A 57671-nucleotide genomic window follows, 5' to 3' on the forward strand; every position below is an offset into this window, starting at 1 on the left:
AGCCGGTGATCAACTGGATGAGCTTTACATTAACCGCCGATGCGTACCCCTATTTCAGTCAATACTGGATGCCTCAAATGCCATGGGAAATTGCAGATGAGCTTTGGCAACGCAGCCCGTTATCATTGGTAGGCAATGTCACCACACCTACCATGCTACTCACTGGTGAGGCTGATTTTAGAACACCAATGAGTGAAACCGAGCAATATTATCAAGCACTAAAGCTACAAGGTGTTGATGCAGCCATGGTGCGTATACCTGGTGCATCTCATGGTATTGCCTCCCGCCCGTCTCGCTTGATTCAAAAAGTAGGTAACATTGTGGCATGGTTTGAACGCTATAAAACACAGGAAGACGCGGATAAATAGTCTCGGCTTAACGCAGTTTTTTCGGTGGCTTTTCGTAGCCACCCGCGCTATTTAGACTACTAGGCATTAATTTACTTGCATCACCCGAAAAACCCCTTCAGGATGAATTAAAACAATAACTTGCGAACCTACTATGAAGAAGCTAATCGCCGTACTTTTAACGATGAATTTGATTTCATTGCCTGTTGCTGCTGAAGACTACGCAGAAGGCGAAGTCACCAGTGAACAAATCATGCTGTTTACAAAATTCGAGAAACACAAAGATGACGTTAACTACAGCAGCGAACAAACGGCATTTTTGCAATCAATTTCTCAGCCTACGTTAGTTAAGATATTTTTTGGTCAATGGTGCCACGATAGCCAACGAGAAGTACCACGCCTGATCCAACTGTTTGAAAAAGCTAACAATGACAATATTGAAGTCGTTTATTACGGGTTAGACACTAATAAAAGTGATGAGGCAGGGTTAGCTGAGGCTAACGAGATTAAAAAGACGCCAACAATCATTATAGAGCAGAACGGACAAGAAATTGGCCGTATACTTGAGTTCCCTGCGGCTGACTGGCCGACGGATATAGAGGCGTTGTTCTCACAGTAATGTAATGCAAAGAACCAATGATTTGTTTATAGATACTCTAATCATTGGTTCTCAATACGCCAGCACAATAACTGAAAACTTTCAGAAAATCTCAGGAAAATTACAAAAAACCTATTCGTAATTACGCTCCATCCACATGAGCTTCATTTTCAAATCTTGAATTTCTTTTTTTGCGTTCGCCAACTCTTCCACCATAGAATAGCTATCTAATAAGGTTTCGTCAGATGTGTTGTTTGTTGGATTGCTATCATGTTGTGCCATATTTGTTCACCACGCTGCTTGTTAGTTCATGAATGCCGCTATGTAACCACGCCTGTAATATTACAAAACTAATTACAAAAACTACAAGAGATCTGGAGAATAACAAGTATAGTTTTGCGGAATGTAGAGTTGACAAACACAGCTTCTCGAGCCGAAAAATCAGCTAACCTTATATAAATTCAACACTTTTTATAAGTGACAGGGAGCGGTTAACTCCAAAATAACCAAGCAATTGTGCTAGCAGCTAGGCAGTAGTAAAGCATGGGCAATAAGGTATAACGGATCACGTCACCTTCTTTTCCATGTAATCCTACAACACTGCACGCAGCAACTACGTTCACCACGGCAATCATGTTGCCACCATTGGCACCTAACATCTGAAGAGCCAATATTAGCTGTTGATTCAAACTAGTATCTATAGCGATGGCTTGTTGAAAGCTTGCAAACATTAAATTTGAGAATGTTGCGGACCCTGCGATAAATGAACCTAATGCGCCGACAAGTGGCGCCATAAAAATCCATGCATCGCCCAAATGAGACGCAACTAACTCGGCAAGCGCCATGGGCATAGCTGGCAGTGCATTGTCATTCACTCCAGAGTGAAGAAAAATACGCACCATAGGCACTGCAGCACAGAGCGAAATAAGGGATGGATACAGCATGTTTGCACTGTCTTTTACTGCGGAAAAAAGTTGCGATGATTGACTCCTTTGTAACCAAACGGCGATTACAGCAACTAGCATAAAAACCGTTCCAGGCAGGTAAAGAGGCATAACATTAACCGACAAATCAGTACCCAAAATACCCACCCACTCTACATTTGCACTTTGAAGCCACGTACTCAAAGGTAATTGTGGTAATCGCGTTACCACAAGTGCAATAGCAACCAATACATAAGGGAGCCATGCTCTGGTTAAGCTGAGAGGAGAGCTTTGTGCTAGGTTGGTAGCGCTATGATCACTTGTATTTTTAGGCAGTAGGAAGCCAATCCGCGCCAGCGGGCAAACAATGGCTAAACCTAGCATTCCACCGAGCACTGAAGGAAATTCAGGGCCAAATAGCCAAGCTACAGTGTAAGCTGGTAGGGTAAACGCAAACGCACTCATTACGGCAAATGGTGCCATTTCAAAACCTTTACGCCAGCTTGAACTGTCGGCGAAAAAGCGACAGTACATTAACACCATAAATAAGGGCAGCAATGCTGCCACCAAGATGTCGATACCCACCGCGGTAACTGCAATTTGACTGACATCAGTGCTAGACAGCCCTTTAGCCCCTTGGCCTATACCAACAATTGCGGGTGTACCTACGGCACCGAATGACACCGCACTTGAATCCGCCATTAGCGCAAGCACCACGGCACTGATTGGCGTAAAACCCAAAGCAACCAACAATGGAGCGGCAATTGCGGCAGGTGTTCCAAAGCCTGCTGCGCCCTCCAGAAAACTGCCAAAAAGCCAAGCTACAATAATCAACTGCACCCGCTTATCAGGGCTGATACTGGAAAAACCTAGCTTAATGGTATGTGTTGCACCAGTTCGCTCTAAGGCTTTGAGTAATAGAATTGCGCCGAATACAATCCACAGTATGGTTAGCGCAATAATAACACCTTCTAGACTCGCGGCTAACATTTGGGTAAACGGGACTCCCCAAATGAAAAACGTCGCAAAGGCAGTGATCAACAAGCTCAAAGGCATAGCTAGCTTGGCCGGTAGCCGCAATGCCACCAGCAGTATCAAAACACTTAAAATGGGCGTTAAAGCGGTGAAGAGTTGAGATGTAGTCATGATTACGTCCGTGTGAGCAAGGCTGGCACTATGACTACATTAAAGGATATCGCTATACAAATCAGCCTAATATCCTAATGAACCAAGCTTCCCATTAGGTATATAGAACAACCGATTGATGGACATCAATCGGTTGTGTCGTTTCATTCATTCACGTCTGCTAACTCAGCACTAGCGTGATCATCCCAATTTAAACGCATATCCCAACGGTAACGATGTTCACGTTCAAGTGGCGGTTGTGCTGTGTCTATTTCACTGAGCACATTAACGGCTTTTGAGATAGTGGCGTCACGCCCGAATAAATAGCTCTGCTCTTTAACGATGGTGAGATAGGCTTTGTTGAGTGCCAACGCTCGCTCAGGGCTTGGTGTGATTAAGTCATATAGCGAATTCACTCTGGATACTTCATCTTCTTTCACCATACCATTTTCGTCAAACCAACGAGCTAACATCTCAGCGTTTTGACGAAACTCGTCACCGCCGCCTACACGTTGCATGTAAGTGAGGAACTCACCTTGCGTCTCACCAATATTCGGAACGTCATCCATTGCGTGCAAATCTATATAACCCCAACCGTTGCTACCCGGCACTTTTCGCGCAAATGAAAACGTTTGGTCAAAGGTCGAACCCACAGTTTTGTGACAGCCGTTGCAAAACGCCAGTTCTTGTTCGTGTTGAGCTCGGAGATTACCTTCACCGTCTTCAATAAAACCATTGATAGTCCAGCCAAAACCATTGTCGATGCCAGTATCACCGAGGTAACGCGTTTGGGGAAGCTTTTCAAAGTGCTTGTCTTTTGCTTCCGCATAATAGGCTGATGCTAGGCTTTCGCGGCTTCTAAAGAGGTGCTTTTTCATATAGCGCACTTCTTTCATACGCTCTGCGTTGTAGATGTCACCGTTTTCATCAACGCCAATGTAACGAACCGTATGTAGAAACTCGGTACCCTCTGGGTAGAGCATGTACGCAAGCGCTTGATCACTCGCATCGCCGAGATAGTGTGATCGACGAACGATAGATTCTGCTGCATTAGTCAATTCACCGTCACCATCTACATCAATGCCAATGCTTTGTTCGTTTACAGGAGTTATAGGTAGTCGATCTACGTCTTTAAGCGTCATTTCTACGAGGGTAAGGTTGGCAAAGTAAATTGCCTCGTTGTATTCACCATCTAGTTGCTGAAACGTCGCTGGCAATCTAATCATTGCATCGCCTGTTGAGCCATTAGTTGGCCAGAACGTACTTGGAAAGGGTTTGTAATTGTATGACACCCAACCACTTCCATCTAATGCAACGCCGTTTTCATCAAATGCCCCTTGCGCGTTCGACAAGTTTTGAATTTGCATGTAATCAGGTAGTGCTTCTTCGCCAGTAAAGGCAGTGCTGTAGTTATCCTCATTGATGTAACTGAGGATCGTATCGTCACTTATAGTTTCAATTAGCGCACTGCGGTCTATAAATAGGTTTTTCCAGCTATTTGTTAGCCCAACATCTGAAAATTCATAGTTGCCTTGGAGGGTGCCGTCGCCCATTTGATTCGGACGCAACTCTGACAATTCATAGCTTTGGTGGCAGGCGTAACAAGGATTGTGAACCCCATCTGTTTTGGTATAGCACTGTGGAGGGATCACTGCTTCGGGATTATAGACCTCATTGTGCTCCATGTAAGCCAATGCCGGAATGTCATCCCCTTCGCTGTAGGGGTACTGAATGTCTGCTGTTTCTTGAGCTATACCCACGTCTTGAGACTCTGACGTACAAGCCACAACTACAGGAATGAAGAGAAGCGCGCCAATAAGGCGGTAAGCGTTTAACATTTTCATCTTTCTTTTAATCGCAAAAATCCGGGCACAAACGTACCCGGATAAAGTCACTAATGCTGATAATTACTTATCAGCTGGCTCGTACATCCACAAAGTGTTGTTCTCTTGGAAACCATCTTCACCAATAAGAATACGACCATCATTCATAACAACCACGTTGTCTGGTTGAGATAACTGCTCTACATCACAGCGCTCTGCACCGGTGAGTGACGAACGGTATGTACCGCCCATAACGACTGGCTCGATGCGAGTAATGTTGTAGCCATCTTCCAAACGAGCGCGATAAACACCACCACAATCCTTAACACGAGCAGAAAGATTGATGTCGCCTTCGCCGTCGGTCATGGTGTTGTCGATATCAGCGATGCCGATGTACATGTAGGCATTTTCAACCACTTCACCTTCAATCATATCAACGCCTTCAACAGCTTCTTGAGCACGCTTAGTATTGATTGAAATACCTTCGAGTTTACGCCATTCAGCAGTAGCACCTTTGAGGCGCGCCGCAGCTCGTGACTCAAGGAAAGCAACGCGATCATCCATTGGTTGGCCAGCAGTTACTGCACTACCACCTTCTGCAACCGTTGGATACGTGGCATCGCCATCAACCCATGCTTGTACATCTGCAACAGTCAGGTAAGAACTTTGACCATCAACGTAATCGTCAGTACCAATACCGTTGTACTCATCGATCCACGCGCGAATAGTTGCGTTGTCGCCGTTTGCAAGCTCTACCCACTCAACGTCAAAGCCCGTAGTCGCTGGATCGTTTTGTCCTTCGTCTTGGGTTAATTTAGCGCCGTAAAGCGTACCTGCTGACAAGTCTTCAGCCGTATCTGCTACAAACTTAAATAAAACGCCACCAGTGTCGTCTTGAGACAAGTAAGCGGTTTTTCCGTCAGGCATTACTGTCGAGTTTTCATGCTCATAACGACCCATAGCAAAGTGCTTAACAATAACTGGAGCATCAGCTAAAGGCTCTGTTACTTCAGCAATGTAGCCATAGTTATAGGGGTTTGCCGTGTCTGGCGCAGTCATTGCCCACATTCTGCCCAAGCGAGAATTAGTCGCAACTTCGTCTGGATCGTTCCAATCTTCATCTGTTGTAGAATCAACTGATGAATCAACAACCCACTCTTCAGAAGTGAGTGGCGTACCCCATGGAGACATTGAACCAAAGCAGTTCGCCGCTGTTCCCCATACCGATGAGAAATCAAGCATCATCACATCAGTCACAGACCACATGCCAAGTGCATCGCGCTCAACTTTCATTCGGCTCATACCACCAGGAAGCTCTTCCCAGTTAGAGAACAAGTAACCTTCGCCGTCACCAGTAGACAAGAATCCGTTGAAGTCAGGCATATCGTTTTCAAGAATGAGATCGTTGCCATCTAGGGTATAAATGTGGCCAAGCCCTTCAGGAAGCTCGCCACTGAAAGTATCACCTGTTTGACCAAGTACTTGATATTGACCAATCGCTGTCATAACGAGTTGTTTTTCCTCGTCAGATGCTGGAACTGGTGAATTAGGTAGAGTCACCGGTAACTCGTTGAAATTAACACCTGCCAACACGCCAACGGTACCTGTATTAATTGGCATGCTGTTTACACTGTTAGTTGCTGTGTTTGAACCTGACGGGTGCTGTACGTTAAAGAATAAATCACCTTCGTCTGTTAAAAAGATGCCCGTAACCTCTGCGCCCAGTGGCACAGTAGCAATACGCGTAAGACGACCAACGCTGTCCGCTCCGTCTTGCCCATTAGTACCGTCAATACCGTCAGTACCATCTACACCGTCGGCGCCATTAATACCATCTTGCCCGTCATCACCCTCGAGTGAACATGCTGACATACCTAAAATAACTGCGAGTGCCAACGCTGAATATTTAATACCGCGTAACGCTTCAAGTTTCATTTTTTATCCTTGTATTTTGATTGGATTGGATATGTGGAATGTGTACATCCAAGTCGGTCTTGGAGTGACGATACTGGCCGAGATTTGTGAAACTTGAGTTACGGAGCCATGACACTAAATTGAATCTTTTTTGAACGTTCAATCAAAAACTTGCGTAGCTGGGGAGATCTGCACTCTCAACAAAAAACGGGTAGCTGAGCTACCCGTTGTCTATCTAAATACCATTTAAAATGGAGCGAAACCGTCCTTATTTACTTCAGGAATACGCCAGCGCTCCTCTGGAGTTAATTGCTCAACATGAGTGACATGGGTGGGGATCTGCATTCGATCTCCGTACAACCATAACACCATATTGCTTCTGCTCCCTTCGGTTATCGGATGTGCAGTATGTGGCACATTTCCTCGGTGAATCAGTGCGACACCCGGATCAAATTTAACCTGTGTAACTTTACCTGATGCACGGTCAAAGAAGTCCACTTCAGATCCAGAGAACTCCTCATCAACAGTATTCATGTTGATATTCATAGTAACCGCACTCGCATCAGTATGAGGTTGCAAAGAGGTATCGCCACCTGCCTCATAATGAATCGAAAACCCAAAAGTTTGCGTATCGTAACCCACAATTTCGGGGAACAATAACCGTGCAATCGGACGCATGTAGCGATTCAAAATATCCGTGTAAAACGCTTGAAACTTCGGCGCACCTAATGCTCCCTCCGAACGCTCATCTAGCATGGCTCCATAGCGATTTAGGGCAATTCCATAAGGAGGTCGTGTAGGAATTCCAGAATCAAAGGCTGCACGAAGGTAGTCTCTCAACACCGATAACTTGTGGGGGTCGAAAAACTGTGCTTTGTATACCCCATCACTGACTTTCTCCCATAAATCGCTCACATCACTCTCGGTATTCGGGTCAATCCAAGCTTGCGCAACAGCATTTCTCAAGTCAGCACTCAAAATAGAAGCGTCAAGTGTGAAGGGCAACGACGCATTGGTTTCGTCCCACGCCTTCCAAGCACCTTTGAACAATTGATTATTATCACTCCAAAAACGTTGCACTGACGGCGCACGTTGAAGTATGTCAACTGGAGATGGCATGGATAAAGATGTTGCTTGTAACAAAGGACTATTCATTTTTACTACCTCATGTCTACTTCAAACTGGGTAGCGAGAGTGTAGTGAAGCATCAACTATTAATAAATAGAATAAAAATATAATGAGTTTTTAGATTATAAAGATAATAAGAAATAGCAAGATGATCGTTAAAGGTAGCAAGTAACACATTGTTTTTGAGGGCTACATGGGAAATAATCACAATTGTGATTGATATCGACATTAATATCACTTGGACCTGCATCGCTGTACACAAAAAAGGATTTTACTTGTGTGGAAACTCATACCCGTTTTTTTATCTAGCCTCACCTTAATTGCATGTGGAGGAGGTTCTGATTCATCTGAAGGAAATACTAACTCAGGCGGTATTGGAACGGGTGGAAGCGACTCTCCCAACAATGTATTGACACTAACCGCGATGCAAAATAGTGATTGTTCAGATAACGCTCCATCGACAAATGCAAAGTTAATCATTCACAATGATGACTTCTCTGAACGAACGGTTCTTTCCCCAAATGCTATGGGGGTATTCAACTACGAAACCCAAAGCAATCACATCTCTGTATCTCTAATTACCTACATAGAAGTCAAAGCATTCGGTATTCAAACCAATATAAAAACCTTCATCGATGTGCCTGTCACCAATTTGGGAACGTTCACAACGACACACGTTGCTGATTGTCAATGCAGCTTTGAAACTGTAACGATTGCAAATGTTCAAGGTGCAGGAGAAATAGAAAGTGCTTGGGTTTCAATAGGAGCCTCAACCGCCTCAGCTGATAAATATACGGCTTCAGCAGATGAAATTATTTTAGTGGTAAATATGTGTCGCTCGACAAATGAAGAGCAAATCATTACAGGAACGCTTCACTTAACAGACGAAGAATGGACTATTCCCCCACAGCCTTATTCCCAAGGGGTGACTGTAAATGCGAGTGTTTTGTCTGACTCAGTTTCCGTAAATATCGACTCCGGTGCGAACGCATCTGTTTATTCCTATATTGACGGTAACGCAGCGTATCGCTCCAGAATGTCACTCTCGGGGGAAAATATAGGCGTAGCAAGCGAGCCCTCCGTGGATTATCACAGTGTGAATTCCACACTAGTGAAAGAGTTTGAGTCTAGCGACTTTTCACAAGCTCACGCAATAAATATGAAAACAAACTACTCGCGAATTGTTGCAGCGACCAATGATTTGTCGTTCAGCGATGTCAATTTTTCCGAAATATATTCTGCTGTTGTCGGAGAGAGCAATGAATACAATTTCAGTCATCTGTCTTTCGCTGATTCATTTCAAGTAACAACTGCATTATATGCAAGCTCCAACCAATTCGATGTATTGAGTTGGACAATCAACATGCCTGTATCTGGGAGCTTCCCTAATGTCGAACTCTGGGATTACTCTAGCTACGTCGATACCTCTGGCGCGCTTCTGGGAACTCCTGAGGTTTTATCTATCCAAGCAAATTTGTATGGCTACAAAGATATTTTAAGTTACGACGAATTATTTTTAACACCGAACGATACAACTAGTTTTAATGAGAAATTTAGTGAATACGAACTAGCCTCTTTGTACTTATTTAACTTTGGTGATCCGGTTGTTAGTTCTCCCGTCGTCGCAACTCAATTTCGAGACCTTTTGAAGAGTTATTCAATTACGTCACCTCAAGTATCGGAGATATCTCAAAAAGCGAGAGATGAATTAATGCGGTCAATAAATAATAGCGGCAAACACAGAGATCAGCATTCTACAAGCCGTTTACGTTAATACCATTACCTTAGGATTAAGCCGCTCTCCATTGAGCGTTAATAAAGGAATAAATACATGAAAAAACTTATCCCTGTTTTATTTTCAAGTCTTACACTAGCTGCCTGTGGAGGAGGCTCATCAGGAGGAAGTGTTAACTCCGGTGGTAGTGGGAGTGGAAGCGGAGGGAGTTCGTCCCCAAACGTACTAACTTTAACAGCTGTTGAGAGTAGCGCCTGCTCTGAGACAGCTCCATCTACCAATGCGAGACTTGTTATCCATAACGATGACTTTTCTGAACGAACAGTACTATCTCCAAACGCAACAGGTGAATTTAGCTACGAGACCAATAGCAGCAATATTACTGTGTCGCTCATTACCTACAAAGAAGTGGAGATGGGTATATTTCAAACAGACGTGAACACCATGATAGACGTCCCTGTCACGGATATAGGAAGCTTTGAAACGTATCACGAAAGTGGCTGTAGCTGTGTAGCAGATACGGTAACAATCACAGCGAATAACAGTGTGAATGACTTTGACAGTGCCTTTATCTCTATGGGAGGTATGAGCTATTCACGATCTGCTAATTCCTTCTCAAGAGACCAAATATCTATCCCTGTAGAGGTGTGCTCAGACAATCTTACCATTACTGGTACTGCACATTTGGCAGGCCAAGATTTGGGGATTTCACCACAACCATTCGTATCTGGAATGACTGTTGATGCTACCGTTTCATCAAGCACTGTATCCGTTTCTGTAGAGCCAAATGCGAATGCCTACATAAATTCATTCATTGACGGCTATCGTGCGTACCAGTCAGATATTTCTAACTCAGGTGGACCTGTAGTTTTCATCGATGAACCCTCAGTTGACTACCACACTCTCAATTCAGTGCTGTACAACTATCAATCTTATGCTGGCTTTTCTGATGCATTCTCGTTGAATGCGAGAGTAAAATATGAAGAAAATGTACCTGCAACAAACGACCTATCGATGACGGATGTCGATTTTGATGCAATGTATAACGCCGCCGTTGGAGATAGTGATAATTATAATTTTAGTAATGTTTCTTTTGCTGACTCATTTAGAATAACGACCTCAGTAGGTATTCGCTATTATAAGGACACGTTAGTTTGGACTCTCAAGATGCCAGTATCAGGTAGATTTCCAAATGTAGACAATTGGGACTTTTCAGAATATGTGGATACGTCTGGAGCGCTTTTAGGTACACCAAACGTCATAGGATTTGATGTTGCTTTATCTGGCTATAAAAATATTACGAGTTACGAAGAGCTGTATACCGAGCAGTTTGACAGAAGGTTTTACAGTAATACATTCAATGAATACGAACTAGCTACTCTGATAATGGAGAGCAACGATGTATCAATTTTCGAGTCGCCAATATTAGCCACGAGTATAAACGACCAACTGGTACGCAAATCAGAAAGTTTGCCTGAAAGTTCCACGCCAACTCAAAAGAGTGAAAACGAGCTAATCGAAGCAGTTGCGAAAGCAAGTAAATGGCGATAACAAGACTGTTAATTCGCTAAACTTGATTGCAGGGAGACGGGTGACACAAAATATTGATCGCCTGTCTCGACGCAATGTTCTGTTATAGAGTTCCTTTTTGCACTTTTTTCGGCAACTCAATCGTAATTGTCGTTCCGCGACCAATTTCAGTGTCGGCAGAAATATTGCCAAAGAGTTTCGCAGTGACAAGGTTGTGTACTATGTTCATCCCTAATCCGGTTCCACCATCGCCACGTTTGGTTGTAAAGAACGGATCGTAGATACGCTCTAACACGTCCTCCTTCATGCCCATGCCGTTGTCGCTAAAAATAATGACTATAGAGCCCTTACCTTCTTCGATCTTTACACTCACTTTGCGATAGTCAATATCTTCAAATGCATGATTAACCGCATTAGTTGTCAAATTTGACAACACCTGGCTGAGTATACCTGGATCTAAGTTGAGCTCAGGGTTGTCACCCTCGACACGCCATTCCACATTATTTTTACTGAGTAGCACTGACAAAGTGTTCATGACGTTTTCACAATATTCTTTCACGAAAACTTTACGGCTCTCAGAGAAAACTTGGTCTGCTGACACCTTCTTAAAGTCTTGTACCAGAGTATGACAACGCTCTAGGTTTCCTTGTACTAGCGTATCTAACTCTTGCATTCGGTCAGTAAAACGGGTCACATCGCTCTTTTTCAGTGTGCCCTCCAACATCTTATCTTTAAACGTTTGAACATCAGACCCAATAGTACTCACCGCCGTTAATGCGATCCCCAACGGCGTGTTCACCTCATGAGCAACCCCAGTAACCAACTGGCCTAAAGAAGCCAGCTTTTCTGATTCTATTAATTGCGCTTGAGTCTCAGTCAAGTCACTCAAGGTATTCTTTAATGCAAGGTTGATTCTTCTGTTCTTTAAAAACAGATTGACAATGATGACCGCAGAAACGACTACGATAGTAAAAATCAGCAGTATGACGTTGATTAAACTACGTTGTTGGTCGATAACTTTTGACTGAGTTTCAACTTCTGATTCTGCGCGAGTGAGTTGATCTTGACGTCGTTGAAGTTCTTCTTGCTGTTCACTCAACTCCCGTCGAGTGTTTCGGACTTCTTGCTGTAAATCGAAAAGAAGCGTCTTTTGGCTCTCTATATCAGCGCTATATTGGTTTAGTGAACGCTCAGCAACCGATAACTCTTGAGCTTTTCTCTCCAGTTCACGAAGCGCTTGAGCATTACCTTCATCAGCAGCTGCCAATCTCTCGAGGAGCGAATTCAATCTGCTCTCATTGTCGGATAATGCCTGCTGTTTTACTGTTAACTCGCTAGTCAGTGCATCAGCCCGCTGTGCAAGAATGGTGAACTCTGACTCTTTGTCGGCAAGCCGTTGCTGTTGTGTTCTTAATTGCTCAAATGCTTGTGCATTTTGTTCTCTCAATGCTTGTTTAGCCAGCTCTGTCTGATAGTACAACTCAGCAATATCTACTTCAGATCCCCCGAAGAGAAGTAACTCTGGCGCTATCTCTATACCTTCAAATACAATATTCGGACGATTTACATCAAACCTAGGGGAGCTGAGCTGACTTTCCCCCTCTTCAACAACAAGATTTATCATTGTGTTGTAAAGAGAGTCACTGTTTTCGGTAACAATGAGTACTCCTTTACCTCTTAGTGTAACTGCCACCTCTGTTTGTGCGCCCAATTGAGAGCTAGGTATATATACAAGGTTTGCGGTATTTAAATCATCAAACTTCGTAACCAACTGAACAATAATTTGCTGTTCATGAACGGAAACTCCATCTAAGGCACGCAAAGACTGGAAAGCACGCCGATCATTCCATACGGCAATTGAAAAGTTGTCACTTTGACTATGTTCTGGCCAATTCAAATGACGAGCTACCTGAACAAGCAATGCGGCTTTTACTTCTTCAGCACTGTATACATCGGATGACTGAGCAACGAGTTGGAAGGAGCTGAATAGTAGAAACGATAGTAAAACGAGTTTTCGGAACATGTAGGAGCTAACCACTAATCATCGAGAGCATGTATATATGAAGGAACGTGGTTTCAAAGGTTGGCGCACTATTTATAGCTCCCAAAATGCCTTCACACGGCTGATATTTGCTTTACCTTAACACAACTTTTAGTGAATGTTGTTACTTGACATAGATATTACCCGTGCGGCTTTCTAGTTCGCTATCTGTCATTTCAAAAACCGCTCAACATTCTTTAAAACAGGACTAGAAATTGTAAGAAAACGAGCCAAATATTTGTCGACTTTCCATGGGTAAATCGTTTGGAAAGCCCAGGCCTAGCGCAAATACCGGTGTATTCTCACTAGGCTCTAGTACAGTATCATTAAAGACATTTCTAATACTGAACCGCGCCGACCAGCGAGAATCTGGTTGCCATAACACGGTAATATCTGTTTTTAGATAATCGTCTATCTCATCTCTGGTGTCACCACCATCTCTTTTACGATCAGCAACCCAATAGCTTTGCGTAGTCAACAACCAATCTTGGGCAATTTGGTACCTAAGGTCGACAAAGCTCATTAAACCGGGCACACGTCCTTTGTCTTCATCAACTAAGGGGAGCTCAGCTTCTAACCAGGATGCATTTGCATCCACACGAAGCTTCTCTGAAATTTGCCAAATAATCTCTACTTCACCGCCGTAACCCTCTTGTGCACCAATGTTTTCGGCAACAAGAGTCGTAGTGTTCAGGATTAGTTGGTTTGCATCGTAAGTGAACAAATTTAACTTACCGGTAAACTCGCTGTTTGGGCGGTAATCGAAAGCCACTTCGAAAGTTTCGATTTCTTCGGGCTCTAAATCCGGGTTACCTAACGTAGCAGGGTTATTAACAAACACGAGTTCTGCGACTTTGGGGGCTCTAAATGCGGTACCGTATAAAAACTTACTGGTCAGCGTATCAGTAGTATTCCAAACCAATGCCAGTCTCGGGTTCACTGTGGAGCCAAAGTCTGAATAGTGGTCATAGCGAATGCCACTGGTGAGGGCAAGGTTATCAGAAATTTGCCACTCGTCCTGCAAGGATAAAAACCACAGTTGTCTTGTGTAATCAGGAGAATAGGCGAAAGGCGTATCAGTGACTGATGTCACCTCAGGGGCAATTAAGTCGTCAGTGCGGTTGTTAACATCCAAAACACCTGGCCCGAAGTTTTTTCGCTCTTCCACATCTCTATAGCCAGACTCATCGCCTCCGAGACCCAGTCGAATTCTATGGTTAGTTAAGCCTGAATAAACGAGAGCAGAGTTCACTTTAAACCGTTTGGTAACACCTACAGGGGCACCAATGACGCCATCGGGAAACTCTACAGGCACAAAAGGCGGTGCGAACAAGTTACCATCGTCGCCAACAGGCCAAGTTCCCGCGGGGAATAATTCAAAATATGACACTGCATCAGACTGACTATAGGATAGGTCGTATTCGGCAACCACATTGTCGCTTATCTCACCGTTCCAATTCAGCTGAGTTTTAACGTTCTCGGTATTATCTTGGTCAATGTTGTTGCCAACAAGCCCCGCGCCGTTCCCCATATTCTGACGAGTTTTGTAATACCAATTACGCCACGTGTAGTTCCCGTAGTTTAGGTCCAAATGAATATTGGCCATCTCGCGTCGCCGGTCCAAAATACCGTATTGGGTTCTCCGCTCATTGTCATTATTCATTTTTTCATAGGTCACTGACAAACGCGCATTAACATCACCAAAGCTGCGATTTGAATTTAACCACAACTCTCTATAATCAAATGAGCCATAATTAACACCCACTTCTGTGCCATCAACGCCATCCGCCTTTTTCGTGATAACATTTATCACACCACTGAAAGCATCTGCACCATACACCGCTGAGCCAGGACCGCGAATGATCTCGATCCGCTCAATGTTATTCACTGGGTACCTAAACGCCACTGGTGAAGCAAACTGACTCATTTCAGAGATTTCTACACCATCGAACAGTATGAGTATCTGTGGAGTGCTGATACTTTGTACACCGCGTACTGTGAACTGATTTTGCATTCGAGTGTACGCTGGGCTTACATGAAGTCCCGGCACTCGCTCAATAGCCTCAGAAAATGTACGAACTCCCATCGCCTTTATATCTTCAGCTGTGATCACCGATACTACCGCTGGAGCATCTGAAACTTGATTTGTTGTACCCGTGGCCACTTGAACTTCTAGGATTTCTCCCAAGTCCATGGCGAGTAGTTCTTCTAGGCTAGACATTTCTTCGCGAGCAATTACGTTGGTAGAAACCAAAGCTAGCAAAGCCAGTGTTGTTGATGGAATTGATTTGTACACGTATCTCGCTTAAACGGAATATAGCGTTCTTTCGATAATTATAAGGTAGGTGGTTTAGTACGACTTGTCTATTAGACAAAGGTAAGATCTTAGATTATCGATAACACTTTGGTCTTGTAAAGAACACTAGCTAAGCACAACTTCAACATGTCTAACTGCATAACAGGTGTGTATTTTGTTGAATAGCAAATCACTTGAGTCTACGCTTGTTAAACAAGCACTAAATAGGTTCCTCCTCTGTGTACAGGTTGTTTGATACTTACATTCGTTCTGTTCGTATCCTGCTTTTTGTCATTTTCACTTGCAGTATCTCCTCGCCCCTAGCGTGGGGGCAGAGTAATGACGCAACGGTGCTGTTGCTCAATTCTTACCATCCCCAATATCCTTGGACCAAAGCGCTTACCGATGCGGTCAGTGAAACGCTTGACGGACGAGTAAAGTCTGAAAACCTTCATATCGACTACTTGGATGGTCGCTTTATGATTGACAACGCCACCTATCGTCAAACTTTAAAACAGAGGATAGAAGTCAAATACGCAAAAATTAACCCAGACGTCATTATTGCCAGTGATGACTACGCGGTAAATTTTCTTCTCGAAGAGGGAGATAGGATTTTTCCTGGGGTTCCTGTGGTTTATGTTGGCGTAAACTTTCTGTCTCCTGAATTAGCAAATAGAGACAACTACATCGGTATCATCGAAGGTGTGGATATAGAAGGGAACATTAACTTGATGTTAAACATGCTCCCCGACACCGAGTCATTAATTCTTCTTTGTGACAGCACAAACTTTGGACAACACATTACAAAGTTAGCTGAAGAAATCATCAACACCAATCGGACAACGCACGGCTGGGAACATGTAGATTTTGACGTATGGAATAACTTCACTTTACCTGTACTTTACGAGAGGCTAAGTGTACTTCCTGACAACACTGCAGTGTTGCTTTTGGCAATCCATAGCGACAAAGACGGGCGCTACTTCTCTTATACCGATGATCTCCCTGACCTGACCACCGCTTCAAACTCCCCAGTATATGGCATGTTTGGTGCTGTTATGTTGGGGCAAGGCATTGTGGGTGGCAACATAAATTCGCCAATGAATCAAGGTAAACACGTCGCGACGCTTGCTCTTAATTTGCTCTCTGGTGCAAGTATTTCTGACTTGCCTAAATCTACGATGGGCAGCTTTTCACCAAAGTTCGACTATAGAGCACTTAAACGCTTCAATATTAGCGCAAATCAACTCCCACAAGGCTCAACTATCGTTTTTGAACCTCATAGCAATGTGTTTAAGACCGAACAGCTCACTTACGCACTTGTAGCGATAGTGGTCATAACATCCCTCGGGTTGGTCTTTTACAACAATGTGAGAAGGCGTGTAGCCGAGGAAAAAGCCAACACAGATGCGTTAACTAAACTTCCAAACCGACGCGCCGCTGACGAGTGGTTATCAAAGCAATGGACGTTATCGACGGGGCACCAAAAAGGTTTTGCTATTGGAATACTTGATATTGATCATTTTAAACGAGTCAATGACGAGTACGGCCACGACATTGGTGATACGGTTTTAATACACATTTCAAAGCGTATTCAAAAAGTGCTAAGAAACAGTGATAGGCTTTACCGTTGGGGCGGAGAAGAGTTTGTCATCTATTTTGATTTTGTTGATCCAGATACATTAGACAAAGTAGGAAATCGACTTTTACATGCTATACGTCACACACCTATCGAACCAGCGGGAACAATAACAGCCAGCCTAGGCATCGCCATTTCTTCTGACTTTGAATCATTGGAGTCGCTCCTGATTAGAGCAGACACAGCATTGTATTACGTCAAACAAAACGGAAGGGACAACCTCTCGAGAGTATCAGCTTCTTGAACCGTACACATGACAACTAGTTGTCTAGATGTTGGCGCTTGTGCCACTCTCGTTCTATGCGCTCAAACTCTCCTCGTTCGGACAAGACTTTCATGGAGTCATGCAAAGAAGTGAGCGTTGCAGCGTCTGTTTTAAGGTTACATGCCAAATACATGTCAGGGTGTAACTCGTCCACATCTAATACTAACTTTAAATCACTCAAAGATTGAGACTGAGAAATACGATAAGGGAGGTGACCGGCGTTAATAATAACAAGGTCGATATGTCGCGTTGGTAACTCAAGTAATTCAGTAAGCGTGCGATAGGTTTCACTTACGTACAGGTTTTCATTCTCAACGAACCCCAAACTGAGTAAATGCTGATGGAAAAAGTCTTCCTTCATTACAGCAACAGTATATTGCTTAGCGTCTTCCAGACTAGACAGTTGGATGTCGCTGTCTGTCTTTGCATAAAGTGCTGTTGAAAGGTCAGTTATTTTCCCTACCCATGAAAAAAGTGGCTCGCGCTCAGGGGTTTTTATTGTCGAATATAAACAGGTATTTGGCGTTTTTAACGTGTACTGGTAAGCATCGCTCCATTGGTGATGTGAAAGATCATAATCCACCTTTGCGTGCTCAAACACTTTGTTGACTATTTGAGTCGCGAAACCACCAATGTCTTCCGACTGAACCAATTGGAAGGGAGGTAAATGCTCGGTCAAGACAGTGATACGCTGTGCACAAGCCTTTGCGCTGTATAATAGAGCTACCGCAATGCCCAAAAGCCCAATAATCCGAATCACTCTACAAACCTTCAAAAAGCCGACGAATTTTTATACTAATGAAAGTTGGCTCTCTAGTATAGTTAGCAATTCGTCTGAACTTTAATGTGAGCCTTACGCTAAACTGGCCAACTGAGCTCTACTTTCGCTCCTGAGCCAGTTTGGTTGGAAAGCTTAACTTTTCCGCCGTGCTTACTGATTACCGTCTCCACAAACGCTAGCCCGATACCTGCACCATTTGCCTTGGTGGTGAACAATGGTGTAATCGCATTTTGAATGTTAGAAAATCCAGAACCATTGTCGGAAACTGTGAGAAACTGATGATTGTCACTTTGGTAGTAGTTTATAGCAATATCTACTCCCCCGCCCTCGACTGACTCTATGGCGTTTTTTACAAGATTAATAAGCACTTGAGCCATCAATTCAGGGTCCCCATAACAATCATGATGACCTACGAAAGTGAGAGTGTCTTTTGGAGTTAACAATCCTTGTGCATGCTCTATAACTTCATTTAAATCAAAGCGAACTTTGTCGGGCTCGGGAACTTTCGCCACCTGAGAGAATCGCTCGACAAAATTGAGTAACCCTTCTGAGCGGGTTTTAATACGCGTTAATACCACTCGAAGTTGCTCTTCATTCCACTGTTCCATACTGAGCAGGGTTTCCGTCATTGAAGACATAGGCGTTAGGGTATTTCGCAACTCGTGACTCAGCACTCTCACTAGGTTTTTTTGTACGGCTTGCTCGCTTTGCTTCAATTCATTCGAAATATCGATAGCGGTAAACAAATGAACAGACTGATTGTGATAAGTCAGCGAGCTCGATTGGCATCGCCAGTTTGGGGTAAGCGAAGGATGTTGTAGCTGGTTGTCTTTCACTACAAACCCTAAATCTTTGGCTTGTATACCCTGTAAAAAGCTTACCTCAGCGATATCGTAAGCTGCACCATTTGCGTAGGTGAGCATAAAATTCTCATCAAAGACCGCAATCGCAAGTGGGAGGTCTTCAAATAGCTGCTCGAGCATTATCGACAGTAACTGATTAGTGGCAGTATTGCTTTGACTGTTATTTTGTAATTGCTCTATTTCTCGACTCAAATCGTCGAGTAATTGGGATTTGCCACGCTGTGCTAAACCAACGCCATATTCCCCCATATTCAAACTTTGGGTATAAACGGTTAATCGCATGATCGACGTCGACCAAAACAACCATACTCGCCAAGCCGCCCAAAACAGAGGATAACTGGCGACAAATAGCAAAGTACAGATGGCTAATGTTGACCAGTCCCACGCATGCGCGAGCATGGCAAGTAGTGTTAGAAACACCAAAACCACACCACTAAGTGCGGCCTTTATTTTGAGCTCCACCGAATAACTTACGTTATTCAATATCGAAATCCTCTTTCTCTAGACCATGCTTCTCCATGCGTCGATAGAGCGCATTTCGAGAAATCCCGAGAGCCGAAGCAGCTTTACTAATGTGGCCTTGATACTTTTTGAGTGCCTTAGTGATCATATCTAGCTCAACGTCGTCCAGAGGACGTAATGCATCACTGATTCCACCATCCTCTGGAACTAGAGCACTGGCTTTTTCAGGCAACATAATATGGGCAGGCAATATCTCTGTTTCGCGACACAAAATAACCGCGCGCTCTATCACATGACTGAGTTCTCGAACATTACCTGGCCATGCATATCCTTGGAACAAGGCTACCACTTCATCACTGATGGTAATTTTTGGCTTGGCGTACTTAGTCGCAAACTTATCGACGAAATTTTTGCTAAGCGGAATGATGTCGTCTAAACGCTCTCGTAGCGGCGGCAATACCAAGACAAAGGTGTTTAATCTGAAGAGTAAATCCTGCCTAAACTCTCCCGTAGCCACCATGTTCTCAATATCCGCATTGGTCGCGCTTATCACTCTCACGTCAGCATTATACGTTGTGCTAGCGCCAACGGGTTCAAACTCTCCAATCTCGAGTACGCGTAATAATTTTGGTTGAACCCGAGCAGGTAACGTACCAATCTCATCAAAAAACAAAGTGCCATACTGCGCAAGCTCGAATCGCCCTTTGCGGTTATCTCTCGCGTCCGTAAATGCCCCTTTTACGTGACCAAAAAGCTCGCTTTCAAATAGATTATCGGGAACAGCTCCCATATTTACTGAAACAAACGGCGACTCTCTGCGTTCAGAGAACTTGTGAATACGCTGAGCGAGTAATGACTTACCCGTACCGTTTTCCCCCAGTATCAAGACACTGGCTTGTGTATCGGCCACCTGCTCGACCATTGATTCCAAAGCTTGCATTGACGCAGATTCGGCAACCCAATCGCTACCTGGAGATTGACGCAACTCAGATGGTTCTGGTTTTCTCTGTGATTTGGAGACAGATACAGGGCGATGAATATAGTTGTCGACCAATTGAAGCAATTTTTGGTTGTTCCAAGGTTTTTCAATAAAATCAGCGGCACCTGCCTGGATACCCTTTACTGCCAACTCAATATTGCCCCACGCGGTCATCAACACAGTAGGCAAACCTTGTTGATTAAGCTGATGTAGAATGTCTAATCCTTCGAGACCACTTGTCGTGTCCCGACTAAAGTTCATGTCGAGTAACACTAAACCCGGTCTGTGCTGGGCAGTAATTCGAGCCAACTCAACTTGACCGTCAGCTTCGAGTACTTGGTAACCTTGATTGGAAAGCAGCATGGATAGGGCTAAACGAATGTCCTCATCGTCATCCACCACGACTACTAATCCCTTTGATTGTTGCATATCCTTCCTTTAAAAACGGCCTCACTTATAGGTAAGTGAGGCCTGACATAGTGTGAAAAAATCTGCGCTATGTCTAGAGTTCTCTGAGTACGCGCATAGGGTCTTTTCTGATAACCACCCAACCCGGCAACGCTATCGATACCAACATGACTATTGCTAGTACAAGGTTTATAACAAACGTAACGAGCCAATCAAATGCAGGCGCACTTTCAAAAAAGCCCACAAAATATTCGTATGCACCAACGGCTGCAATAACGCCAAAACCCAGCCCTACCAACAACATCCACATCGAATCGTTTACTAATAACCTTAAAAGACGACTTCGTTTCGCTCCGGTAGCCATTCTCACCGCCAGTTCATAGCGCTTTTGGCTCGCTGTCATCTGACTAAGCCCAGACACGCCAATGGCAGCGAGTACAAGTGTGAGTATGGCAAGACCTGTCACTACGTACATATTCAACCGTGTTGCTTCTGTTACCGTATCCCAACGTTCAATCATTGATTCCACCTGCAGTTCAGTAAGACGGGAGTCCATTCCATTGAGAAGCCCTTCAACCGTGTCTAACTCCAGCGTTTCACCTTCAGGCATAATAACTACTGCAGATAGTTCATCAAAATTAATCCGTGTTGGTGATGGGAAGTAAATTTCTGGCGCATCTACATTTAATGCGCCGGTAGGCATGGGGTAAGTGTCCTCGACAATACCTACTACCTTGAATATATCATCCGGCTCATCTCCCATTTTGAGCTCTTGGCCCACCATTGACTCCCATCCACCTTCACCCGCACGATCAACAGCAAAGGACTTGGCAATCAATATGGCAGGTGTATCGACGTCTTGTGCTGTAAGGTCGCGACCAGCTAATAAGGTAATATCAAACCTAGAGAACATGTTCTCTGCCCACATCATGGGACGAATCATAACTGTATTACCGGTATCCGGATCAGGATAGGCACTCATAGAAACATTGCTGGTGAGTGGCAACGTATTGATATCATAAATTTCGGCATTCAAGCTCGATAATCGTTGAACGAAATCACTTCTTAGTTGTTGCCATTCACTACCTCGGTATTGCTCATAACCCTCTAAAGACGCCTGCCATACTTCATCACTCACCTCCATGCTCACTTCATAGGCATTTGGCATGTTGTAACCCAAATCAGTGTAGGTATTGTTGTAGCTGTCTTTTACAGAAACAGAAGCGCCGGTAAGTAGAACGCACGCGAGTGTCAGTTGAACAATCATCAAGACTTTGCTGATCGTTGGTTTTTGCTGCGCAGGTGTGCCCTTACCACTTGAATTTAGGCTATCGGTCAGCGACGATTTATCAACATAGACCAATGCAATTGCAGCAAAAACTACATTGATGAGCGTAATGGCCACGAGGGCAATTAACACACTGGTAGCATCCACTGAAATTTGATCGAGTAGAGGCAAATTATCACCTGCAATGGTTGGCAATACTTTAATAAGCCAGCCTGCCGTCAGCAAACCTAGTACTGTCGCCATCAAAAACATCGGCAAGTTTTCAGTAAAAACAAGACTGCGAAGTTTAGCGATTGAAGATCCCATGCAAATTTGAATCGCAAACTCTTTACCGCGGCTTTGATAGTGAGCAATAAACATGTTAAGCAAGTTAAGGCAGGCCATAATCAAAAGACTCAACATGGCGAACAACAAAACAAAAACTAACTGCTGACTGTCACCAATAAACGCATCGCGATAACCTATCACTTGACCAGACACAGGCTTACTGAGTAAAAACTCTCTTGCGCGGTCAATAGTAATATCAGTGTTAACATAATCGACGAACCACTGTTCGAGATCCGAAGCCGTAGGTAGTCTATTAGTAGGCCCGCGAACGAAGGTAATGGGGCCCAGATTCAAGACAATAGCATCAGGCTCTGCAAGTGTTTGTTCCAAAGGTTCAAACTGCCAAACTTGTTCAAGCAACTGACCGCTCAAACTCACCTGGTTCATACTCGTAAGATCGTCAAATACACCAAAAATTGGATAATCAGCGCCCTCCAGCCGAATGGTCTGTTGGGACATATCAGTGATTTCACCGTATGCAGATTGCCACAGACTTTTGGATATCCAAACACCTTCCTCAGCATTATCAATATTGCTTCCCTGCCCCGTAATCAGTGTCAAACCCAGTACTTCTGGCGAACCTGATGCAGCGCTAAAGTATGTCACGGTCACATCGGTGTTGTTAATGGTTGCAATACCACCGCCAGGTGAAATATATCCCCATGATAATGCATCACCGAAGCGTGCTTTGGCAGACGCAACTCTTCGCGGATCACTGAAGAATGGGACAGTAAGACCTTCATTGAAAGCCATCTGCAAATCTACTTGGTACAGATTTTCTTCATTGATATCCGGTAATGGTTTAAACAACAAGGTGTTTGCTATAGCGACAACAGTGAGTACGGCTGCCAAGGTTAAACCAAGAGTAACAATGAGTGGGAGGCTAAGTCGCGGCAGGGTAAATATGCGAGATATCCCTTGTTTAAAGGCGCTAATATGTAATCTCATGCTACATCCTTAGCATCGTTAGTACGCAGTTGTTTTTCACCAACGATTTTGCCGTCTAGTAACTGAATTTGACGATCTGCTAATCCACTATAGCGACTGTCATGGGTGACCATCACTATAGTTGCACCTTGTTTGTTAAGCTCAATCAGTAGCTTCATCACTGCATCGCCATTTTTGGTATCTAGGTTACCCGTTGGCTCGTCTACTAAAATAAGATCAGGATTGCCGACAAGTGCGCGAGCAATGGCAACGCGCTGCTGCTGACCACCAGAAATCTGATTTGGCTTATAATTGATGCGATGTTGCATACCTACTTTCTCAAGGGCATCTACAACGGCAGTTTTAATAACCTCTGCATTTTCCCCTCGGTGCTCGAGAGGCAAGGCGACATTTTCGTAAACCGTCATGCTATCGATAAGGTTAAATGACTGGAACACGTAGCCAATATGTTGGTTTCTAACCTGCGTGCGCTGATCGACTTTTAGTCCAGCGGTGTCAATGTCACTAATTTTGTAGGTTCCCTCGCTCGCTTGGTCGAGTAAACCCATTATGGTAAGAAGTGTCGATTTGCCGCAACCTGATGGACCAGTGATGGCGACAAACTCTCCTTTGAAAATATCAAGTGAAACTCCCTGTAACGCGTGAGTTTCAATCTCAGATCCAACATACGTTTTTTGGATATTCTGCATACTGACTACCATGTTATTACTCATCACTTACCCCTGTTGTTCTATGTTAATTGTGTTGTGTGCAGTCCACTCGTCGTGCATCTGCGATATAAATTGGTCACCTTTTTGAAGCCCTGACTGAATGAGAAGCTTACCTTTAGTCAGATCACCGAGTTGAATCTGTTGTTTGGCTGCTTGATTACTACCGTCAGTAACGACGAAACGCTCTAGTTGTGAGAGAGGGCGTAAGCCTGCGGATTGGTTGACATAAAGTGCGTCATTTTGGGTGCGAATAAATATTTGCCCAGTAACCGGAGCCAGTGGTCTCGCATCTGAGGGGAGCTCGCTAGTAAGTCTAATTTCTGCAAGCACTACCCCATTGTTTACCACCGATTCAATCCGATTGACTTCACCGGCAATTTGACCTTTGCGGGTCGTTAACTCAACAGAGGCGCCTATAGCAATTTGGTCAGCTTGGTGTTGAGGGATCCGCAGTCTTGCAAGGAGGGTATCAACCGAACCAACACGCCCCAGTGCGGCGCCTTGGGGCAAGGTTTCGCCAATTTCTACGTCTAGGCTTTGCAGCGTACCGAAAATACCAGCTTTTACTTCCATGTCTTCTAGTTGCTGATTAAGTAGTGCAACTTGTTGATCTTGCTGTTCAAGCTCAATTTGTCGTTGTTTAAATTGAAAGGCTTGAACCTTGAGAAAGTGCTGATATTTTTGTTGTTCGAATTCGAGCTTTTTAGCTTCCTGCTTCACTGACAATTCTGCTCGCATGATATCCAGTCTTGCAGAAACGCCGCGTTCAGCGAGTTGTTTATTGACACTCAAGTCGAGTTGCGCGCGCTCGAGCGCTGCTTCTATCTCAGCAATACGACTCTGATAATCAAGACGCTCGTTCTCTTGCTCTAGTTCAAACGACTCCAACTGGGCTTTTTGCGCGTTGTAATTACCCAATGCAGAAAGATACAACTGATTAAGCTCTGGATTAGCCAAAGACAATATCACCGTATCTGGTTCAACTTGGGCACCAGGTCGCAAATAGATCGCTGATACTTTCCCCGACGCTTGTGAGGTTAGTAGACGCTCTTGTGCCGAGAATAGCTCACCAAAAGCCTGACTATATAAGTCAACACTGCCTTGCTCTACCTTTAATAAGGTAACATCATCGGCATTGACCGAAACGTCATTGCTCGCTGTGAGAGAGAGTGAGATAACCATAGCCACAACAACAAAGCCAGCGAGGGCGTACCATGGTTTATTCGATGTTTTCTGGGTTAATTTAATTTCCACAACAATGCATCCTTTTTCAGTTGAAAGGGACTATGAAAAAGGCATGCCAAAAAATTAATCTATAAAAATCAAAAACATATTACAGAAGGTTTAGTGGTGTTCGTTTTCGACTGTTCGATATCGAACACTATCGTTCGCTAGTGAGCTATAGCAAGCAACGAAGAAATGGGTAGGGCAAGAAGTGCAGGCTGGGTGCTTATTGCCAGCCTGCTTGAAAAAAGAACTTTGCGACTACTCGCTGAAATACTCCCAATATTCTGAGAATACCTCTTGAGACACTTCCGACGCCTTAAGTTCGGTGAAAAACTGCGGAATCGTATCCATTAGGAATTGCTCTTCTGTTGGCGACGTTTCGTAGTCTTTGTATGCCGCTGTCCAAAAGTTATCCACGTCAGTTGAGTCCATGACATATTCAAAGGTCTCAATGGATTTACCTTGAACAAAGACATCGTAACGTACTTTAAACTCAGTATTGGAAACCACAGGAATAATGCCTAACGTACTGGCAGATAACATCAATGATGAAAACTGAGTTCCATCTTGCTTAGTTCTATGTCCTTTTAAAACTCGCACTCCAATGGGAAGACCCACTGCATCCTCATCTAGCGCCATAAACGCTTGATACTTCTCCATCATTGACTTTATTTCTTCGTCTTCAATGTTAGTAACAAAGAACACGGGAGGATATGCTTGACCTTCATGCTCATAGCTTACAATTGGGCTTACATTATCTTGAGCAAAGGCACTGAATACAAATCCGCTAAACAACAGTGACGATAAGGCGCCGTTCATATATTTTTTCATTTATCTCACCCTGTTATAAATAGCAAAGGACTTGGTTAGTATATTCAACAGCGGATTTGGACGCAGATTCAAAGTCAGGTGCGTCCTCTTGAGCACTGTAGCTAAAACCACCGTTATCTAAGAACTTAGTAAGCAACACATTATCAATAGCAAAGTTCACATTCTGTGACGTAGTGCCAGACTCTGACAACATCATCGCTTGATTTAAGGTTCCAGATACCACGCCCAATAGCTGACCTTTAAAGCCAACCACTGCACCACCACTGTTACCTGGTTGAATAGGTGCTGAAAACTGGAAGCTTCCCTTCGCCCCTTTCAATCCACCTTGAGAAGTCACGTTGCCCAGGGTCATAGATGGGTAGTCAGACAGAAGGTTAGATAGAGGGAAACCAGTTGCAAATAACTGTTTACCCAAACTTGCTTCCACTGATTTATTGATGGAAACACTCTGAGGATTAGCGTAGTCAGTCGTAAGTACCGCTAGGTCGAGAAGGTCACTGGACTTCGCGATATCAGCAGTAAATGTTTGCCCTTTATGCTTCACTTCGATAAAAATACATTCACTAACAACATGAGCCGCGGTAACTATGGTGCCTTCGCCATCGATATAAAATCCAGTGCCTGATGCCTCTGGGCTAATGTCCTCAAAAAAGTCCTTTACCGAAAAGGCTATTGCTTGGTCTGATTCAGGTACGACTAAGTTACTGCTACTGCGATTCAAGAAGTGGATTAAGTTCTCTTTGATGCTTTTTGCAAAAGCGTTATAAACCGCATTGATATCGTAAAATCCGCCGGTTCCACTCGCTTTACTCTCTACTTCTCTACTAAAGATGGTTTCGCCTTTGCGGTTTTTGATGGTGATTTTGAGGTCAGACTCGTAGCCTCCCCACATGAAATCCCAGTCGCTTACTGCACCTAGTTGAATCAAATAATCAAAATCACTCTTGGAATTTAATGGCTCACTGGTAGCAAAGAGATCCTTAGTCACAAGATCAGTAGCTTCTTCCAATGTTCCATAAAAGTTTATCTTGCTATCCGGCTTACTCTTATCAACGTAGTAGGCAACGGACACATCGATAGGTAACTGAATACCCGCATTTAATTTCGTATTTGTTTTTATGTCACCAGCGTTTTGCACTGGCGTGGCTTCACACCCGAGTAAAACTAGTGCTGCTAACACAATGGCAATCTGTTTCATGTAGTTCACTATCCGTTCGACAATTCATTATTGGTGTAGGGAAATAGTATGATGGGAAAAGTAGGTTTTGAGTCCTGATTCCTTTCAGCCTATTAACTCGTCGATTATGCGCTAGTTGTAAAGGCAAAGTAAAGGGAGCGAAATCAGTAGAAAACGAGATAGGTCAATGATAAACATCAACCTATCGAGGGATGTACTAGCTCAGCTCTCGTCGAACAATGTCTGCGCCAGCACTGAGCGCCTTGAGTTTACCGTTGGCTACCCATTGAGGTAATGGCGTCATACCACAGTTAGTACATGGGTAGAGTTTATCAGCATCAACAAATTGCAGCGCCTTTCGCAGTGTACTCGCGACATCTTGAGGCGTTTCAATGGTTTTCGTTGCAACGTCAATGGCTCCTACCATCACCTTCTTACCCCTGATAAGCTCAATCAGATCCATCGGCACATGAGAGCTTTGACATTCTAAAGAGACAATATCAATGTTTGACTGCCGGATTGTTGGAAAAATTTCTTCGTATTGCCGCCACTCTGAACCAAGTGTTTTCTTCCAGTCAGTATTGGCTTTTATGCCGTACCCGTAGCAGATATGCACCGCAGTTTCACAACTCAGGCCCTCTATTGCACGTTCTAATGCTGCGACACCCCATTCATTGACTTCATCGAAAAATACGTTAAATGCTGGCTCATCAAACTGGATAATATCAACGCCAGCGGCTTCCAGCTCCCTCGCTTCCTGATTCAGAATCTTAGCAAATTCCCATGCGAGCTTTTCTCGGCTTTTATAGCGAGCATCATAAAGCGTATCGATCATCGTCATTGGTCCGGGCAGTGCCCACTTGATCGGCTGCTTGGTTTGACTTCGCAGAAATGCGGCATCATCGACAAATACTGACTGCTTGCGCACAACGTCTCCAACAACTACCGGTACGCTCGCGTCGTAACGGTTCCGAATTTTTACGGTTTTTCTATTCTTAAAATCCACCCCTTCCAAGTGTTCTATAAATGTGGTCACAAAATGTTGTCGTGTTTGCTCCCCGTCACTCACTATATCTATGCCGGCTGTTAGTTGGTCATGAAGAGACAGTTTGAGTGCATCTTTTTTACCTGCAATTAATTCGTCGCCTTCGAGCTTCCAGGGAGACCACAAGGTTTCTGGCTGCGCTAGCCATGACGGTTTAGGCAAACTGCCAGCAGTAGAGGTAGGTAATAGTTTTGTCATTGTAAGTACTAATGCTTTTTAGATAGAGAAACAGGACGGGTCACTCCAATTAGGAGCACACCCCATTATCTTTGATTTATAACGAGACTTGATTGGACCATTCCGCAAGTAATGCCTTGTGAGGTGTTATAAAGTGCTGGTCCACATAACGCCCCTGCTCTATCGCCAGACTACTTCGTTCATCTCTGTCATATCTCACTTGAGTGATTGAATGATCTTTGTGCTCGAGTCGGGGGCGATAACAACGACCAGCAGCAGTATTAGCGTTATAGATCTCTGGTCGATATATCTTTTGAAACGTCTCCATAGTTGCAATTGTGCTCACGAGTTCCAAATTGGTGTAGTCATTCAGCAAATCACCAAAAAATAAAATGCAAAAGGAGCAACACTATGGGAAGGCATAAAGTATCTCACCTGAAGTCCCATTTTTTTGAAGTAACGTTCAGTCAGTGACGATTCATTGGGCACATATTCCACACCGAGTACGGGGTGTTGGTTCTCTGTTCTGCGATAGGTTTTGTTGTCAGATACACTCAAACAGATAACAGGCAGTTTGGTGAAATTGCTTTTGTAGCTATCAGAATTTACGAAATGCTTGAATATGTTTCCGTGCAGATCCCCAAAATTTGGCGGCACACTGAAAGAAGTCTGTCCAGCATTGTGCTCTTGTAAAACCACACTGAAATCATAATCTCTTACGTATGACGAAAAGTTGTTTCCGACAATCCCATCACTGCGTTTACCTGTGGAACGATCAACAATAACTGTCTTCAATATTTCGATGGCAGGGAATGTCTCTCCGTTTCCTTTCACATCAATATCAACCGAAACTATCTCTAGTTCCACACCATATCGATCCCCCTCTGGGTTATCCCAATACGCGAGTGCATTGAAGCGGTTGTCAATCATACGTAATGCGGCACGTAAATTGTTTCGGCGATGTTCACCACGGGCTAAATTTGCAAAATTCGTCGTAATACGTGTATTAACCGCAGGGCAATAATTTTCATCGAATCGAGTTACTTTGAGTTTATAGGTAAATTCTTTATTCATAGCGGTAGTGAAGTTTGATGACCTACACGCATCATAGCCAGCTTAATTGAACAAAAATAATGATATTTCTTCAGTAATTCATGAGTTATATTCATAGGTAGTAATTCATGAGTTTAAGGTCTCAAAACGTGTTAGAGAGATTTCACCTAGAAGTTTTAGTCGCGATTAAAAAACATGGCACCTTGACTCGTGCAGCAGAGGCCCTTCATTTGTCGCAATCCGCACTCACCCACAGTATTAAAAAGTTAGAGGGGCAACTTGGCGTCAGTGTATGGCAAAAAGAAGGAAGAAACCTTCGGCTCACCGCCGCAGGCGAGCATATGCTTAGCTTTGCCTCGCGAATTCTGCCTCAGTTTTCACACATCGAAAGTACACTGAGTCATCTCGCTTCAGGTCAGATGGGCGCGCTGAGAATAGGTATGGAATGTCACCCGTGCTATCAATGGCTTTTGAGGGTTATCGAGCCATTCCTTAAAAAATGGCCCGACGTAGAGATAGACGTTAAACAAGCTTTCAAATTCGGTGGTCTTGCCGCATTACACAATTACGAAATTGACTTATTAGTTACACCTGATCCGCTATTCAAACCCAGAGTGACTTTTATTCCTGTGTTTGACTACGAACACAAGCTCGTAATTCCCGCGGACCATGCATTGGCAAATCAAGAAAGTGTAGAGCCAAACCAACTAGCGAGTGAAACACTGTTTACCTATCCTGTTGAACCACAACGTCTTGATGTATTCAGCCAATTTCTAAACCCCAAAAAATGTAGTGTTAGGCATCACAAAACCATAGAAACCACTGAAATAATGATGCAATTAGTTGCCGCAGGTCGTGGCGTAAGTGCTTTACCAGGCTGGCTTATTGAGGAATATTCAGAATCACTGGCGCTAAAAGGGCTTAAATTTGGCAAGAAGGGAATTCACAAGCAGATTAATTTGGGCGTTCGCAACGATGATATTGCGGTCAAATACATCGAAGACTTTATTGACATTGCCAAGAGCACAGGTTGAGGCAAATTTTCATATTGCAATAACCAACGCTGTTGGCAGAATAGAAACACCGCAGAACAACCCAGCAGCCAGGAGGGCGATCAGTGGCGCTAAAGTATAAACACTCTCCCATAAAATGGCGTGCAGTTTTTGCCGAATCTGCATTTATTGGCGCGAGTATTTTGCTCGCTTTTGGTCTCCAAGACTGGGATGAAGCTAAAGATATTGAAGAACGCACCCTAATCGCTTTGTGTAACGTGAAGTCGGAGTTGGCGTTTAACCGTGTATTACTAAAATCCGACTTTATGCCCCGCCAAGAAGGTATGCTGAGACTCAGCTATGCTGCAGTATCTCAACTTCAAGCACAGCCCGATACTAACCTTGAAGAAGCTCATTTTGAAAAAATGTTACTGAGAGAATCCTTACGTTATTCCGCTTGGACACTCGCCGGTGAATCAGGTTATTTGGTATATGCTAATTTTCAATTAGCTACGGAAATTGGTGCATTAATCGATTACCAACAAGACCGCTACCAAGTCATGGTTGATAGAATTAACACTGCAATAATGGACTTAAAACTCTCTACGGTAGAATCGTCACTGGATTACTATCTCTCGCTGTCTGCAATGATTGAAGAGTGGATAGCACAAACACAATATCTTGAGGGCAAGTACGACGCTCTTTTTGAGCGAGAAGATTTTATTGACCTTACTTGTGAAGACTAAAGCGTATTGACTGTTGCCGCACTTCAAAAAATTGCTAAACCTTTTAAACATAGTGCCGATATCAAAGCTACGGTGAGGTTTATGCTAAATTCTTGGTGCAATAATGATCATTCAAGAAGCTCAACTTACGTTTGATTACAACAGAGTTTATTCGGAGCAATTCTCTGCTTCTGAAGCACTTATTGTGCAATCTTCCCAACCTGCACCCACTGAAACCGAACAATCTACTCTTTCTACTTCTTTCCTTAGTATTGACACTGTCGAACTATCTGAACGGGGAGGCGAGGTTGTCGAAGAGTTTATGTCTAACCAACAACCTGACCGCCCAACTGATCAGTTCAATTTACAAGATGAGCAAAAGTCCCCCTCCCTTGACGCCGAGCTTTCGAAATTAGTTGCACTTGTAGAGAGTTTTACCGGCAAGCCCATGGCACTGTCTATCTATAACCAAAACCTTTCTCAACCTTTTGAGGAGGTGAACGTCGACAATTCAGCGCCGGAGATTCCCTCACAAATGGCGTCACTCATTTATCAGTACAAGGAAACCTATACAGAGCAGGAAAAATCCGTGTTCAATGTTTCGGGGAGTCTTACGTTTTCGGATGGGGAATCACTCAGCATAAATTTAGCTCAGTACACTGACAGAACTTATTTCAATGAACAATCGCTGTCACTGCAAATGGGCGAAGTTGAGTTGGTAGATCCCTTGGTAATTAACTTAGACGGCCAGACTACTCAGCTTACAGAGCGTAGTTATGAATTCGATTTAACGGCGCAAGGAGAAGACACATCGATTCACTTTGCCACAGGCCAATCAGGTTTTCTTGCCATAGATAACAATAGCAATGGCAACATTGACGACGGCAGCGAATTATTTGGCGCATTATCTGGAAATGGATACAGAGAATTGGCCGAGTATGATGATGATAACAACGGATTTATAGATGCCGGAGATGCAATATTCAACGATCTGCTATTCTTTCAGAAAGATGAGCGAGGCCAGGACAGGCTCTCTTTTTTATCCAGCATAGGGATTGGTGCAATTTATATAGGTTATCAATCTACCCCTTTGAATATTAAGGACGAAAACAACCAGCTTCAGGGAAAAGTAAGAAGTAGCTCCTTTTTCATTTACGGTGATAAAACTCTTGGAACGACTCAGCAAGTAGACTTAGTAGTTTAATCATGTATATCCAAAGAACTCTAGTAGTAGCAATAAGTATCACAGCAGTAATGTTTGGCATGAGCAAAGCATTAGCCGAATCGTGCGGAGTAAGGAGTTGTCTTGTTGCACAGCCAAAACAAAACGGCGGGTTTACGTTACATCTAGTGTCAAGAACGCGACAACCCATGATCTGCTATATTCGCTGGGAAAACACTATTCATATTGACCGTTTGTTTACACGAACTAAAGACGTAACGCTTGAGCCTGGATACCCGGTTTCCGGGGTTAGATGGCGTTGTGATTTAACCACCGAATGTAGTAATTGGATGAAAAACGCCGGAATTTGCAACGAGAATGCCAATAGCGGTGTGAACTAAGACAAGGTATATTCTAGCTAAAGACGAATATGTGATAAATATCTGGTTGAACTGATGTATTCGGTTAAAATATGGGTTACGCCAAGTCTTTGCATAGGTTATAATTTGGCCATATATGGCGAGGTACTGTGAATATGAAATCTGAATTTGAGAATAACCAACAGTCGGATAGCGTTACGCCATCGCGCAGAAAATTTTTGAAGCGCACGTCGGCGGGGGTCTTTTTAGCCAGTATTCCGGGTAAATCAGTGTGGGCAAGTAGCAACGGACTTATGGTGTCTGTGGTAGCCTCAGCCAACGGTTCAGGTTCGTCAATTATTCAAGACCCTATTCAGCTCGGTTCAGCAGGTTACTGGAAGAATCATTATTCGAGTTACAAGTCGTACAAGTTTAGTCAGATTTTTGGTGGTAAACCCATAAAGCGGAGTTACAAAACGTACGGCACTGACTACACATTGCAAGAAATACTCGATAATCCGGGTAGCGGAAGAAAAGGATACGGCGGTAAATCAAACGTAAACTATCACATGGTTGCAATGTATTTAAACGCAGCCCACTCGGGTGAGGTTTCAGGTATTTATTACCCCATCATAGAGCAAGGTGATTTTTATTCTTTGAACGAGTTCGCTGATTATCTCTATAACACCGGATACTCATCGCCAGACTCTTTCGGTCAAGAGCTCAGCGCTCTCATTGATGAATACAACCGGGGATAAGTAGCGTATTACGGTGCTAAAGAAGGAGATAACTGTACATTCGTTCCAAGATAACTCTGGTACCGTTTGTTTTAATGCTGTTACTGGACAATCCCTCGTTTTTGCCGTGGATAGCGCTGAATTTTCTGTGGCACTAAAACAAGACCAAGACACGAACTCACCCATGAGTGGCAGCAAACAACAGATACTTTCCACTTTACTCAAATATCAATTCATCGACGGTGCATTATAGGGATATGACACCCGATCGTTTTTTTCTCAATCTATCACCGTTCTCCTTCAAGATAACGAGCAACAATAGCTCAACCATAGAAAACTTGCATAGGCTTTACGGTAGTCGCCTTCAAAAAGACAATGGACAGATAGAGGATTATTCAGTGTCTTTGCGCAGGGCGTCAGGCCTAAGGCGCTACCTAAAACCGCAGGTTAAATTTTGCAGCGATACTCTCGAACCATTCAAACCCGTGCCAGCTAATCAAGGCTTTGCCGCATTGGAATGGGGGATGAATTGGGTTGTTGCTATGAACGAAATGCAACACGCTGTCATGCATTCTGCGGTCTTAGCCAAAGGTGAAGAGGCCGTGATTTTTCCAGCACCGCCGGGATCAGGAAAAAGCACCTTGACGACTTATTTGGCATTCTCTGGATGGCGCTTACTGTCAGATGAGATGGCGCTGTTTACACCAAATACTACTGTGGTGTCTCCATTCGTTAGACCTATATGCCTTAAAAATGCGTCGATTGACCTCGCCAAGTCTTGGTTTCCTAGTGGTGCTTTCTCAAGTATTGCGAAAGAGACTATTAAAGGTGACGTATGCCATCTCTCCCCTCCTCTTGAATCATGGGAGCAAGCGGGTAAAAAAGCAAAGGTTAAAGCAATTGTTTTTCCTCGCTACAAGAAGCACGCTGAGCTAGAAATTTACCAGTTAAATCAGCAGCAAGGTTTCTCGTCACTTGCTGAAAATGCATTTAACTTCGGTTTAACGGGCACACAAGGGTTTAATGCCTGTGTCCACCTTGTGGAACAATGTGAGTTATATGCGGTGACTTACGACAATGTAGAAGATCTCAGACTATTTCTTGAACAAGAGGTCATTGGCTAATGCTCACAGGTGCTACACTCGGTCAATTAATCATCAATATCTATCGCGACCCTATCGAGGCAATCTCACTTCAAGATAGCGACTGGGTACATGTTATTCGAGTATTGAGACACCACCAGCTTCTGGCACGATACTGTTATCTTTTTAAACAGCTAGATGTTTTTGACGGCTTAACTGACTACGCGAAACATCATCTGATAAACGCTGAAATATTAGCTCAAAAACAGAATAATCAAGTTATTCAAGAGGCAAAAGAACTAGCACAGATTGCTTCAGGTCATACTAAGAAATTAGTGTTCTTAAAAGGCACGGGGTACAGTCTCTCAAAGGATGAGGCAAGTAAGGGAAGAACTTACAACGATATCGACCTACTTGTTGAAAAAGACGCTATACAAATCATCGAGCGACGGCTAAATCTAAACTGTTGGATGTCTGAAACCATAAAAGACTATGACAAAAAGTACTATCGACAATGGGCTCATGAAATACCACCTCTACGTAATAATGCCAGAGGCACAGTCTTAGATTTACACCACAATCTGGTGCCCATAGTCTCCGATAGGTCTCCTGACATAAATGTATTTTTTGATGAGTTGGCAATAACTGACACCGGGCAACAAGTGTTGAGTCCTCCCGCTCGTACTCTGCACAGTATTATCCATTTGTTTTTTAATGAAGATGTACACAATGGGTTTCGAGATCTCACCGATCTTGACCTTTTAATAAAACAACATGGCAGTGCGGATTATTGGAAAAAGCTCAACAAACTCGCCAAGCAGTCTGGGTTCGACAAAGAGTTATGGCTCTGTGTTAACTGCTTATATTCATTACTTGGTACACCGCTGCCAACAAGTGAACTCGACAAGATAACCCAATCTGTTCCGCTAAAATGGCGCATCTTAAAGAGGGTCTACAGTAAAGCACTCATGCCCAACCACCCCACAACAAGAGTATTCAAACAAACTATTGCCTTGAACCTAGTTTTCCTCAGAGGTCATATGGGTAAAATGCCACTGCGTGTATTGTTTTATCATGCTGGACATAAGGTGTTTGGTGGGATAGCAAAGCTGCTTCTGGGAGAGAGTGTATTCGAGAAAACTCCAGACAAACCTCACCAATAACAACGCCGAAATAGTCGTACTTCTAAATCAGTTTGTCATACTGAATTCGCAACTTTCAACGCTACAATGTCAACAAAAAATTAACATCAAAGTGTTGGAAGAATATGAAGAAAAGTATCTATAAAACTGGGATATATAGAAGGTTTCGCTCACACGCTATGGCCTTCTCCACCTGTTTGTTGGTAACCGCTTGTGGTAGTAGTGGTGGTAGCTCAACATCGACACCGCCATTGTCAAACACGCCACCAACATCACAGCAGGAACAACGAATTGAATTACCCGACACAGAACAAAATAGTCTGGGTGATGCACTGTCTGCCAGCGATGCAGTGCAACAAATGGGTATTGGAATCAACTTGGGAAATACCCTCGACGCGCCCTTTGAAGGTGATTGGGCACTGGCGGGGGAAGAGTACTATATTGAAGCTTTTAAAAATGCCGGGTTCAAACACGTTCGTATCCCAATTACCTGGGGAAACCATGTTGACGAAGCAAGCCCCTATCAAATAGACGCGGAGTTTTTAAATAGAGTAGAAACCATTGTAAACTGGGTGTTGTCACGGGATTTAATTGCGATAATCAACGTACATCATGACGAATGGCTAAAGAGTGACTACGATAACGTCTCGAACTTAAATAGGTTCGATTCAATCTGGATGCAGGTGTCTGCTCGATTTAAAAACGCTCCTTCAAATCTAATCTTTGAAATCATCAATGAACCTAGAGGGCTCACAGAACCCCAGTTAAATGAGCTAAATAAACGAGCGCTGAGCATCATTCGCAACGAGACCAGTAATCGTTTAGTGATCTTTGCGGGTAATGAATGGTCGGCGATTGACCGCTTACTCGCTATTGATAATCCAGATCCCACAGACCCATTCTTAATCGGTAACTTTCATAGTTACGACCCTTGGGAGTTCGCAGGTATATGTACACAATCATGGGGAAGTAACTTAGATAAGCAAGATCTAAGAGACATCTATGTCCAAGCATATGAATGGTCAGTGGCTAACAATGTACCTGTGATTGTCAATGAGTTTGGCTCTGCTAAGTATGATTTCCAAAACCCAGAAAATGTATGTGACCAAAGTCAGCGTGAGGAATATTTGCGTACTCACGTTCAATACGCCTTTGAATTTGGTATTGCAGGCACCTTTTGGGACGACGGAGGCTCTTTTTCAACTTATGATAGAGCGACCGACTCTTGGGGCCCTGAAATGCTAATTCTTACGGGCAACCAGCGCTAATTTTTAGGAGAGTACACATAAAGTGTGTGCTCTCTGCGTTTGCCAAGCTGGCTCATTTTGCCGTTAAAAGAAAAATTCCTACGGCAAAGAAAACTTGTATACAAGCGAGTACTATCAGCTCGATACCTTTTTTATCTTGAGGTTCATTTGTCATGAGATACACATGAACAAAGTAGCTTACTGTGTAGGCTGGAATAGCCAGATAGCTTGCCGACTGAACCAAAATACAAAAAAGAACACAGGGGATTAAATAAAAGAAAAATGCCGTTAGTGGCTCGCACAATAATGCTTTTACAGATGTTATCACTGTATCTGTAAAAGACTCGTTGTTGGTTTGATAGGTAGTTTTAGTGGAGGGCTCAACCACATCGGGGGTGACGGAAGCAAGTTCAGTGACCAGTAGCAAACGAAAAGAGGACATTACATTGTCTGCATACGTATTGTCGTAACATACCTGAGAAAATTCATATTTAGCATTTCTTACAGCACTCAATAGGCTATTGAGATACTCCGCTTTATCCTCAGTCACCAGTACTCTAGGGATATATTTTTTGAGTACGAGATACAATGCATTATCAATGGCCATAGCATCGTCAGCTCTTTTACCCCGAGCTAATTCAGCTTGTTGAAGTTTAGCGGTTGCAAGCTGTGCTAAAAGTGATGACTTCAAAAAAGAGTCCGGAAGCGGATACTCCTTGTCAAGCTCAATAAGTGTTATCGAATCGGTCAATGGCAATTACCCACCTAAGTCATGTAGCCTCGAGCACCCTGTCTATTTCAGATTGGTACTGTTCAGCATCAAACACCAATGCAGGAAAATGCTTATATTCCCAATATAGGTCTTCGTCAATTTTAGATTTATCACTGCGATAAGGGTTTTCCCACTTCCCCCAACTCACATACTCGCTAAACATAGTGACTTCGCCTACCAAAAACCAACACTCTATGGTTCCGCAATCACACGCTAAAGGAAGAAACCGCCCTCCTAATTTACAAAGACCATGTTCAATATCTTCGCGTGTAAGTGCATTGGTATATGCACCGTTAATCGTATCAGTAAATTGAGATTCAAATGAGGCGACTAAGGCTAATAAAGGCTCGTCATCTACCATCACTGTGTAGTTATTGGGGTAGACAGATGATCGTGAGTTTTTCTTTAACGTGAGTCGATTAATCATTCCTACTGTCCCTATCTTCTGAACGCTAATGTTCGAACTGAAAGCACAAATGAGGCAGTGCAAGATCTAGAGGTGCCTCAGTGAATGCATTGATACCTTTAACACATCGTTCGGTATGACTAATACGGCCATCTCGTTTCTCTACCTCGTAGCGATTACAGCCCTCATGATCGCCGGGTACTAGGGCAAACACGATATCGCCGTTGTCATCTATGCGCTCAATATGATTGTAGCTGGGTTCATTGATTTCAGTTAGCTTAGTAAGTGCGGGCATTTCTTGGAGCTGCCTGTCGAATGAGTACACCGACAGCACTGTTGATTCATCATTGACACGCTTAACAACTAAGAGTTTCTCTTGTGGAGACAAAGCAATTTCAAGTTTGTCTTCACCCACAGAAAAGTCTAGCAACGGAGATTCATCTAAGACCAGTTGGAAAATTGATGCTTCTTTTGTTTCTCGTGACATAGTTAAGCAGAGCGTATTAACTGATTTATCCAGGCGAATACATTGATTAGCCTCGGATAGAACGAAGACGTCTTTTTCTCGTGGTGTTTGCGCCAATGCAGGTATGCTTGCCACAATCAATACGAGTGCTTTAGATAGTAGTGCTACTGCCTTCATTGATTACTCTTCTCTTTACCAAAGGTCCATTTGAATGATGGTCACTGACTTCTGCCAGTAGCCAGACATTTATAGTTTCACTAGTGAATTTTTAAGGCAAGTACAAAAGTTATAACTGATAGGTGGGGACAAGCTCTGGCTTGCACCAGAGCTTATTAATGTGAGAGGACAATATTAGAATGTTTTGTAGGGAAGGAATTTTCCTGAAAGAACCACATTCACTCTGTCACCCTTTGGATCTTCTTCTCGCTGAATATCCATTGAAAAATCGATAGCACTCATAATGCCATCACCAAACTCCTCATGGATTAATTCTTTAATAGTGGTGCCGTATACATTGACCACTTCATACCAACGGTAAATCAATGGGTCGGTCGGGATAGCGGTTGGTAGCGAGCCTTTATAAGGTACGATTTGAAGCCAGGCTACTGCTTCATCTGACAATCCAAAAATCTCGCCTACAATAGTGGCTTGTTCTTTATCAAGCGTCATTTGTCCCAAACATGCGGCTGTAGTCCACTCTTTTGATAACCCAATGGCACTTGCAACATCGGCCCATTTGATGCCTTTGATCACTTTCTGTGACAATATCTGCGCGGTAACTTCTTCTCGATTACTGATCATGGTATTTCCCTCTTCTGGATTGATGTATTTAATGTGCTAACAAGATAAGTAGCCCTACAACAGTTATTGAAAGAACCAATGAGAGGCTCTTCCAAAATAACAAAGGGTTTCGTTCTATTAACGGTGGTTTTGAAACACTCAAAAACTTACCGTTGGGGTAACGCAAGTCATGTATAAACTCAGACAACGCTTCGTATCGCTTAAATGGGTTGGGATGCAAAGCTTTCTTTAGCGTGAAGTCTATCCATGCCGGAATTTCTTTTTCTTCATCTAATACAGATTGATATTTCAACCGCCGCTGGCCGCCAATGGTTCGCGTTTTAGCGACGTTAGTTCCATAAGGAAATCGCCCAGACAGCATCTGATAGGTAATGACCGCAAGTGAAAACATATCAGAGCGTTGAGAAACCGGTTGACCAACAAAGTATTCTGGTGCGGTATACAGCGCAGTGCCCTGAATATCCTCTTGAGTCAAAGCAGTTTGCGCCTCAACTAATCCGGCTACGTGAACACCACCAAAATCTATGATTTTTACCGTGCCATGTGTATCTATCATGATGTTGTCTGGCTTTAAGTCTTGATGAAGAACTTCTTTGCGATGCAGCGCCTGTAAGCCCCGGGCTATCTGCTCCACGATTCCTCTAACTGTCTCGACACTGGCTTTGGGATTATCGAGTATCCACTGTTTCAACGTTATTCCTTCAATGTACTCGGTGACGCTATATAGATACTTTCTCTCCCGCTGTTGTATACCCGCTTTCATCACATGGGCGCTATTGATTCTTCGCGCGACCCACTCTTCTATCAAAAAACGTTCTAGGTAAGCAGGATCGCCCCTTAGTTCTACTGAGGGGATTTTGATAATTACGTTCTGACTATTTTCGATGTCCTTGGCCAAATAAACATGACTGCGACTGTTTGAGTGCAGCTCTCTTAATATTTCATGACCGTCGAAAAGCTGCCTGGGTTGTAATAGAGGAGGAAGTGCTAAACCATCAACCTGTGATTGAAGTGTACTTTCGTCAACGTCTGGAAGCTCCTCAACATGTGCGATCTGAATGGTGAGATTATCGTCGCTGCCATTTTTAAACGCCTCAGAAACAATAAGCTTAGCAGCGTGCTCTAGGTTACTGGGGTTAGCCTTTATTGCGGTAAGTAATGGCTCTGCGCCACAAAATTCATAGACACCATCTGTACACAGTAAAAAGTAGTCACCTTCCTGAACATCAATGGCGTGATAGTCAACCGCCACATGATCATTTACACCCAGAGCTCTGCTCAGGTAACTTTGAGACGAAGACGTCCAAGATCGGTGGTCCTTGGTGAGTTGTTCCAAGCGATCATGTCTGACACGATAGATTCGACTGTCTCCAACATGGAAAATGTGCGCCAGCTTAGATTTAAAAACGAGTGCGCTAAAGGTGCACACATAGCCTTTTTCTTTATTGTATTTAAAATCACTTTGTTGAGTTTGTGCATAGAGCCACCCATTAATAGATTGCACTACTTTGGTGCCCGATGTTTTTGCTGACCAAGCATCGGAGGTACAAAAATAATCGCTCAAAAAGCTTTTAACTGCAGTTTCGCTGGCGACTTGGCTAACACTGCTCGTGCTAATGCCATCGGCTAACGCCAGTGCAATACCTTTAATTTGTTTTTGTGTCGCAGGAGGTACAAGAGTGCCATGAAAGTCTTGATTAAGGTGCTTTTTACCTTTGTCGCTATACTGACCAGTTGTTATTTTTAGTTGTTTGGTCATACTTGTTGCCCTGAGGGTTACAGTTATGCGAAAACGGAATGGAACAGGGTGAGTTCAAGACTAAACCCCAATCAGCAAGTACGCCGACTGGGGTTTATATGAAAGTTTGGATTAAAGTGCTGCAATCGTTTCAGATTGTTCAGACGCTTTTTCTTTTCTTTCTTTCTTGGTTTTAACGTGCGTGTAGTAAAGCGGTAAGCCAACTAATAGGAAGCCACCAGCCAAGTTACCAAGCGCAGTTGGAATTTCGTTCCATAGGAAGTAGTCAACAATTGTGAAGTCACCACCCATGATCATTGAGAACGGGAACAAGAACATGTTTACGATTGAATGCTCAAAAGCCATGTAGAAGAACAACATGATTGGCATCCACATCGCCGCCATTTTGCTGCCCGCAGACGTAGAAATCATCGCGCCAACAACACCCATTGATACCATCCAGTTACATAGCATGCCGCGGATGAAAATAGTGAACCAGCCAAGGATACCTTGCTCTTTATATCCAAGCGTTCTTGATTCACCAATGGTACTTACTTTATCAGCAACAGCACCGCCATCAATTTGGTAACCGTACGTTAGAATGTAAGATGCAAAGAATGCGACAGTAAGTGCACCAGCAAAGTTACCGACAAATACCAATCCCCAGTTTCTGAACAACTCGCTCATTGTACAACCGGCACGCTTGTCGATAACAGCCAAAGGTACAAGAGTAAATACACCTGTTAACAAATCAAACTTCATTAGATAAAGCATGATAAAGCCCACGGGGAACAGGATTGCACCCACTAATGGATTACCCGTTTTAGTAATGACCGTAATAGCAAAGAATGCTGCCAAAGCCAAAATAGCACCCGCCATAAACGCACGGATTAATGTGTCTCTTGTAGACATAAAGATTTTTTGTTCACCTGCATCCACCATCTTCGTGGCGAATTCACTCGGTTCTAAGTAAGCCATGTACTCTCTCCTTATATGAGAATTAGCTAGTTGTGCGTTTTCAAAGCCAAAAAAAAACGCCCACACTTACCCGTCCTTTCGCCGGATAGTGAGAGCGCCTTTGCTCAACATTAATTACTTGTTGTGTGTGTTGCGTTAAGTTTTCAGATCACGGTTGACCCAAGAAACATTTAGCAACAATTAAACCAAAAATCAAAAACCTTTTAATATCATAAACTTAAGCGCAAACCACCAATTCTAAAGTACAGGTTTTGTCCGTTTATGGTGCATAGGAACGTATACAAGCGGTGCAAAAACGGAGAATTTTTAATCGATTCCACTTTTTGTTTCAATTGGTTAACATAACGCCAAGCAACCACAAGTTGTAAACGAAGGAAAAGCAGGATGTTCAGTGTTTCGGGTATCAAAAAGGCATGCTTTGCTGGACTAATGCTTTTAGCCACTCATAACCTTTGCGCTAGCGAGCCGCTTTACTATAACCTTGGGACCACTGGAAGTTCCGTACCCTATGAAAACGCGGTAGATGATGCAAGACCAGGAATATTCGTAGAAATCCTTCCGTTAATTATGGACCGAGCGGGTATAGAAACCAGCAAAGTGATGCTTTCAACCCAACGAGCCATGCGCGCTTTTCAAAACGGTGGACTGGATTTTGATTTCTTTAGTCCTAGTTGGCTATCTGAAGACGAAAAAAACCACGACTTTGTATTCACAGACCCGATATTAACGATAACAGAGTACTTCATCACACGCCCTGCGATGGCGCCTCAATACGCAAGTATCGACCACATTCACGGTAACATTGTTGGGACAATATCAGGATACGTCTACTTCGATGACGACAAGTTTGACCGACTGGATTTTTTGTCAGAAAAAACGTTAATACTTGGGTTAGGTAAAGGTCGGGTCGACATAGCTATCATGGAAGAAGCTGCAGCGAGATACTGGTCTGCCAAACACGGTATACCTATTACTTTTGGTCCGGTGCACACTACCGGTGAGATGGCACTTCGGTTACACAAAAAGCACGCGGATAAAGTCCCTCAAATAAATGCGATTATTGCGGAGCTTCACCAAAGTGGAGAATTTGACCGTATTATTCAAAAGTACGCCGACTTAAGTGGCGTACGTTAAATTCACCGTATTACTTTTCTGAATGCGTTTGATTTGATGGCTTGTTTGCCTTGTTGAATCGGCGTTTACTTGCCGGCTTGCGTCTCTGCTGAGTCGAATCACTCGTCGGTTTATTTCTGGGTTTCGATACGTTTCGTTTTGCGCTACGTTCAGACCCGTTTTCTGTTTTTACCTTGGGCTTTTTGGGCTTCTTAGGCTTTTTGGGTGCTGAAAGCTTAGTTACTGGTACGTGAACTGAGGGCTCAAAGCCTTCGACTTGCGTTCTGGGTAGAAGCTTTTGAATCAGAGTTTCTACATCTTTCAGTGATTGTAATTCTTCGGCACAGACAAACGAGAGTGCTTGACCCTGGGCACCGGCGCGCCCAGTTCGCCCAATTCTATGAACATAGTCTGCAGCGGTGTTGGGTAAATCAAAGTTTATAACTACGGGAAGTTCACTAATATCAATACCACGGGCAGCGATATCCGTAGCAACTAACACATCTATTTCACCCGATTTGAACCCTGCCAGCGCTTTGGTTCTTGCACCTTGGCTCTTATTACCATGTATTGCTGCACTGGGTATCTTTGCGCGAGACAACTTTTCGGCAATACGGTTTGCGCCATGTTTAGTGCGACTGAAGACCAAAACTTGCTTCCAACCATTTTCCTTAACAAGATGAATCAAGGCTTTTTGTTTTTGCGACTTATCAAGCTCGATAATTTGTTGAGCAATGGCCTCAACGGTCGTATTGGCCGGCGCGGTTGACACTTGCACGGGATTCTTAGTGATAGATTTGGCAAGGGTCGTGATATCGTCTGAGAAGGTTGCTGAGAACAATAGTGTTTGTCTTCGAGCAGGTAGAAGTTTAAGAATACGCTTAATATCGTGAATAAATCCCATATCGAGCATTCTGTCGGCTTCGTCCAAAACCAGAGACTCTAGTTGATCAAACTTAACGGCGTTTTGCTGATATAGATCGAGTAATCGACCTGGTGTTGCGATCAATACATCCACACCACCACGCAATGCCTTCATTTGTGGGTTAATGCCCACACCACCGAAGACCACAGCAATACGCAAAGGCGCAAATTCACTGAAGCTTCTAACATTCTCTTCCACTTGGGCTGCAAGCTCTCGAGTTGGCGTAAGAACTAACACTTTTACTCGATTCGAACGCGCCTTTTGGCCATCAAGCAAGCGGTGGATTAAAGGAAGCGAGAAAGCAGCGGTTTTCCCTGTACCAGTTTGCGCAGCAGCAAGAATATCTTTACCTTCCATGATAACGGGAATGGCTTTCTCCTGAATAGGTGAAGGCGCACTATAACCCTGCTTTTCAACTGCTTTTAAAATTGATGGGGCAAGGCCTAATGAATGGAAAGACATTAATACTCCGGAGAAATTGTTAGCTCAAATGAGGTAGGTAAAATGCGGCTTGGCAGACAGCTATGTTATCAATTAGCCAACTGCCTACAAACAGACGTTTAAATCGGCGCGCATGTTAACACCGATCTTGCATACAGGAAACCGCCTTCTACTTTACCGGCAACGCAGTTGTGTATTTAATTTGTTCCATCGCGAAACTCGACGTTACCTCAACAAGGCTAACTTGAGACACGAGCTTTTTGTAGAAATCGTCAAACGCTTTCATATCGCTCACAATCACCTTTAGCATATAATCGTAAACACCACTCATACGGTAAATTTCAACCACCTCTTCAAACTCTGCAGTTTGATTGGCGAATCCATTAAGCCATTCAAAGTCATGACTGCCGGTTTTCACCAGTACAAAGACTGTCATAGTTAAGCCTAGTGCCTCTGGATTCACCAAGGTAACTCGCTTTTCAATGATCCCCTTTTGTTCCATTCTCTGAATACGCTTCCAGCAGGGTGTCGTGGTTAATGATACTCGTTCCGCAATTTCACTTACCGACAAGGTGCAATCACTTTGCAATAGTCTAAGAATAGCTTTGTCTGTCGAATCCAAGATTAATTTTCCACAAAATTAAAATTCTATAGAAAAATATACCTCACCGAGTTGAATTTGTATAAAAATTGGTAACTTTTTTTCAAAGCTTCCCTGCCAAAATAGAGGTCAAGATTCACTATTGGCATTGACTCACATGACAGCATTAAAACAACTCGATACACAAGGCTTTATCTACGATGACATTACCCAAACCATTGGTAACACTCCCTTGGTAAGGCTTTCTAGAATAAAGCGTGACTTCTCACTCAACGCTAATATTCTTGCAAAAGTCGAGTACTTTAACCCCGCAGGCTCTATTAAAGACCGTCCAGCAATGGCAATGATTGATGCATTGATAGCATCGGACGTTTTTACTGATAGCACCGAGATAATCGAAGCAACATCTGGCAACAATGGTGTTGCATGTGCTTGGTACTGTGCGATGAAAGGCATACCGCTAACCATCGTAATTCCAGAACATATGTCAATCGAGCGTCGAAAACTCATCAAACTCTATGGTGCAAAGGTTGTCACCACACCAAAAGCCCTAGGAACGAAAGGGGCAATTGACCACGCGAAAACGCTGATTGCGCAGAATAAACACGCGGTCATGCTTGACCAGTTTGCTAATCAGGCAAATCCTCTCATGCACGCCAATGGCACAGCGAAAGAGATTTGGCGAGATACACAAGGCAATGTCGACATTATCGTTGCAGGTATTGGTACAGGCGGAACGATTACTGGCATAGCCAGTACATTGAGAGAATACAACCCCAAGATTCAAGTGATTGGGGTGGAGCCTGCATCATGCCCAGTGCTGACTAAAGGGTACGCTGGTGTACACAAAATTCAGGGGCTGAGCTCTGGCCATGTGCCAGATGTATTAAAAACATCCCTACTAGATGAAGTCATTGCTATTGAAGATGATCAGGCCATTGAATTTGCACGCTTGTTGGCGCGTAAAGAAAGTCTCCCTGTGGGTATATCTTCAGGTGCTGCGTTAAAAGCTGCGGTACAAATTAGTCAAAGAGCTGAAAATACTGGGAAAAACATAGTGACAATACTAGCAGACACCGCCGAGCGCTATTTTAGTACAGAACTCTTCGATGATGAGATTTAGTTGTTTCCAGTCACTCTTTTGAGCGAAACAGAGGGCGATTCACCAAACTGTTGAGAATATTGCGCAGAAAATCGTCCGGGATGAGTAATGTTAAAATGCTCGAACACCCCCGTGAGTGAATCAAAACTCCCGGACAGTATAGTTTGCCGTACCTCATTCACTTTTCGGTGAGTGAGGTATGATTTTGGCAGTACACCCAGCATTGACTTGAATGCATATTCCAATGTTCTTATTGAACAACAACTCGCCTTGGCGAGTTCAGTAATAGGAAGCGCCCGCTGGTCAGAATACTCACCAATGTATTCAATAGCACGCGATACCGTATCTCGACGAGTATTCACACTCATAGAAGCATTGGAGCACAAGATGTCTGAAAAAAGCTCTCTCAGTGCGTTAAAAAACATAAACTCAAATTGTTGTTTTTCAACAGGTGACATATCTCCACTCTTCAGGCTTAACTTCTTAAAGTAGTGCCGAACAAAACGCTTAAATTCATTGAGTTTGTGCAAGGGTAAATCACCATTTCGCAACGCCCTAGCTTGTATGTTGATCTTGGCAATTTCGTCGGCATCGAAATGTTGCTTCATAGCCGTAGTATTGAAACAGAAGGTTAAGGTTTCAGAATAGTGAGGGAACCAGCTAAAGGTCTCTTCATTTGGGCTAATAAAGAAGAGTTTGTTATCTATGATCAGTTTGCCGTCCACATAGAGCTCTACGGCATCGAAGGGTATTATCAAATAATAGTGATCTGGTTCGTTGCAAGCGTGATGTGATACGGCATTTTGAGTGTTGCGATAGCCGACCCAAAGGTTAGGCAACACCATTACCTGATGACGATTAATGAAATTTCCACGTTTTAATTGAATAGCATCCATGTCAACACCAACAAACATGTGTTGATATTCTTCAACAGATTGAAAAATTTCTATATTACTCACCACTCTACCGTGTAGTTAAGTGCAATCAAATGGCACGCCCAATCGAACACACCATTAGATCACACTACAGCTAAAATTTATTGATGCAGATCAACCAACATACATTCAATAACTTACAGCTTCAAGATGACGATTGTATTAATCAACAGTCGGCTTGTATTCCCCTTGAAATACTTGTTTAAAGAACACGCCTTGCTCGGTAGGTTCATATTCCCAATTGGAAATCATTTGCGGCGACCATTCTGGGTCGAAAACCCAGGCTATCCAAGAAATGCCTCGCTGTGTCATAAAGTCCATAATACGGGGGCCATAAGTACCATCGTTGTTAATAGTAGGAACATGAGCTCCAGGTGCAGACTCGTGAGACCATCCCAACTCAGTAGCAATCATGGGCGCTCGGCTTGCTACAAAACCCCATTGCTGTTGCCAAAGCATAAAGAAGTTTTCGGTAGTCTGCTCTTTTGGCTTTGCTTTTTGTGGATAAGGGTGAATAGCGTAAGCGATATTCTCTCGCTGAATTGGCATTTGCTTAACTGGCGACAAATCATAGGCCCAATTGAAACCAGCCACTAAAGGAATAACTTTGGTGTCATAGCTGCGAACAAGATCTATAACGTCTTCCATCATGTCACGCCAAACACTCCAATCTGCTCTACCCAAGCTATTGTTACCATTACCTATAAAGTCATTAGTAGGCTCGTTAAACAATTCATACACTGCCATTGTAGGAACATCTTGATATCTAAAAGCAACCTGCTGCCAGAACTGTAAAGTCTCGTTAAATGAGGTGTTATACATTGGATGTTGATACAGGTCCGCCTGCATATTACCAATAGAGTGCCAGTCAACGATAAGGTATAAATCAAGCGCATTCGCCCAGACCACAGCCTCGTCCAACATTTTAAAATAATCGCTTTTTCCTACACTCTTCCACGCCCCCGGATGAATGGGGAGACGAATGGTATTTGCCCCCCACTCGGCCACTTCTTCGAATATTTCCTTTGACCACTTACCCTGCTGTCTGAGTTTATCAGGGTCAGCAATACTCACGCCTTTGAACTCAAACGTTTGATGATTTTCATCAACAAACTCTGTCCCACTCACGGTAATGTGTTGTTGAGGTTTCAATGTCGAAACGTCGAACGTCGACGGGTAGGGCTCTGACCACCATGCGCTATCCTCGGCAACGACAGACCATGAGAAAATCATCAGTAAAAATATCGCGAGTTTTTTCATCTTTAGTTCCTTAGCTCAGTCTCACGGGCTTGTTGGTAATTAATTCAGAGGTTGTAGCGACGCTCTATCGATAAAGGTAGGCTCAAACGCACTGTCCTTTTCAGCGGTGTTGATGTCGTAAACCTCATTGAGAATCTTGCGGCCTGCAGCTTGGCCCATTTCAAAAATTGGATAGTCAACGCTGGCTAATTTGGGATAGGTGTATGACGCAATATTGGTGTTATCGAACCCGACAATAGACAGCTCATTGGGCAGTGAGATACCGGCGTCACGAGCAGCAGACATTACCCCACAAGCAATTTCATCGTTACCACAAACAACGGCCGAAAAGTTCACCTTGCGCTGAAGTAGCACGGCAAATGCTTCAGCACCGCTATCTTGAGTAAATTTGGCCTCCACCACTAACGATGGGTCGTAGGCAATACCTGACTGCTGTAATGCTTTACAATGACCGTCCCAGCGCTCCCTGGCATCATGTTTTCTCATTGGGCCACTGATATAGGCGATATTTTTATGCCCTCTGGCAATCACAGCTTGTGTCGCAGCAAATCCGCCTTGTTCGTTATCAAGGCTTATACAGTGCTCAGGGCATGTCGGCAGTTCACGGTTTAAAATGACTACTGGAGTTTTCCCTCGACAAAGCTCAGCAAGGTATTCATCACTCACCGCTTCCACATGCAGAACCAATGCATCGCAGTTCCTATCAATCAGAAATTCAATACCGTCTTTTTCCAGTGATGCATCTCCATGACCTGCGGTAACGATAATATGCTTCTTGTGCGCGCGCAGCTGTGTTTCGACAGCCCCGGTAAGGGTTCCAAAGAATCCACTGTGAAGTTCACTCACCAAAACACCCACGCAATCTGAGCGCTGTGAGGCCAAAGACTTCGCGATAGTATTTGGGCGATAATTAAGCTGATTCATGGCATAATGCACTTTCTCTTTGGTTTTTGCCGAAACATTCGGGTGATCATTTAACACCCGAGAAACCGTAGAAACAGCACACCCTGCCAATTTTGCAACTTGATAGATTGTAGACATTAAAAAAGCGCTTCCAATATTTTACTGTAACATCAAATTAATACTTACAGTCACATTACCAAATTTACTCATCTATACCAAGTCAACAAAATTAGGCCACTAGGGAAAGGTAGAGTTTTATCAAACACCATTGTTAATTAATTGTTGATCATATTTGCTTCTTTGTATAGATTAAATTGGAACCGCTTCCAATAAAAGAGCAATTATGAATATTCAGTCAAATTCACAAAACGCTGTGCTATCGGTGAAGGAAAAAGTAGCGTACGCACTAGGTGATACTGCAAGTAATCTTTACTGGCGTCTGTTTGATGTGTTTCTTTTCATTTTTTACACCGACGTTTTTGGTATTCCCGCAGCAACCGTTGGTACCATGATGCTTGCGGCTAGGCTTGTTGACGCGTTTTCTGATCCGTTCATGGGTGCACTAGCTGATAGAACGAATACGCGCTGGGGTAAATTCCGCCCGTACTTGCTTTGGGGAGGAATTCCCTTACTCGCTGCGGGTGTTCTCACTTTCACCGTGCCTGACTTAGGTGATTCAGGAAAAGTCATATGGGCTTATCTGACCTATATTGCCATGATGCTTGCCTATACCTTTATCAACGTACCTTATGGCGCAATGATGGGTATCATGACAGGTGACACTCAACAACGAACCACATTAAGTAGCTTTCGTTTTATTGGTGCATTCAGTGGCGGGACCATTGTTGCTTACTTTACCCCTTCGTTAGTGGAATGGTTAGGCAATGGCGATGTTGAGAGAGGTTGGCAGCTCACACTTGTGGTGTACGGCACTATCGCACTGATAATGTACACCCTGTGTTTCGCCGCGTGTAAAGAGAGAGTGCATGCTATTGCCCCGCAATCTCATTCACCTTTTAGAGATATCAAAGATCTACTGAGTAATAAGCCCTGGCTAGTACTATTTGTGCTCGCGTTAGTCATTATGCTGACCATTTCGATTCGGGCGAGTTCAGGTACCTTTTACCTCAAATATTTCTTGGAAAGAGAAGACCTGATCAGCAACTACATGACCCTTTACATGATATCGCTTGCGGTTGGGGCAGCTAGCACTCCCCTACTCACACGCTTCTTCGACAAACGTGTGTTACTCATTGGTTTAATGGTCGTAGTCGCTGTTTTAGCCTGTGCCCAATATTTTGTAGGTAAAGAGCAGGTGACCCTTCATTTCGCTATTCAAGGGTTGATTGGCTTGTGTCTTGGACCTAAATCGCCCTTGGTGTTTTCTATGTATGCCGATACTGCAGACTATTCTGAATGGCGCACGAATCGACGCTCAACCGCTATGGTATTTTCTGCCGCAGCGTTTTCACAAAAGCTCGGTGGAGCGTTAGCGGGATACATTATCGGTATGGTATTGGGAAGTATGGGATATATGCCAAACATGACCCAGTCTCCGGAGTCTCAGCACGGCATCATTTTACTGATGACAGTCATCCCCGGCGTATTTGCTTTGGCGGCAGCTGCATGTATTCACTTTTATCCATTGTCATCAGCTCAGCTTGAAAAAGTACAATCTGACTTGGCAAAGCGCAAATTAGAAGGCCAATATGACACCTAGCTCCTCTATTTTCGACATTGTTTCTGACAAACACGAAGTGAGGCTCAATAGCCCCACTTCACTGCCGGACGCCTGTGGCTTTTTGTGGAATCGTCATATGATGATTCAAATGAATTGTCGTGGCTATGCAAATGCTCAACATATGCAACCTGAGCCCGCTAAGTACAGTAAAGGGCCTTCGCTGGAAGCAACCACTTTCATGCAACCCGAGCATCATTATCACAGTGAGCACCCCGGCCGTTTCTTTTACGTCAAAATTGATGATAAGCCGCTATTTTCGTTGCCCTATGAACCAGTGCGAGCGCCCTTAAATTCCTTTCAATTTATTCATGGCAAAGACAGATTAGCTTGGGAGATACACCAATATGGTGTGAAATTCTTTATAGAATTAAGTTTAGGTGAAAGTGTTGCCGAGCACTGGCAACTGGGCATAGAGAATACAAATTCAGCGCCAGTATCCATTGAGATAGTCCCAATGTTCTCTATTGGCTATTTGAGCTGGATGAATCAATCCGCTTACTACGACAGTGACTTAAACAGTATTGTTGCTACCTCGGTAACACCTTATCAAAAAACCAAAGACTACGAAAAAGTACGTCACTTGAAGGATATCACGTACTTTGCGAGTGATACTCCACCGTATAGTTGGACATGTAACTACAAGAGCTTTATTGGCGAAGGGCACCTGGCAAATCCAGAGGGGCTCAAAAGTGATCGCTTAAACAATAAGATCGCTAACTACGAATTCCCAGTAGGTATTTTCCAATACAAAACTCAGCTCGATGCCAATGCATCAGACTGTTTTCGATGGAAATTTGGGGCGGTAAATAAAGTAGAAGACATTGAAGCTCAACTGAATTTTGACTTTACCAACCAACGGGTTGATATCACGAAAGATGTGCCTCCCACCGTCGCTATCAACACGCCCGATGAAGCCTTTGACGATATGGTTAACCGGTGGCTCCCAAGACAATTGGCCTATCACGGACAAATGCATCGCCTAACCACTGATCCCCAAACACGTAATTTCTTACAAGACAGTATGGGGTTAATCTACTTGGCCCCTGATGATGCAAAGAAACACTTTGTTATCGCTCTCTCTCAGCAACACACAAACGGCGCTATGCCTGACGGCATTCTGTTGCACGAAGAGGCGACGTTGAAGTATATCAATCAAGTGCCCCATTCAGATCATAACGTGTGGCTAATTTGGTTTATCGAGGTGTACTTGCGTGAGACCAATGATACGGATTTCCTCAACTACTCGGTTGGTTTTGGCAACAGCGAGGAAACTGCCACTGTCTACACCCATTTATCACGGGCAATGTCACACTTGCTGGAAAATCTAGACCACAGAGGGCTCAGTCTTATCAAAGAAGGAGATTGGTGCGATCCAATGAACATGGTGGGCAAAGATGGCAAAGGGGTATCAGCTTGGTTAACTATGGCCACCAGCCGAGCGTTATCGAGCTGGTCATCCATTTGTGCTCAACTAGGTCGAGATGAAGATGCCGAGCTATGGTCAGCAAAATCCCGTGAACTTAATAGTGCAGTTGAGGAGCACTTTTGGATTGGCGAATGGTATGCTCGAGGTATCACTGATAAAGGTCGTCCATTTGGTACTCATGCCGATGAAGAAGGAAAGATTTATCTTAACGCGCAAGGTTGGGCCATGCTTAGTCTTACACTCTCCTCCGACCGAGTGGCATTGTTGAACAAAGCGGTGAAAGAAAATCTGACCACGCCTTATGGCCCAATGATGCTGGCGCCCTCCTACACCAAAATGCACGAAGACATTGGTAGGCTTACGCAAAAGTCACCGGGAGTTTCTGAAAACGGTTCGGTTTATAATCACGCCGCAGCCTTCTATGCTGCAGGCCTGTATCGTCAACAGCAAAACGACCTAGCCTTCGACGTATTGAAACACATGATCCCTTCATCAGATGACGTTGCACAACGTGGGCAATTACCCGTTTATCTGCCAAATTATTACCGAGGAGCCTACTATCAATACCCCCACACGGCAGGGCGCTCTAGTCACTTGTTCAATACTGGTACCATTGCTTGGTTTTACCATTGTGTCATTGAAGGGCTACTAGGCTTAAGAGGTGGCAGTGACGGCCTATATGTTTCGCCACAATTACCCTCTGAGTGGACAAAAATAAGTGTTACACGAGTATTTAGAGGCCATTGCTACCGCATTAAATATATTAGGCATGACGCCACAAAAGAGAATTGTTGGGAAGCAGACGGAGAATCTGCGACCTTATCAAATCCACTACCTAAAACTGAATCGGTTATAAAAGTGTTCTTCTCATGAATAAATTAGGGACTCAAATATTGGTAATAGGCCCCAGTGGCTGTGGAAAAACAAGTCTAGGACAAGCGATTGCCCACGAATTAAATTGTAATTTTATCGATGCGGATGATGTCCATTCACAAGAAGCAAAAGAGTGCATGGAAGCTGGTATCCCTCTAACTGAGGAACAGCGAGCGCCATGGTTGAATCGATTGAAGGATATACTTCGAGATTCTGAGTCAGAAGGTAACACCACAGTACTTGCTGTGTCTTGCTTAAAACGAGCTCATCGCTCGTTACTGCGATCATCGGTAAGTAACTCGCTCTTCTTGTTTTTGGACTTACCAAAGGATGTACTTCAACAACGCCTCGAAAGCCGAGAAAGCCACTTTTTCCCTCCTGCGCTGTTAGAAAGTCAACTTAACACTTTGGAAAAGCCAGGATCGGAAGAGGATGTTGTCACATTAGATGGCACTCTAAGTGTAAAAGCACTATGTACAACTAGTATGGAGATAATCGATGAAATTAATCACAATCGGACTGTGTAGTGGTTTAATATTCACAGCCACAGCTCATGCGGATGTAGCACTTTTTACAGATAAAACACCAGTTATCGACGGTACAATATCTGCTTCTGAGTGGCCAGACAGCCCTTGGTATTCAATCGATCAAGTACTCATTGGTGGAGAATTAGCACCTGAAGACTTTTCAGGGAGATATCAACTAGCGTGGACGGAAAGCGCTATTTACCTTCGCGCAGAAATAAACGACGACCACTTAAGCGATACTTACCCAAACCCGGTCGAGAGTTACTGGGATGAGGATTGTTTAGAGATTTTTGTCGATGCGGATAAATCTGGAGGCGACCACACTGAAAATTACAATGCCTTTGCTTACCATTTGGCATTAGACAATCAAGTTGTTGATATAGGCCCCGATGCCAGTGGTCAGGTAAAACCGATGTTGTTTAACGATCACGTCACCAGTCGATGGACACGACAACCAATCCCCCCCTACTCAGTAGTATGGGAAGCAGAAATTCTTATTTACGGTGATGATTACACATATGGTGAAAACGCCGAGCCACTTGCATTAAAGGAATCCATGGCGTTGGGTTTTATGCTGGCATATTGTGACGCAGACGGTAAGAACAGAGAACACTTCATTGGCTCACACCCCATCACTCCAGTTAACGGGGATAAAAACTTGGGGTACAAGGATGCTTCAGTGTTTGACACCTTAAAACTTGCCCCCGCTAAGTAGCCATTATTACTCACCTCAACAATTCGCAATACGCATAAAGCAAAACAGGCTTCATAAGAAGCCTGTTACTTACTAGGGTACTCGGTGAGTAGTGTTGTTTTTATTCCTTGAGTTCTTTTACATCGAAAACATCGTGTTTAGCGATAAAACGTGACACACGTTTTGTATGACCAAATGTATTACCACACAATCGAATTGTCAACCATTTTGAAAACCAAAAAATCAACCAATATGACTACCAAAACGAAAATCTACTATTTTTAGCGTTAGTACCTTGCCTTTAGTACATCCCAAAGCCATTCATCTTGGTTGAGTGACAAGAACTGTGTGAACTTCTCGTAGTCCACTTTTCCCATTGCCATTGCTACAGTTTTTAGCTGTGACTTCGCCCTAATCGCTTTCGTCTGTAGAAGCTCTAGGTACTTGTCGGAGTTGCTGTCAAAGCGCGTGGTGAGAATAGACTGAATCTTTGCGTCAGCGGTTGTAAACGTCTGAATATACTCAATGAGTTTGAGGTGGATAAGTAACATTTGCCTAGAGTCAACAAGCGTGCTCAGTACGGATTTTTGAATCAATGATTTAAACGCAGACTCGGTTTCTGATGATGCTAGCTCGTTTAACGTAGCCAGCTCAGATTTATAACGTTTGAGGAGTTGCAGATGTTCATCACTCATCAACTCAGATTCATCCAACATACTGATATCATCCGCAATCATTTCTAAATTGATAAGATGTCGTTGGAGAGGAGACATAGCAGAGCCCTGAGTCTTGAATTACCTGTGGAACCAATAGAGCAAGTATTAAAATACTTATTACAAAAGGATTCAGTCTACCTTAGTTCGATTTTTAGAGTAAATAAAAAAGCGCCGGATAGCTAAGCTATTCCGACGCTTACTGACTTACCAAATTGCAGAATTAGTTCAAATCAGCGTTTAAGTCATGGCGTAAATCAAAGCGATCTAGTGTCATTACTTTGGTCCATGCGTTAACGAAGTCAGCGACAAACTGCTCTTTTGCATCGTCGTAAGCATAAACTTCTGCTACCGCACGCAACTCACTGTTTGAACCAAAAATAAGATCTACTGGTGTCCCCGTGTACAACACTTTACCTGTGCTGCGTTCAACACCTTCGTAAATGCCCGCTTGGTCTGTTTTTCTCCACTGGATCGCCATATCAAGTAAGTTCAGGAAGAAATCGTTGCTCAACGTTCCAGGTGATTGAGTAAATACACCGTGTTCAACACCGTTAGTATTGACGTTTAATGCTCTCATGCCACCAAGCAATACTGTCATCTCTGGTACTGTTAGGTTTAGCTGATCTGCTTTATCAACTAACATTTCTGCAGGCGAGCGATAGCTTTCAGCCTCGTTGTAGTAGTTTCGGAAAGCATCAGCTTTTGGCTCAAGTAATCCAAATGAATTTACGTCGGTTTGTGCTTGTGTTGCATCACCTCTCCCAGCGACAAAAGGTACAGTCACTTCGACACCCGCATCTGCAGCAGCTTTCTCGATAGCTGCAGCACCGCCAAGTACAATTAAATCTGCCAGAGATACTTGCTTGTTACCAGACGTACTCTGATTGAAATCTTGTTGAATTGCTTTGAGTTTGGCAACGACTTTCGCCACTGTTTCAGGCTCATTTACCGCCCAATCCATCTGTGGAGCGAGCGCAATACGTGCACCATTAGCACCACCACGTAAATCAGAGGCTCTAAAACTCGCCGCTGCGCCCCAGGCAGTTTTCACCAAGTCTTGTACCGATACCCCAGTATCAAGAATAGTGCGCTTGAGAGATGCAACATCGCTGTCAGACACAAGCTCGTAGTCTACTGCAGGTACTGGATCTTGCCAGATGAAATGCTCAGACGGAACATCATTGCCCAAGTAGCGACTCTTAGGCCCCATGTCTCGGTGAGTTAGCTTAAACCATGCTTTCGCAAATGCCGTTTGATATTCCTGTGGATCTGCCAGGAAACGTTCAGCAATCGCGCGATAAGCGGGGTCGGCTTTTAAAGCAAGGTCAGCCGTGGTCATTACAGGCGCGTGGAACTTGCCATCGATATGAGCGTCTGGCACTGATTGATGCAGTGATTCGTCTGTAGGGATCCATTGAATAGCACCTGCTGGGCTACGTGTTTGTTGCCACTCGAATCCAAGTAAGTTTTGCAAATAAAGACTTGTCCAGCGGGTGGGAAGCTGTGTCCATGCCCCTTCTAAGCCACTGGTTACTGTGTCTTCAGAGTGGCCTTTACCACAGGTATTTTTCCAGCCTAAACCTTGTTCTTCGAGCGGTGCGCCACCTGGCTCTACACCTACACAATCAGATGGTTTGTGAGCGCCATGCATTTTACCAAAGGTGTGTCCACCAGCGATAAGTGCAACGGTTTCTTCGTCATTCATTGCCATTCTGCCAAACGCAATACGAATATTCTTTGCCGAACCTGCCGGGTCAGGCACACCACGTGGGCCTTCGGGATTTACATAAATAAGTCCCATATGGGTTGCGCCTAATGGACGTTGCAGCTTGCCGTCACGTTCTTCGCGATCACTCGCAAGCATTTCAACCTCAGGGCCCCAATACACTAGGTCAGGTTCCCAATCGTCAGTTCGACCACCGGCAAAACCGTAGGTATCAAAGCCCATATTCTCCATGCCAACAGTACCAGCTAGAATCATTAGGTCACCCCATGATAACGCTTTCCCGTATTTTTGCTTAAGAGGCCAAAGCAGGCGTTTAGCTTTATCGAGGTTGCCGTTGTCTGGCCAACTGTTGAGCGGGTCGAATCGCATTTGTCCACCGTCACCACCACCGCGGCCGTCTAACGTGCGGTAAGTACCAGCACTGTGCCATGACAAACGAATAAA

Annotated in this window: 48 protein-coding genes and 1 pseudogene (2 of these 49 cut by a window edge); 19 read left to right on the forward strand and 30 right to left on the reverse strand. The window is 43.8% G+C overall.

All coding sequences use genetic code 11. From position 1 onward, the window contains the following. Together EYS00_RS14765 and EYS00_RS14770 are read left to right on the forward strand one after the other, a co-directional pair. Positions 1 to 368 carry the 3' end of a S9 family peptidase gene (locus EYS00_RS14765; RefSeq protein ID WP_130637949.1) on the forward strand. The gene continues 1699 nt to the left of window position 1, outside the view, so 368 of the gene's 2067 nt are visible here — the last part of the coding sequence; its start codon lies beyond the left edge, outside the window; its stop codon occupies positions 366 to 368. Positions 369 to 501: 133 nt separating this feature from the next. Then, the gene (locus EYS00_RS14770; protein ID WP_130637951.1) at positions 502 to 966 is read left to right on the forward strand and encodes a thioredoxin family protein; all 465 of its coding nucleotides are present in this window, start codon (positions 502 to 504) and stop codon (positions 964 to 966) included. 111 nt (positions 967 to 1077) lie between these two features. Here EYS00_RS14770 and EYS00_RS20570 read toward each other — a convergent pair whose 3' ends face one another. From EYS00_RS20570 to EYS00_RS14790, 5 genes are all read right to left on the reverse strand, one after another. Beyond that, positions 1078 to 1227, reverse strand: a complete 150-nt coding sequence (locus EYS00_RS20570; RefSeq protein WP_165399394.1) for a hypothetical protein — start codon at positions 1225 to 1227, stop codon at positions 1078 to 1080. 209 nt (positions 1228 to 1436) lie between these two features. Next, the gene (locus tag EYS00_RS14775) at positions 1437 to 3014 is read right to left on the reverse strand and encodes an L-lactate permease (RefSeq protein WP_130637953.1); all 1578 of its coding nucleotides are present in this window, start codon (positions 3012 to 3014) and stop codon (positions 1437 to 1439) included. A gap of 143 nt (positions 3015 to 3157) precedes the next feature. Further along, a complete protein-coding gene (locus tag EYS00_RS14780; RefSeq protein ID WP_373995575.1) occupies positions 3158 to 4837 on the reverse strand; it encodes a hypothetical protein in 1680 nt (559 codons plus the stop codon). Positions 4838 to 4900: 63 nt separating this feature from the next. Continuing rightward, complete coding sequence (locus EYS00_RS14785) at positions 4901 to 6751, reverse strand: alkaline phosphatase PhoX (protein ID WP_130637955.1); 1851 nt, start codon at positions 6749 to 6751, stop codon at positions 4901 to 4903. Positions 6752 to 6976: 225 nt separating this feature from the next. After that, complete coding sequence (locus EYS00_RS14790; protein ID WP_130637957.1) at positions 6977 to 7885, reverse strand: 2OG-Fe(II) oxygenase; 909 nt, start codon at positions 7883 to 7885, stop codon at positions 6977 to 6979. Positions 7886 to 8135: 250 nt separating this feature from the next. Here EYS00_RS14790 and EYS00_RS14795 point away from each other — a divergent pair, with 250 nt between their 5' ends. Continuing rightward, positions 8136 to 9632 carry a hypothetical protein gene (locus EYS00_RS14795; protein WP_130637959.1) on the forward strand — a complete coding sequence of 499 codons (1497 nt, stop codon included), beginning with the start codon at positions 8136 to 8138 and terminating at the stop codon, positions 9630 to 9632. 57 nt (positions 9633 to 9689) lie between these two features. Continuing rightward, complete coding sequence (locus EYS00_RS14800; protein WP_130637961.1) at positions 9690 to 11144, forward strand: hypothetical protein; 1455 nt, start codon at positions 9690 to 9692, stop codon at positions 11142 to 11144. Between the two features lie 82 nt (positions 11145 to 11226). Here the strand turns inward: EYS00_RS14800 and EYS00_RS14805 are convergent, their stop codons facing one another. Together EYS00_RS14805 and EYS00_RS14810 are read right to left on the reverse strand one after the other, a co-directional pair. Beyond that, complete coding sequence (locus EYS00_RS14805) at positions 11227 to 13146, reverse strand: YfiR/HmsC family protein (RefSeq protein WP_130637963.1); 1920 nt, start codon at positions 13144 to 13146, stop codon at positions 11227 to 11229. A 226-nt stretch (positions 13147 to 13372) separates the two neighbouring features. Continuing rightward, the gene (locus tag EYS00_RS14810; RefSeq protein ID WP_130637965.1) at positions 13373 to 15460 is read right to left on the reverse strand and encodes a TonB-dependent siderophore receptor; all 2088 of its coding nucleotides are present in this window, start codon (positions 15458 to 15460) and stop codon (positions 13373 to 13375) included. A 239-nt stretch (positions 15461 to 15699) separates the two neighbouring features. On the opposite strand from EYS00_RS14810, the gene EYS00_RS14815 reads away from it, so the two are divergent. Then, complete coding sequence (locus EYS00_RS14815; protein ID WP_130637967.1) at positions 15700 to 17340, forward strand: GGDEF domain-containing protein; 1641 nt, start codon at positions 15700 to 15702, stop codon at positions 17338 to 17340. A gap of 16 nt (positions 17341 to 17356) precedes the next feature. On the opposite strand, the gene EYS00_RS14820 is transcribed toward EYS00_RS14815, so the two are convergent. From EYS00_RS14820 to EYS00_RS14865, 10 genes and pseudogenes are all read right to left on the reverse strand, one after another. Next, positions 17357 to 18121 carry an ABC transporter substrate-binding protein gene (locus EYS00_RS14820; protein WP_165399395.1) on the reverse strand — a complete coding sequence of 255 codons (765 nt, stop codon included), beginning with the start codon at positions 18119 to 18121 and terminating at the stop codon, positions 17357 to 17359. Positions 18122 to 18219: 98 nt separating this feature from the next. Then, positions 18220 to 19488: a PAS domain-containing sensor histidine kinase gene (locus tag EYS00_RS14825; protein ID WP_130637971.1), complete on the reverse strand. Its 1269-nt coding sequence runs from the start codon at positions 19486 to 19488 to the stop codon at positions 18220 to 18222. Beyond that, the gene (locus EYS00_RS14830; RefSeq protein ID WP_130637973.1) at positions 19481 to 20875 is read right to left on the reverse strand and encodes a sigma-54 dependent transcriptional regulator; all 1395 of its coding nucleotides are present in this window, start codon (positions 20873 to 20875) and stop codon (positions 19481 to 19483) included. The genes EYS00_RS14825 and EYS00_RS14830 overlap by 8 nt, the downstream gene beginning before the upstream one ends. 73 nt (positions 20876 to 20948) lie before the next feature. Beyond that, a complete protein-coding gene (locus tag EYS00_RS14835) occupies positions 20949 to 23417 on the reverse strand; it encodes an FtsX-like permease family protein (RefSeq protein WP_130637975.1) in 2469 nt (822 codons plus the stop codon). Next, positions 23414 to 24130 carry an ABC transporter ATP-binding protein gene (locus tag EYS00_RS14840; protein WP_130637983.1) on the reverse strand — a complete coding sequence of 239 codons (717 nt, stop codon included), beginning with the start codon at positions 24128 to 24130 and terminating at the stop codon, positions 23414 to 23416. The genes EYS00_RS14835 and EYS00_RS14840 overlap by 4 nt, the downstream gene beginning before the upstream one ends. 3 nt (positions 24131 to 24133) lie before the next feature. After that, positions 24134 to 25381: an efflux RND transporter periplasmic adaptor subunit gene (locus tag EYS00_RS14845; protein ID WP_130637985.1), complete on the reverse strand. Its 1248-nt coding sequence runs from the start codon at positions 25379 to 25381 to the stop codon at positions 24134 to 24136. Positions 25382 to 25612: 231 nt separating this feature from the next. Beyond that, positions 25613 to 26185: a hypothetical protein gene (locus tag EYS00_RS14850; RefSeq protein ID WP_130637987.1), complete on the reverse strand. Its 573-nt coding sequence runs from the start codon at positions 26183 to 26185 to the stop codon at positions 25613 to 25615. 13 nt (positions 26186 to 26198) lie between these two features. After that, positions 26199 to 27383: a S1C family serine protease gene (locus EYS00_RS14855; protein ID WP_130637989.1), complete on the reverse strand. Its 1185-nt coding sequence runs from the start codon at positions 27381 to 27383 to the stop codon at positions 26199 to 26201. Between the two features lie 196 nt (positions 27384 to 27579). Beyond that, positions 27580 to 28605: a methionine synthase gene (locus EYS00_RS14860; RefSeq protein ID WP_130637991.1), complete on the reverse strand. Its 1026-nt coding sequence runs from the start codon at positions 28603 to 28605 to the stop codon at positions 27580 to 27582. Between the two features lie 76 nt (positions 28606 to 28681). Next, positions 28682 to 29658 (reverse strand): annotated as a pseudogene (locus EYS00_RS14865) (DUF1852 domain-containing protein). A 128-nt stretch (positions 29659 to 29786) separates the two neighbouring features. Between EYS00_RS14865 and EYS00_RS14870 the strand changes: the two are divergent. From EYS00_RS14870 to EYS00_RS14905, 8 genes are all read left to right on the forward strand, one after another. Continuing rightward, positions 29787 to 30671, forward strand: a complete 885-nt coding sequence (locus EYS00_RS14870; protein ID WP_130638150.1) for a LysR family transcriptional regulator — start codon at positions 29787 to 29789, stop codon at positions 30669 to 30671. Positions 30672 to 30754: 83 nt separating this feature from the next. Next, positions 30755 to 31375: a hypothetical protein gene (locus EYS00_RS14875; protein ID WP_130637993.1), complete on the forward strand. Its 621-nt coding sequence runs from the start codon at positions 30755 to 30757 to the stop codon at positions 31373 to 31375. Positions 31376 to 31478: 103 nt separating this feature from the next. After that, a complete protein-coding gene (locus EYS00_RS14880; RefSeq protein WP_130637995.1) occupies positions 31479 to 32558 on the forward strand; it encodes a hypothetical protein in 1080 nt (359 codons plus the stop codon). A 493-nt stretch (positions 32559 to 33051) separates the two neighbouring features. Beyond that, entirely contained in the window at positions 33052 to 33633 is a 582-nt protein-coding gene (locus EYS00_RS14885) for a hypothetical protein (RefSeq protein ID WP_130637997.1), read from the forward strand. A gap of 13 nt (positions 33634 to 33646) precedes the next feature. After that, positions 33647 to 33865, forward strand: a complete 219-nt coding sequence (locus tag EYS00_RS14890; RefSeq protein ID WP_130637999.1) for a hypothetical protein — start codon at positions 33647 to 33649, stop codon at positions 33863 to 33865. Positions 33866 to 33869: 4 nt separating this feature from the next. Further along, positions 33870 to 34736 carry an HprK-related kinase A gene (locus EYS00_RS14895; protein ID WP_130638001.1) on the forward strand — a complete coding sequence of 289 codons (867 nt, stop codon included), beginning with the start codon at positions 33870 to 33872 and terminating at the stop codon, positions 34734 to 34736. Continuing rightward, a complete protein-coding gene (locus EYS00_RS14900; protein ID WP_130638003.1) occupies positions 34736 to 35857 on the forward strand; it encodes a nucleotidyltransferase family protein in 1122 nt (373 codons plus the stop codon). The genes EYS00_RS14895 and EYS00_RS14900 overlap by 1 nt, the downstream gene beginning before the upstream one ends. Before the next feature lie 104 nt (positions 35858 to 35961). Beyond that, the gene (locus EYS00_RS14905; protein WP_130638005.1) at positions 35962 to 37104 is read left to right on the forward strand and encodes a glycoside hydrolase family 5 protein; all 1143 of its coding nucleotides are present in this window, start codon (positions 35962 to 35964) and stop codon (positions 37102 to 37104) included. A gap of 52 nt (positions 37105 to 37156) precedes the next feature. Here EYS00_RS14905 and EYS00_RS14910 read toward each other — a convergent pair whose 3' ends face one another. The 6 genes from EYS00_RS14910 to EYS00_RS14935 all read right to left on the reverse strand — a co-directional run bounded on the left by EYS00_RS14910 (position 37157) and on the right by EYS00_RS14935 (position 42244). Continuing rightward, the gene (locus EYS00_RS14910) at positions 37157 to 37774 is read right to left on the reverse strand and encodes a hypothetical protein (RefSeq protein ID WP_130638007.1); all 618 of its coding nucleotides are present in this window, start codon (positions 37772 to 37774) and stop codon (positions 37157 to 37159) included. 79 nt (positions 37775 to 37853) lie between these two features. Next, the gene (locus EYS00_RS14915; protein WP_130638009.1) at positions 37854 to 38282 is read right to left on the reverse strand and encodes a hypothetical protein; all 429 of its coding nucleotides are present in this window, start codon (positions 38280 to 38282) and stop codon (positions 37854 to 37856) included. A gap of 25 nt (positions 38283 to 38307) precedes the next feature. After that, entirely contained in the window at positions 38308 to 38904 is a 597-nt protein-coding gene (locus EYS00_RS14920) for a hypothetical protein (RefSeq protein ID WP_130638011.1), read from the reverse strand. Positions 38905 to 39078: 174 nt separating this feature from the next. Next, positions 39079 to 39528, reverse strand: a complete 450-nt coding sequence (gene cynS / locus EYS00_RS14925; RefSeq protein ID WP_130638013.1) for a cyanase — start codon at positions 39526 to 39528, stop codon at positions 39079 to 39081. A 28-nt stretch (positions 39529 to 39556) separates the two neighbouring features. Beyond that, positions 39557 to 41287: a bifunctional protein-serine/threonine kinase/phosphatase gene (locus tag EYS00_RS14930; RefSeq protein ID WP_130638014.1), complete on the reverse strand. Its 1731-nt coding sequence runs from the start codon at positions 41285 to 41287 to the stop codon at positions 39557 to 39559. 111 nt (positions 41288 to 41398) lie between these two features. Continuing rightward, entirely contained in the window at positions 41399 to 42244 is an 846-nt protein-coding gene (locus EYS00_RS14935; RefSeq protein ID WP_130638016.1) for a formate/nitrite transporter family protein, read from the reverse strand. Positions 42245 to 42628: 384 nt separating this feature from the next. Here EYS00_RS14935 and EYS00_RS14940 point away from each other — a divergent pair, with 384 nt between their 5' ends. Next, complete coding sequence (locus EYS00_RS14940; RefSeq protein ID WP_130638018.1) at positions 42629 to 43378, forward strand: ABC transporter substrate-binding protein; 750 nt, start codon at positions 42629 to 42631, stop codon at positions 43376 to 43378. Positions 43379 to 43388: 10 nt separating this feature from the next. Here EYS00_RS14940 and EYS00_RS14945 read toward each other — a convergent pair whose 3' ends face one another. Then, complete coding sequence (locus EYS00_RS14945) at positions 43389 to 44744, reverse strand: DEAD/DEAH box helicase (protein WP_130638020.1); 1356 nt, start codon at positions 44742 to 44744, stop codon at positions 43389 to 43391. Between the two features lie 148 nt (positions 44745 to 44892). Then, a complete protein-coding gene (locus EYS00_RS14950; protein WP_130638022.1) occupies positions 44893 to 45345 on the reverse strand; it encodes an Lrp/AsnC family transcriptional regulator in 453 nt (150 codons plus the stop codon). Positions 45346 to 45481: 136 nt separating this feature from the next. On the opposite strand from EYS00_RS14950, the gene cysK reads away from it, so the two are divergent. Then, a complete protein-coding gene (cysK, locus tag EYS00_RS14955) occupies positions 45482 to 46447 on the forward strand; it encodes a cysteine synthase A (RefSeq protein ID WP_130638024.1) in 966 nt (321 codons plus the stop codon). On the opposite strand, the gene EYS00_RS14960 is transcribed toward cysK, so the two are convergent. From EYS00_RS14960 to EYS00_RS14970, 3 genes are all read right to left on the reverse strand, one after another. Beyond that, positions 46444 to 47385 carry a helix-turn-helix domain-containing protein gene (locus EYS00_RS14960; protein WP_130638026.1) on the reverse strand — a complete coding sequence of 314 codons (942 nt, stop codon included), beginning with the start codon at positions 47383 to 47385 and terminating at the stop codon, positions 46444 to 46446. The two genes, cysK and EYS00_RS14960, sit on opposite strands and share 4 nt — an antisense overlap. Before the next feature lie 138 nt (positions 47386 to 47523). Further along, a complete protein-coding gene (locus EYS00_RS14965) occupies positions 47524 to 48621 on the reverse strand; it encodes a glycoside hydrolase family 5 protein (RefSeq protein ID WP_130638028.1) in 1098 nt (365 codons plus the stop codon). Between the two features lie 39 nt (positions 48622 to 48660). Beyond that, on the reverse strand, positions 48661 to 49662 hold the full coding sequence (locus EYS00_RS14970; protein ID WP_130638030.1) for a LacI family DNA-binding transcriptional regulator: 1002 nt from the start codon (positions 49660 to 49662) through the stop codon (positions 48661 to 48663). A gap of 205 nt (positions 49663 to 49867) precedes the next feature. Here EYS00_RS14970 and EYS00_RS14975 point away from each other — a divergent pair, with 205 nt between their 5' ends. From EYS00_RS14975 to EYS00_RS14990, 4 genes are read left to right on the forward strand one after another with little or no spacing between them, the layout of a single operon-like run. Then, on the forward strand, positions 49868 to 51244 hold the full coding sequence (locus tag EYS00_RS14975; protein ID WP_130638032.1) for an MFS transporter: 1377 nt from the start codon (positions 49868 to 49870) through the stop codon (positions 51242 to 51244). Next, a complete protein-coding gene (locus tag EYS00_RS14980) occupies positions 51234 to 53564 on the forward strand; it encodes a GH36-type glycosyl hydrolase domain-containing protein (RefSeq protein ID WP_130638034.1) in 2331 nt (776 codons plus the stop codon). Before EYS00_RS14975 ends, EYS00_RS14980 begins: the two co-directional genes overlap by 11 nt. Continuing rightward, complete coding sequence (locus EYS00_RS14985) at positions 53561 to 54091, forward strand: gluconokinase (protein WP_130638036.1); 531 nt, start codon at positions 53561 to 53563, stop codon at positions 54089 to 54091. Before EYS00_RS14980 ends, EYS00_RS14985 begins: the two co-directional genes overlap by 4 nt. Next, positions 54063 to 54806 (forward strand): sugar-binding protein, encoded by a 744-nt coding sequence (locus tag EYS00_RS14990; protein WP_130638038.1) that lies wholly within the window; start codon positions 54063 to 54065, stop codon positions 54804 to 54806. Before EYS00_RS14985 ends, EYS00_RS14990 begins: the two co-directional genes overlap by 29 nt. Before the next feature lie 266 nt (positions 54807 to 55072). Here the strand turns inward: EYS00_RS14990 and EYS00_RS14995 are convergent, their stop codons facing one another. Together EYS00_RS14995 and katG are read right to left on the reverse strand one after the other, a co-directional pair. Next, a complete protein-coding gene (locus tag EYS00_RS14995) occupies positions 55073 to 55558 on the reverse strand; it encodes a hypothetical protein (protein ID WP_130638040.1) in 486 nt (161 codons plus the stop codon). A gap of 163 nt (positions 55559 to 55721) precedes the next feature. Next, on the reverse strand, positions 55722 to 57671 hold the 3' portion of the coding sequence (katG, locus tag EYS00_RS15000) for a catalase/peroxidase HPI (RefSeq protein WP_373995576.1). 300 nt of this gene lie beyond the right edge of the window; 1950 of the gene's 2250 nt are visible here — the last part of the coding sequence; its start codon lies off the right edge, out of view; the stop codon is at positions 55722 to 55724.

The sequence above is a fragment of the Alteromonas sp. KUL49 genome (genome assembly GCF_006538345.1).
Taxonomy (GTDB): Bacteria; Pseudomonadota; Gammaproteobacteria; order Enterobacterales; family Alteromonadaceae; genus Alteromonas.

Coding starts and splice junctions, on each gene's coding strand:
- EYS00_RS14985 (WP_130638036.1), top strand. CDS start 53,561: ATGAATAAATTAGGGACTCAAATATTGGTAATAGGCCCCAGTGGCTGT.
- EYS00_RS14970 (WP_130638030.1), bottom strand. CDS start 49,662: ATGTCTACAATCTATCAAGTTGCAAAATTGGCAGGGTGTGCTGTTTCT.
- EYS00_RS14850 (WP_130637987.1), bottom strand. CDS start 26,185: ATGAAAAAATATATGAACGGCGCCTTATCGTCACTGTTGTTTAGCGGA.
- cynS (WP_130638013.1), bottom strand. CDS start 39,528: ATGATCAGTAATCGAGAAGAAGTTACCGCGCAGATATTGTCACAGAAA.
- EYS00_RS14905 (WP_130638005.1), top strand. CDS start 35,962: ATGAAGAAAAGTATCTATAAAACTGGGATATATAGAAGGTTTCGCTCA.
- EYS00_RS14900 (WP_130638003.1), top strand. CDS start 34,736: ATGCTCACAGGTGCTACACTCGGTCAATTAATCATCAATATCTATCGC.
- EYS00_RS14785 (WP_130637955.1), bottom strand. CDS start 6,751: ATGAAACTTGAAGCGTTACGCGGTATTAAATATTCAGCGTTGGCACTC.
- EYS00_RS14995 (WP_130638040.1), bottom strand. CDS start 55,558: ATGTCTCCTCTCCAACGACATCTTATCAATTTAGAAATGATTGCGGAT.
- EYS00_RS14880 (WP_130637995.1), top strand. CDS start 31,479: ATGATCATTCAAGAAGCTCAACTTACGTTTGATTACAACAGAGTTTAT.
- EYS00_RS14920 (WP_130638011.1), bottom strand. CDS start 38,904: ATGAAGGCAGTAGCACTACTATCTAAAGCACTCGTATTGATTGTGGCA.
- EYS00_RS14790 (WP_130637957.1), bottom strand. CDS start 7,885: ATGAATAGTCCTTTGTTACAAGCAACATCTTTATCCATGCCATCTCCA.
- EYS00_RS14975 (WP_130638032.1), top strand. CDS start 49,868: ATGAATATTCAGTCAAATTCACAAAACGCTGTGCTATCGGTGAAGGAA.
- EYS00_RS14930 (WP_130638014.1), bottom strand. CDS start 41,287: ATGACCAAACAACTAAAAATAACAACTGGTCAGTATAGCGACAAAGGT.
- EYS00_RS14805 (WP_130637963.1), bottom strand. CDS start 13,146: ATGTTCCGAAAACTCGTTTTACTATCGTTTCTACTATTCAGCTCCTTC.
- EYS00_RS14935 (WP_130638016.1), bottom strand. CDS start 42,244: ATGGCTTACTTAGAACCGAGTGAATTCGCCACGAAGATGGTGGATGCA.
- EYS00_RS14780 (WP_373995575.1), bottom strand. CDS start 4,837: ATGAAAATGTTAAACGCTTACCGCCTTATTGGCGCGCTTCTCTTCATT.
- EYS00_RS14965 (WP_130638028.1), bottom strand. CDS start 48,621: ATGAAAAAACTCGCGATATTTTTACTGATGATTTTCTCATGGTCTGTC.
- EYS00_RS14895 (WP_130638001.1), top strand. CDS start 33,870: ATGACACCCGATCGTTTTTTTCTCAATCTATCACCGTTCTCCTTCAAG.
- EYS00_RS14990 (WP_130638038.1), top strand. CDS start 54,063: ATGAAATTAATCACAATCGGACTGTGTAGTGGTTTAATATTCACAGCC.
- EYS00_RS14840 (WP_130637983.1), bottom strand. CDS start 24,130: ATGAGTAATAACATGGTAGTCAGTATGCAGAATATCCAAAAAACGTAT.
- EYS00_RS20570 (WP_165399394.1), bottom strand. CDS start 1,227: ATGGCACAACATGATAGCAATCCAACAAACAACACATCTGACGAAACC.
- EYS00_RS14980 (WP_130638034.1), top strand. CDS start 51,234: ATGACACCTAGCTCCTCTATTTTCGACATTGTTTCTGACAAACACGAA.
- EYS00_RS14770 (WP_130637951.1), top strand. CDS start 502: ATGAAGAAGCTAATCGCCGTACTTTTAACGATGAATTTGATTTCATTG.
- EYS00_RS14855 (WP_130637989.1), bottom strand. CDS start 27,383: ATGAAACAGATTGCCATTGTGTTAGCAGCACTAGTTTTACTCGGGTGT.
- EYS00_RS14940 (WP_130638018.1), top strand. CDS start 42,629: ATGTTCAGTGTTTCGGGTATCAAAAAGGCATGCTTTGCTGGACTAATG.
- EYS00_RS14945 (WP_130638020.1), bottom strand. CDS start 44,744: ATGTCTTTCCATTCATTAGGCCTTGCCCCATCAATTTTAAAAGCAGTT.
- EYS00_RS14915 (WP_130638009.1), bottom strand. CDS start 38,282: ATGATTAATCGACTCACGTTAAAGAAAAACTCACGATCATCTGTCTAC.
- EYS00_RS14830 (WP_130637973.1), bottom strand. CDS start 20,875: ATGCAACAATCAAAGGGATTAGTAGTCGTGGTGGATGACGATGAGGAC.
- EYS00_RS14800 (WP_130637961.1), top strand. CDS start 9,690: ATGAAAAAACTTATCCCTGTTTTATTTTCAAGTCTTACACTAGCTGCC.
- EYS00_RS14885 (WP_130637997.1), top strand. CDS start 33,052: ATGAAATCTGAATTTGAGAATAACCAACAGTCGGATAGCGTTACGCCA.
- EYS00_RS14775 (WP_130637953.1), bottom strand. CDS start 3,014: ATGACTACATCTCAACTCTTCACCGCTTTAACGCCCATTTTAAGTGTT.
- EYS00_RS14860 (WP_130637991.1), bottom strand. CDS start 28,605: ATGACAAAACTATTACCTACCTCTACTGCTGGCAGTTTGCCTAAACCG.
- cysK (WP_130638024.1), top strand. CDS start 45,482: ATGACAGCATTAAAACAACTCGATACACAAGGCTTTATCTACGATGAC.
- EYS00_RS14835 (WP_130637975.1), bottom strand. CDS start 23,417: ATGAGATTACATATTAGCGCCTTTAAACAAGGGATATCTCGCATATTT.